This is a genomic window from Chryseobacterium sp. IT-36CA2 (assembly GCF_949767875.1).
Classification (GTDB): domain Bacteria; phylum Bacteroidota; class Bacteroidia; order Flavobacteriales; family Weeksellaceae; genus Chryseobacterium.
In genome coordinates, this window is sequence record NZ_CATKPG010000011.1 from 1,381,437 (window position 1) to 1,439,107 (window position 57,671).

Below are 57,671 nucleotides of genomic sequence, written 5' to 3' on the forward strand. Positions count from 1 at the left end.
ATAAAATCTCAGTTCCTGTAGAAATAAAATAGATTTGAATCTTTAAACAAAAAAATCCCGTCAATACGGGATTTTTTTGTTTTTAAATTATAAGGTATAACAACTAGGGCTTTACCTGTATTTTCAACCAGTGCAATATTTCTTTCAAAGCTGTTGGAGAGTAGGTTTGTTTTATTTTTTGATACTCCTGAGGGGCTCCTGTATCAGCTTCCTGAAATAAGTGATTTAAATCCGGTAATTCCATAATGGTTATGTTTTTATTTCGGGCTTTTCTTAATGCTTTTTTTATGGCATTCAGGTTTTCTTTTGGCGTTATCTGCAGATCTTTTTCTCCGTTAAGAGCTAAAACCGGAATCTTTACTTTTTTTAATGTATTTACAGGATTATACCTGATGAAATATTGCATCCATGGGGTAGCATAAGTTTCGACCTGTGAGTGGATGAACTCATCTTCAGTCATATTATCAGGCTTCTTAAAGTCTGGATTTTCATGTAAGAATTTCAGCAGATTACTTCTCAAATCGATTCTTAATTGTTCAATATTTGAGGACTTTTTTACAAGATCAAATATTTTTTTGTTGACTTTTTCTGTTCCTTTTATTTCTTTATTGCTTACTCCTGATGCTTCTGCTATTAATCTTTGTTGTATCTGAAGGATTTTATCACCAGGAATTCCGGGCCCACCCAACATGACAATAAAAGCCACATCTTTAGATTGAGTTGCTACTAATGGAGCGATCAGACCACCTTCACTATGGCCTATCAAACCGATTTTTTTCGGATTAATTTCCTTTCTTGTTTTTAGATAAGCAATGGCACTTTCTACATCACTGGCTAAATCTACAGAGGTGGCACTTTTGAAGTTGCCTTCAGACAAAGCTGTTCCTCTGTCATCATAACGTAGAACTGCAATTCCGTTTTTGGTAAGATAGTCTGAGAGAACCAGAAATGGTTTGTGTCCTGCTAATTCTTCGTTTCTGTTTTGAGGGCCGCTTCCGGTTATCAAAATAACAGCAGGGAAAATACCTTCTTTTTTTGGAAGTGTTAAAGTTCCGGCTAAATGTATTCCTGCCTGTTTATTTTTAAAATGAATATCTTCTGAATAGTAAGGGTAGGGCCCTTTGGGTTCCTGTGGTCTGTTGGTTTTAATACTCTGCGCAAAAATTGAAGATGTTGATACCAAAACGACCATCAATAATTGAATTATTTTCTTCATTTCTTTAATGTTAAAGGTGAAAAGTTGTTCTGCTTTAAAATCTATAGACTGTATCCGATTCCCAGTCCAAAGGTCTGGCGTCTTAGAGAGCTATTGCTTATTGATCCGATTCCATTTTGTGAAATATAGGAAGCATTGATCTGAAAATGCCCCCAATCATAACCCAACATAGTTGCTGCACCATAATTAAGTTGTTTCATTGGAGATTTTCCTTCCGCATCCTTACTATACATATCACGATTTCCTGCTTTAGCACTGAATCCATAACCGATGTAAGGACCAATTCCAAAGAATGCTTTTCCCGCTCCCGTCTTGAATTGAAAGACTCCATAAAGAGGAACTTCCAGGTCATAAGATTCTAATTTGGATTTTTCGGCAGTGAATTTGTTCTGCATCTCAGAATTTCGATAATGAATCATCAGATCAGTTTGAAGGGCAAACCATTTTCCGAAATCATATTTTAGAAATCCCCCTACGGAAGCTCCTAATTCCGGTGAACTTTTTGAATAATCACTTTCTGAATCATACTTATAGAATGTTGAATTGACTCCGCCTTTTACTCCTAAAGACATTTTGTTTTGGGCATGTAATGTAACAGAACCCATAAGGAATGTTGCTGTAGCAACAATTGATAAAATTACTGACTTTTTCATCGTAAAAATTGATATATACTAAAAATTATCAGGCAAAATTGCAGATTAGAAGTATTGGATTGAAGTCTTTTCCGATGAAGTTCAGGATAAAGAAGATGAAGCTTGTTACCCGATAGATCAAAATTTAATAGAAGGAAGAATAAATTAATATTTATCGAAAACAAACACCTGTAAGATAGATGATTAATCCAGAAAAGGCATTTTTACAATAAACTTTTTGTCAGTCTTTGTAATATGAATGGTTTTGTTGTACAAAGCATATTGTTTTTCTAAATTTTTCAATCCTACACCACCAGAGTCAGCAGTTTTTCTCAATTGAAGGTTGTTAGAAACAGTAATGCCATCTTCGGATATTTCAATATGAATCATTAATGGCTGGATAGCACTTGTGATATTGTGTTTTACAGCATTTTCCAATAACAATTGCAAGCTTACAGGAATGACTTTTCTATGGCCATCTGTACTATTGATAAGCTCGATAAGTAAGTTATCTTCAAACCTGATCTTTTCCAAAAATATATAAGAATCTAAAAATGCCAGTTCTTCTTTTAAAGTAACTGTTGGATGCTCATTGGTCAGCAGTAAATAACGGTATACTCCGGACATCTTTTTTGCAAAGAGATTTGCTTTCTCGGGGTCTTCATAAGCAAGCGAGGACAGAACATTGAGACTGTTGAATAAAAAATGCGGATTGATTTGTGCTTTCAACGTTTCATACTGATATTGTATTTTCTCTTTTTCCATTACAGCCATTTTATTTTCAGCATCAATCTGCCGTTGACTATAAAAGAAAATTTCAATTAAAAGTACGATAATACTGTTCCAGAGAATAATGAAAATAGTTGATTTAATAACTTCCGGATCACCGTCAAATATAGATATCCCTCCAAGAATAAGATTTCCAAAAGTTATTATCAGTAGGGAAAACAACGATGAAATGAACAGGTCTAATGTGACATGAAAATAAATATTGCGTATTTTAAAATGCTTGTAAATAGCATTAATAATCAGAAAATCTGCAAATGCAATAAACATACAGGGGAATAAATTGACGACAAAAAATTGTGAAAAGTCTTTCTCTTTTCCTGTTAATACCTGAAATACATAATAAAAGAGAACCAATAGTGTTGCGACTATCAGTACAAAAGAAATGATATGTTTTTTATTGATGTTTTTCATCATTTTAATTCCATCCATCAACCCATTTTAAGAAATCTGCAACCCGTTCGCGACTGACTAAAATTTCATGTGGACATTCTGGTTGAAACGTAAGTTTTAGACGACTGTTAAAGTATTTGGATATTTTTTTAATGGAAGTAATATTAGCGACACAATTTCGGGAAACCCGAAAAAAAGTTTTTTTGTCTAATTGTGATTCTAGCTGAGTAAGTGTATAATCAATAACAAATTTCTTATCAGAAATGGTGTGTAAGAAAACTACTTTTTCCTCACTGTAGAAAAAAGCAATATCATTGATGTTTATATGGTTATATGTATCGCCCATTTGTACAAGGAAGCGATTTTTCTTTTGACTTCCCAGTAAAGCTTCCTCTATTTTTTTATAATCAAAGGTTGATTCTTTTGCCGAATGCTGTTGTTGCAGTTTTTTAAGAGCAAATGATAATTCATCTTCTTCAACGGGTTTCAACAGATAATCTATACTGTTTAATTTGAAAGCCCGAATAGCATGTTCATCGTAAGCTGTAGTCAAAATAACCGGAATTGATATCTGGATCTGGTCAAAGATTTCAAAGCAGTTTCCATCAGCTAAACGGATGTCCATCAGCATAAAATCTACTGTATTATTTTCGAGAAAAAGAATAGTATCCGCAACAGATTCTGTTCTTCCCACCAATATATAATCAGGGCATAATTTTGCCATCATTCGTTTTAGTTCCAGATATGCAAATCGCTCATCTTCTACTATCAGATATTTCATATCATAAATCTTCTATTGTAAAAATACGGATTGTTAATCATAACTAAACTGGATTTATAGATAGAGTTTAGTATTAAGAGGATGAATCATCTACTGATCAAACTGAAGTAAATTGATTTCTTTTGTTTTTTTAATCGATCTAATTTTTATGATCCCAAATTTGATTGATTTTTGAAAGCATTTCTTTGGCATTTGTATTTTCTGGATTTAGCTCCAAAGATTTCAGATAATTTTGCTTAGAAAGTGTATATTCTTTATTATTAAAATAGGCTTCTGCTAAGCTATCATAAGGATTAGCCGAGTTTGGGAATTGGGAAACATACAGTTGAAACAGTTTGATGGATGAAATTATGTTTCCACTTCTCATCAATTTGTAGCCTAAATTATTCAATTCAGATTCATCAGAAAAATTGAAAGAATCTGGCTTGTTTTTCTTTAATTCTTTGTAATAAGCAATTCCGGAATCGATATTTTCAAAACATTTTTTCTCAATTTCTCTTCCTATTAATTTTTGTCCAAACGGTTTCAAATCGTCTATCAGATTTTGAACAGCATGGTATAAATTCTCATAGGTATTTTCTCCTCCTTGATTGGTAATCACAGAAATCCCGATGTTATAATCTGGGAAAACCCAAAATAAATTCTGTGTCCCAAAAGCACCACCGTGTTTCCTTGCATTTCGCCCGTTATGATTTACAGTAACTTCATCCCAAAAATAGGCGTTCCAATAGTTTTTATTATGGAGTAAATCTCTTTGTGACTCCTGAACCAGTTGATTCTTTTTATCCAGCTCAAATTTCAAAAATGTGGTTAAATCTGCCAGAGTTGATTTCATATAACCCGAAGCTCCCCAGAGTGAGTATGGTAAAAACGGCATCAAAACTCCGTTTCCGTCGTAACCCCTTGCAATAGTTTCGTTTTGATTGATATGAAGTTTTGTGTGAGTTAATTGTAAAGGAATCAGCATGTTTTCTTTCAATAATGTTTCAAAGCTTTTTCCATAAACATTTTCAAGAATATGTGCTGCCAGCTGTAAAGTTCCGTTATTATAATTATAAACTGTCCCTGGCAAAGTCTCCACTTTAATTGATTTCAAATCTTTGAAAAATTGCTCTTTCGTATATGCTTTTTCCAATTTTTCAACTTTAAAAGCAGTACTATCATTCCTTACTTTCAACAATTCACTTCTGTCTGGTAAATCTTTATTGAAACCGGATTTCAATGAAACCAAATCTTTAATTGTTACAGGTGTTCCATTAAACTGAAGATTCGGATAAGATCCTGTAATGTATTTTCTGATATCATCATCCAGATTGATCTTTCCGTCCAAAACAGCCTTTGCCATCAATGTTCCGGTAAATAATTTGGTAATGGAAGCGATTTCAAATAATGTAGAATTGTTGGCTTTATTTCCTTTTCCTTTATCCATTTCACCGTAATGTCTGGTGTATGTTTTCCCGTCTTTCACGATTCCGATAGAGAAAGAATTCGCCTTTGTTGCTTTTAAAAATATTTCTGCTTGAGAATCCATCGAAGCAAAAATTTGGTTTTCAGTGATGGTTTTTTGGGCAAAAGCAAAAAATCCGGATATGAGTAGGATGATGGTAACTAGTTTTTTCATTTAGGTGTTATTGATTTTTAATTAATAAGACAACTCAAAAAAAGTATTTGTTACATTAAGAATTATGTTGTTTCCTAAGTTTCTTTTTGAATTTTCATAAACATGTGTTTTCGATTTTTAATTTCTGTTCTTTTACCTCTTTGAAATTATTGTGATAAATGTAGTGGTGGGGCTAATTTGAATGGGGTAAAAGTACATTCCGTGAGACTTCCCGGATATGTTATTTATGTAGAAACTGTTTTTGGACTAAAAGATGAGAGATTAACAATTCGTCACGATTCAGGTACAGGAGCAGAACCTTATGTCAATGGAGTTCTGCTTGCTATAGAAAAAGTGAATACATTTACCGGCTTAAAGAGAGGTTTAGATACGGTTATGGAATTTTAATTATTGGTTTAAACATCAGATTCAATTCTCCATTTCAAAAGAATAAAAATGGCATTACTTCTCTTAAAGCGATGCTATTTTACTATTTGTGACCCAGACGAGCATATCTTTAAGCACTTTTACCGATGATTTATTTCGTTTTGGACCAAATTAAACTTAAACAAGAACTGAGTAGCTATAAAAGATAGTTTAGAAATGTATTTTCATTGTTACAGAACTCTTCTAAAATAAAATATTTGAACTTCTTATTTAGTTATGTAAATTAATTTAATATAAAATTAATATGTATTTGAGTCGTGATCAGTATCTATAATTAAAATATTATAAGATATTATATTGTGTAATGTGAAAAAAGACATAAATTTGCCGATCAAATGAAATTTTATGAAAAATAATTATATCGGCAAAATTGTACTTTTATTAGTTTCAATAGGTTCAGCAAATTTTTCAAAAGCGCAAGTTGGGATTGGTACAATTAATCCTAATTCAAACGCTGTATTAGAGCTTTCTTCTACTTCAAAAGGATTACTCTTATCACGTGTGGCTCTTACAATACTACTTCATCTTCACCTCTTTCTACCCATGAAAAAGGAATGGTTGTATATAATACAGCTGTAATAAATGATGTTGTGGAAGGGATGTATGAAAATGACGGAACAAAATGGAACAGACTGTATACCAACCAACCCAATGTGGGAGATGTTTATTATAGTTTTGTAGCATCAGATCATCAGGGATGGTATTTATTGGATGGCCGAAATATTACTTCATTGCCAGCTGCGGCTCAGGCAAATGCAACTAAAATTGGTATAACAACTTCACTTCCTAACGCGGCAGACAGATATTTAAAACAAAAAGGAGCTTCTGCATTACTAAGTGCAGGTGGTGCACAAACTACAACTCTTTTACAGCAAAACCTACCCAATATTAGTTTTACCGGGACAACCTCCAGCAATGGTAATCATAGCCACCAATATGTAGATAGAGGCCAAACAACGTGGAATCATGGAACTGGTACTGCAACATTCGCAAACACAGCGCAGCTTACCAATCAAAATACTGGTTCTGCAGGCAATCACTCTCATACTGTACAGGTAAGCTCAGGCGGATCCGGAACGGGTATTGATACTGAACCCAAAAACCTTGCAGCGAATACTTTTATTTATCTAGGCCTTTAAAAAATACATATTATGAGAAATAAATTATTTTATCTACTACCTGTCTTAATAACAGTCAGTATAAGTGGTCAGGTTGGTATAGGAACAAACTCTCCCAGCTTAAATTCTATTTTAGATCTTACTACAACAAATAAAGGAATACTTTTGATGAGAAACAATCTTACCAATACAGGTTCTCCTGCCCCTTTATCTGCACATGTAAAAGGAATGATCACCTACAATCTTGCAAATGTTAATGATGTTTCTGAAGGTATTTATCAGAATAACGGAACAAGCTGGTCTGCTGTTTCCCGTGATTATCCTTATGGTACAATTTCAAATAGTTTTGCCACTACAGACAATAATGGATGGTATCTATTAAATGGAAGAGCAGTTTCTTCACTTCCATCCAATGTTCAGGCAAGAGCAATCAGCCTTGGGTTTGCAACCAACTTACCTAATGCAGATGACAGAATTATTAAAACAAAGGATACCTCGGAAACTGTAGGTGCTTTAAGTGGTAACTCTAGTATCGTTTTATCACAAGCTAATCTGCCAAATGTTGTATTTAACGGCAGTACATCCACTGACGGAGCTCACACGCATACTTATACAGATAGGGGAGCAGGTTCTTCTGTTAACAGTGGAACTGGGGCTACCAATCCGATAGCCGATGATACTTCAGCCACATTTAACACAACAACTGATGGTGCACACACTCATACCGTATCATTCAGTTCCGGTGGAACTTCCCAACCAGTTAATATTACGCCAAGTTATTTGGTAACAAATGTTTTTATCTATTTAGGAAATTAACACATTATGAAAAATATAATTATTACTTTAATTTTAACCACTGCTATTTGGAATGGCAATATTTTGAAAGGTCAGGTAGGCATTGATACACCCAACCCCAATGCCAATGCTTTATTAGAATTAAATTCTACCAATAAAGGCTGGTTACCTCCAAGAATATCTTTGGTTAATACTACAAGTGCATCTCCTCTTTCCCAACATGTTAAAGGAATGATCGTTTATAATACAGTAAGTAATGCATTGGTATCAGAAGGTCTTTATATGAATAATGGAGCCCAATGGTTTCGTTTATCTACTTCAGATATTCCTAAAGGGCACATAAAATATAGTGTGCAGACGGGTGATCACAACGGATGGTATTTATTGAATGGAAGAGCAGTGTCTTCCCTTCCAGCTGCTGTACAGGCAACTGCTGTATCTCTAGGCTTTCCTGCAAATATTCCTGATGCTTCAAATAGGTATTTGAAGGCAAAAACGGGTGCTGAAGTTTTGGGAGCATCAGGTGGAAATTCCAGCTTTACACTCACACAGACTAATTTACCAGCCATTACCTTCAATGGTACAGCACTTTCAGCCGGTAATCACTCTCATACCTATGTGGACAGAGGGAGTTCTTCAGTAAATGGGGGAGGTTCTGGAAATGATAATGCTGATGACACTTCAGGAACTTTCACTACAAGTACTGCCGGTGCACATACCCATACTTTTACAGTACCTACCGGAGGAACGAATACACCAGTATCTATTGATCCCAAACATCTTAATCTTAATGTTTTTGTTTACTTAGGATCATAAAGAATATATTTATTCAGTTCTTTTGATTTAAATCAAAAGAACTGAATTGTGTTATGCAAGTCAAGTGCAATTGATTGAATATCTAATTCAAACTTCTATATTCATTAGGAGTAACACCTGTTCTTTGTTTAAAAAGACGATTAAAGTGCTGTGGATACTTAAATCCAAGCTCGTAAGCAATCTGAGCAATAGATTTATCAACATTGAAAACTCTTTGCTTGGCTACATCAATAATTTTATTCTGAATATATTCCTGCGCTGTTTTCCCTGTTTCTTTCTTGATGAGATCGCCAAAATAGTTGGCTGAAAAATGTAATTCTTCGGCACGGTAGGCTACAGATGGAAGACCAATAGTATTCGTTTTCTCAGATAAAAAATAGTTGTTTAGTAATTCTTCAAATTTTTCTAAAATACCTTTATTTACATTTTCTCGGGTAATAAACTGACGGTCATAAAAGCTATCACAATGATTAAGAAAAAGCTCAATATTTGATGTGATGACTTTCTTACTGTGTTTATCCACTGGCCGGCTCAATTCAAATTGAATGTCTGCAAACATTTCCAAAACCATTTGCTGTTCTTGCTTAGAAAGGTGTAACGCTTCAATTGGTTTGATATCCAAAGACGAGCGTATTTTCAAACACTTTTATCAATGATTTGGTTCGTTTGAGTCAAATTAAAAATGAATTACAAAGCTCATTTTTTTTAATATTCAATTAAGAATTTAGAGTAAAGAATAAATTTTAGGAATAAAAAATAGTGGCCCAGCCATGAATAATGACATCAGTTATCGGAGTGTTTAACAATTTCCTTAAACATCCCGCTACTGTTAACTTGATTAATTATTCTTATGGTAAATATGCTGATTCCATGATTTCGGCGTTATTCCCATTAGAGTGTAATATTGTAATAAAAATTAACTCTATCATATTGAATATCTGTAAGCTTTATGATGACAATACCTAATCAATGATGAAAAAGGCTTTGGTAATGTCAGATAATGTTATTAGATTTATAATGATTTCTGAATGACAATATTATTACACCTCACTAAATTTATTAATCATGAAAAAGCAAATCCTTATCGTTGCGCTGTCTCTGGGAGCAATCGCCTTAGGAACCCACCGGGTTATGGCACAAAATTCAGAGCAGGTGAGTACATCAGTAAATATTATTTTATCGGACGTTATTGCAATGGACATTGGCTCTGTTGCTTCAGAAGGCACTGTAGATTTTAATTATGGGAGCACAAAAGACTATAATTCATCAAAAAATGTGACTGTTCCCAATAGTTTAATCATTATTTCCTCCAAAAATTTTGATGTAAAAGTAAAATCTGAAGGGTCACACTTTGTAAGCGGTGCAAATGTAATTCCTGTAGATGTATTACAGGTAAAAGCGATACCGGGCGGAAGTTTGGTGGGAACCCTGAATGAGGTCACTTTATCTACAACTGATCAGGTGCTGGTGAGTAATGCAAGTTTAGGTACCAAACAGTCTTTAAATATTGCTTACTCTATTTCGGCGGAAAATGCATCCAAGGTACTTTTGGGTAAACCACAGGGAACTTACACACAAAAAATAACTTATACTGCCACTGCATTGTAAGTAAGTACCAATTTTAAAATAGAAAAGCCCTCAATACTGTCAAAGTATTGAGGGCTTTTCTATTTATCATATGAATAAACCGTGTAGTGATTTTACTACATGCACTTCCTTTTTTCACTACAAAGAAACTTTTATCGCCGCTGTAGATTTGCAGTATACAAAAGATAACAATTAAATAAAAATAACAATTAAATATTACTGCCATGACAAAACAAATCGTAATCACAGCCTTAACTTTTGGAGCAATCATATTAGGAACTAATAATGTTCAAGCTCAAAATACTACAGCAACTACCACTGTAAACATTACTTTAAATGATGTAATTTCTATCGACGCAGGAAGTACTGCCATCGGTAATACGGTTGATTTTAACTATGCTACTGCAGCAGATTACAACTCTGATCAGACGATTACTAAAGCCAACTCTTTAAAAGTTACTTCTACGAAGAACTTTAATGTTAAAGTAAAAGCAGGAGGTGCTAATTTTATGAATGGAACGAACTTAATCCCTGTAAATGTTTTGACAATTAAAGCAGCTACGGCTGCCGGAACAATGGGGGGAACAAAAAATACAGTAGTTTTATCTGCAACGGATCAGAATTTAGTTACCAATGCCCCACTAGGAAGTGCCTTAACACTGAATCTGGATTACACCATTCCAGCGGCAAAATCATCATCTTCTGATATTTTAGGTAAACCGGCCGGAACTTATACTCAAACAGTAACTTATACTGCGACAGCTTTATAAGTTAAATTTTTTCATATTAATATTTTGTGATTTGGTGTTTCGAAGGCTTCCTCAGGGGGGCCTTTGATTTTGTATGTATTGTACCGATATAGATAAAATTCAAAACCCGGGAATTTATATTACAACAGCTTTATAATAGAAATAACAGGAATTTATATGCGCCCTCAAGACTTAGAAAGTGTTGGGGGTTTTACTATTTAAGTCAAATGAAAAAACCGTGTAGTTATTTTACTACATGAACTTCCTTTTTCCACTACAAAGAAGCTTTTAGCACCACTATAAATTTGCAGTATACAAAAGATAACAATTAAGTAAAAAATAACAATAAAATATTACCATCATGAAAAAACAAATCGTAATCACAGCCTTAACTTTTGGAGCAATTATACTAGGAACTAATAATGTTCAAGCTCAAAATACAACCGCAACTACAACCGTAAACATTACTTTGAACGATGTTATCTCTATCGACGCAGGAAGTACGGCAATTGGTAATACGGTAGATTTTAACTACGTTACTGCAGCAGACTACAACTCTGATCAGACGATTACTAAAGCCAACTCTTTAAAAGTTACTTCTACAAAGAACTTTAATGTTAAAGTAAAAGCAGGAGGTGCTAATTTTATGAATGGAACCAATTTAATTCCTGTAAATGTTTTGACTATCAAAGCCGCTACAGCTGCCGGAACAATGGGGGGAACAAAAAGCGCTGTAGTTTTATCTGCAACGGATCAAACTTTAGTAGCCAACGCTCCTCTTGGAAGTGCATTAACACTGAATCTGGACTACACTATTCCAGCAGCGAAATCATCATCTTCTGATATTTTAGGTAAGCCAGCCGGAACTTATACGCAAACAGTAACGTATACCGCGACTGCTTTATAATAAAAAACACATCAATTTTATAATAAAAAAAACACATCAATATACGTGCCCTCAACACTTAGAAAGTGCTGAGGGTTTTTCTATGTAAACCCAATGCGTAATCCTGTAGTTATTTTACTACGTGAACTTCCGTCTTCCACTACAAAGAAACTTTTATTGCCGATGTAGATTTGTAGTGTTCAAAAGAGAACAATTAAACAAGAATAACAATTAAATATTACTACCATGACAAAACAAATCGTAATCACAGCCTTAACTATTGGAGCAATCATATTAGGAACTAACAATGTTCAAGCTCAAAATACAACTGCAACTACAACCGTAAACATTACTTTGAACGATGTAATCTCTATCGACGCAGGAAGTACTGCAATCAGTGGTGCAGTTGCCTTTAACTATGTTACTGCAGCAGATTATAATTCGGAAAAAACAGTAGCTCAAGCGAACGCTTTGAAAGTTACTTCCACAAAGAATTTTAATGTAAAAGTAAAAGCGGGTGGTGCAAATTTCATAAACGGAGCCAATTTGATCCCGGTAGATGTTTTGACTATCAAAGCAGCTACAGCTGCCGGAACAATGGGGGGAACAAAAAGCGCTGTAGTTTTATCTGCAACAGATCAAACCTTAGTAGCAAACGCTCCTCTTGGAAGTGCCTTAACACTAAATTTGGACTACACTATTCCAGCAGCGAAATCATCATCATCTGATATTTTAGGGAAGCCAGCCGGAACTTATACACAAACAGTAACTTATACTGCGACTGCTTTATAATAAAAATTTTAGTTTGTAAAGGTTCCTTTTGATACGTTTTCAGTAGTTTTGGGAATCTTTATTATTAAACTATTTACACCATGCACAAACTTATTCACCTTTTCATTTTCTTTATCCTCACAGGATTTTCTTCACTTCTGGCACAAAGCATCTCTATGTCGCCTACACGCTTGTTTTTTACAGGTAATCCAGGAGAAAAAGTAACAAAGACAGTCACGCTCCAAAACAGCTCGGATAAGGATTATGTTTTTAATCTCAACTATAAAGATTGGGTTAGAGAAGAAGACGGAAATAAGGTTTATCTTGAAGCAGGCAGTTCAAAAACTTCCAATGCCTCATGGATGTCCACCTTAGAAAACGCTGTAACTGTTCCTGCGAAAAGTACAAAGGAGATTGTAGTAACCATGCAGATTCCGGCAAACGCATCACAGTCTGCCGTTACGAACAGCATGTTGTTTTTTACCCAACTTCCTCAGCAGGCAGATAAGGCACGTATTCAGAATGGTATTGGTATTATCACCTTATTTGAGGTGGGACTTCACATCTTTTATACTCCACCGGGAAACCATGTAAAAAGTTTGGATATTACTAATATTTCAGAGGTGAGTAATGGGAATACAGCGAACAAAAAAGTTGCAGTAAGTATTCACAATGATGGAAACACCATCAATGATGCCACCGTTGAGTTTGAACTAACTAACACAGACAGTGGTAAGGAAATAAAATTGCCTTCCATTTCCATCTCCATGCTTCCGGATACCAATCAGGTTGTTCAATTTTCTTTACCAGAGAACATTTCAGGGAACTTCCTTGGCGTGGTTATTATTAAAATGGCAGAATCCAATGATTTACGTGTAGGAGAAAAAAACTTTAAATTTTAAAATTAAGCTTTGAAACCACAGAATGGAATATCAGTATCAGTGTTAAGAAGAACAATCTTATTTTTTGTATTTGTTCTTCTGCACTTTTCGTTGGCCTTTGCACAGGAAAAAAAGGATATCCAAATCCATTTTGAAAACGACAGTGTAGCTGTTGAGAAGGGTTCTACTTTTACTAATTTCCTGGTCATTGAGAATAAAAGTTCTGAAGAAGTTATCATTCAGAATATCATACCTCAGGAAAAATATCCGGGATTGCTTTTCTATCCCAAAAATGAATTTACCTTAGGCGCGGGTCAGTCAAAAAATCTTCCAGTGAAACTGATCGCCAATGTGGATTTTATGAAACTGAGATCCAATGAGATCCAATTTCAGGTTTCGTATGCCACCCCAACGGTCACCAGAACTGAAAGTGCCTCGTTCTTCGTTGCTAAAGAAGAGAACAAAAACATCGCAGTTTATACCGCCACATACGAAAATTTCATTAACCCTGCTTTGCCGCAATCTTCAATTCTGTTGACTGTAGAAAATCAAGGTTATAGTAAACGAACTGTTAGGATTGATTTGCAATCCATTCCTGACGGTTTGGAAATAATGCCAAAACAACAAACCGTATCTCTGGAAGGTCTGGAAAAACAAACGGTTGAGATCAAAATTGCTGTCAGAAAACAGAATACACTTTATCCGGAATTTAATATTAATGCAACTGTCACAGACCTGCTTGACAATAAAATTGTGGGAAGCAACACGCTTTACTTAGTCATTTTATCGCACAACAGACAAATTGCCCGCGGAAACGAAGCGGTGAGCGGAAATAATTTTGCCGAAATCAGTTATAATGAAAACAGTTCAGGTTTCAATTATCTTCAATTGAGGGGAAATACAGCATTTCGGATGACTGAGAATTTGAAATCGCGCTTCAATATCGGGGCAGATTATTATGTTGAAGACGGCCGTTATAACCTGTATGATACCTGGTTGGAACTGGAGAGAAAAAATACGGTATTACGATTGGGAAATGTGAATAGCAGCGATTACGATTACCCAGTGTTCGGAAGAGGCGGGAAAGTTTCTACCAAATTTGGTAAAAATAATCAGATTGAAATTCTTGCGCTGGAAAATAATTATAATCTGTATGGTACTTATTTCCAACAAACACAAGGATCTACCATTGTGGGTGCAAAATATGCTTTTGGGAATGCTAAATCTTTCAATGGGAAAGTATCCTATTTATTCGATCATGATCCTCGCCTTAACGTAGATACGCAGGTCGCGAACGCGGTAACAGCATTGTTAATTAATGATAAACACACAATCCGCACAGAGGTGGGACTGAGCCACGAAAAAGGCCTTTTGAACAACGATGAAAACGCAGGAGCTTCAATGGGAGCCAATTATGATGGGAAAATAGGGAAATGGGATATACAATCTGTCAATTCCTTTGCTACTAAAAGTTATGCAGGGATCAAACGGGGATCCTTTTTCTCAAATCAGAGGATTGGCCGCCAATTTTCTGCCACTCAGCGCGCTTTTATACAATATCAGAATTCGGAGATAGAACCAGAGTTCCTGAGTTTTCAGAGTGAAACAACGCAACCTGGGAATACTTCTAATTTTCGTTATTATTTCAACAGTACAGAAGCTTTGGGGTTAGGTTATCAGTTTTCTTTAAACAAGTGGAATTTTTTACTTTCTCCAAAGGTTGAAAAGCAAAAAACAGCTAATTTTTACACATCTCAGGAACTTTTTTCTTACCGTTTGGAAGCTAATATCAGTACTACATTAGGTGCCCACGGATTGAACCTGACAGCGGAATATTCTTATTCAAAAGAGAACAATAAACCGGACTGGTTCAACAGTTTGAAAACAACTTTATCTTACAGATATAAATCATTCTCCCTCAACGGAACAGCCCAATGGAACGCAACCAGTGTCTTTGATTTAAATTCTTATTATGATGTAAGCCGTAATTTCGCCAACTATAACGTTTATGCCTCATATAATTTCCAGATGTTTAATCATAATCTGACCGGATCTTTTTCAGCTGGAGCATTCTATTCGGAACTTTATAAAAATTTAAACAGCAATATCACCGGTAATCTGGAATATAAGATTTCACCTTCCTGGTCCACCACAGGTTATTTTAATCTTTCCGGTTATAAATCTACGGCTGAATATGCAACCAGTGGCAGTTATTACCAGTTCAGAGTGGGGATTAAAAAATATTTTACCACAGCTACGGCTCTTGGAAATCATAAAGTGTCGTTCCAGTTCTTTGAAGATAAAAATTTCAATGGACTTCTGGAGTCCGGCGAATCGGTACTTGCTAATGAAATTGTAAAACTGGACAATTATGTAGCGATGACGGATAAGAATGGAAAAGTAGTGTTTCAGAATGTACCTGAAGGTACTTACACTCTGAAGGTGAACGAAACTGCGGGTGCCCGATTGATGATGGATCCTGTCATTATGGTACATAACAATATTAACCGTAAAGTAGGCTTGGTAAAAAACATTAAGGTAAGTGGGAAATTAACAGAGATTAAGCAAGCCTATGATGTTTTGGAAACGGATGTAACAGGAATAGTAGTGTATGCAAAAAGTGAAGATGGTATGATGTATACTGCGGTGGTTAACCAAAAAAATGAGTTTGAGTTTTTCCTGAAAGATGGAAAATACAACCTCTATATTGAAAATGACAAATACAGCTATACACAACCTATCCAAACTATTCAGGTGACAAAAGAAGGTTATTCAAAAACCGTGGTTTTTGAATATAAGAAGAAAGACACCACTATTAAGGTGAAAAAGTTTTAAATTTAAAAGTATGAAAAAGATGAGGCCTTTTCTAATAGGAATTTTTACCGTGTTGTGCGGGTCTGCAGTCACGAAAGCTCAGGATATATACCTGTCGATTCCTGAAAATAATATTTTTAACCGGAGCGAATTTACCTCAGTACCTACAAGGGTAATGACGAACGCCAACAGAACAAACTGGGATTATGCCTTTTTGGGATTACTTCCAACAGCTCCTACATTTACCTCTGTTTCCGGGCCAAATTTTACTCATTCTTCTTCCTCACTTACTTTACCAGGTTCCACTCTTCTGTGGCAGTTGGAAAGTATGGGCGGACAGCTGCCATCTACCGGATATTCAGGTTCTTTACCAGGTTTTCAGTCGTTCAGTACAAGCGCTATAAAATGGTTTGAACCGCCATCCATCAGTATTGGGGGAGGATTCAACCGCGGAAATATCAATTTTATATTTAAAATTCCTGCCTCACAATTTACTGCCAATGCTTTCAGAGCCGGGAATTACTCCATGGATATAACTCAGAATTATAATGACTTCACACCACGTAATTTTAAAACAATTTTAGTCATTCCTTCATCTATACGGTGGGTTGCAAACTCTTTAACAAAATACATAGAAATATCTTCTTTGAATGACTACCGCAATACCAGTACGCGGGTGTGGGATTTGGGGAATACGGAAATTGCAAATACGGTTGATTTTAATTTTTGGGCGAAAGCTGCTTCTGCAAACATTCAGTTCACTTCTTCTAAAGGTGTTCCGGGAACCAGAAATATAGCAAGCATGAAATTGGGTAGTAATGGATCAGCACTCACGACCAAAGCCTTATCTTCCGATTTTCAGAATTTTTCCGCTGCTAATTTTAGTGTTGTAGCGGGAAACAGAAACAGCTTCATTCCTCAGCTTTATGTGTCTGCGGAAGATTTTAAAAACTTCTTTTTTGAAGCCGGAACTTATACGTTTGAATTGAACTTCAATGCCGGAAGTACAGATAATTCAATTAACAGCTTGCAAAATACAGCTGTTCAGCTAAAGGTGCTTCCTCTGTCTGAGATCACCATCCCCAGTTCCGGACGCAATGTAAACTTCAATTTTAATACCGCTGCCCATTACACTGATGGTCAGTCACAAATGATTCCCAACCAAATTATGTTGTCCAATAATGAAAATTTTGAGCTCTATGTAAAATCGGACGAAAATTATTTTAAGAAAGGTGGTTTGCAGACTAACATCAATTCAAATATTTTACAAATTGGTGTGGATGGAAGTTCTGTAAATGCTCCCTTATCCAAAACGCCTCAAAAAATACTTTTTAACGGAGCACCGGTTTTGGATCGGGGACTGAACGTAAGATACACCATACCAGCTGCGGGTGCCCAAAGTTTGGTAGGTAAGGAAAATACCACTTACTCTATCAATGTTTATTATAGCTTTACGGCAATTTAACAGTACTTTCTGAAATAGCTCCTCCTTATAGCTCTCTTTAATAGCAATGATCTATCGCCGGATCAGCACGATATTGATAAATTAACTGCATTAGTAAAATTCAGATGCTGTTTGAATTAAATTTTATTAGTTAACCTCCTGCTGTTTGCTATGACAATATAAGCATTGGCATTTTCGTTTTTTCTTTCATAATTTTTGGAACGTCTTCTGGTATTAAGAATTCAGGAGATGATTTTCTCAACAATTCAGCGCTTTTCATGAATTTCAATTTTGCCTTTTGTGCAATCTGGATTTTAGTAAGATAAAATATGGGATTTACTATTTCAAGTAAATCCCATTTGTTTTTTTTCTACTAATATGATATTTTTTATAACTTGCCAACTTCTGGAGAAAGGCTTGAGCTGGATGTTTTATTCACATTTAAACAATAAACCTTTTCTGCCTTTTTTCAAAAAAAATAATTCAAAAAGCTTCTAAAACCTTTGATACTGAATTTATGACTGATTTTATCAACGAACTACAATTAAAAATCGAAAGACTGGAAAACGAAATCAATTTCAAGAACGGACTGATCTCGATATTGTCTCATGACTCAAAAGAACTTTTTGGAACTTTTCTGTGGCTTATAGAAGAGCTGGAACAAAAGACTTTAAGTGAGGAAGATTTTTTTAAATTGTTACCGCAGGTAAAACGAGATGCCCAGAAGAATCTGCAAACTACCCAGGACAGCATTGCCTGGCTAAAAACACAATACGGGGAATTTAATATTAAACCCACTAAAATCATGGTGATGGAACTTTTTCACTATTTAGAAGAAAAATACGCTGCTAAATTAAAGGAAAAAAATATTAAATTTTATTTTAAAGGAGATCACAATGCATTTCTTACAAGCGATCGTCTGTTGCTCGAATATATTTTAGACAAAATTTTTAACAATGCGGTAAAATATACCTTTCCCGGGCAAGATATTTATTTACAGGCGATTACAGAAGGTGATCAGATTGTGCTTTCTGTGATTGATTTCGGAACAGGAATACATGAGAAGTATTTACCTACAATCTACAATCATGGTAATCCCATATTTCTGGGGACTGCAGGCGAGAAAGGAGTTGGATTAAGTTTGAAAATTGTAAAAAATTTTATATCCTTGCTTCATGGAAACATACAAATCATTTCCACTGAAAATAAAGGCAGTACGGTTTCCCTTTTTTTAAGTAAATTTATAGAATGATGGGTTTAAAAGTAAATATTCGCATTGTTGTAGCCGATGATCATGGTATCGTTCGAATGGGTTTGATACAAACAATCAAACGATTCAGACCCGATGCTATAATTTCAGAAGTAGAAGATTATAAATCGCTGTACAAATTAATTCAGAAAGAAGAATTTGATCTGGCCATTATGGACGTTAATATGCCTAATGGTACTGTTCAGGAAGCAATAGATTACATAAAAATTCACCAACCTGAATTGAAAACTCTGATATTTTCTTCACAGGATGAAGAGTTGTATGGGATGCGTTATCTGAAAATGGGTGCTGGTGGCTATCTCAGCAAGCTAAGCTCCACTGAAGTCATTGAAACTGCTTTAACGGCGATGCTCAGTAAGGGCCGATATATAAGTGATAATATAAAAGAAGCGATTTTTTTAGAATCATTAAATGGCGCGGCAAAAAAATCTCCCTTTGAAGCACTATCAGACCGTGAATTGCAAATTGCCAACAAGCTTGCAGAAGGTCTTCCACTCAAAGAAATTTCTAATCAGCTGAATCTCCATTCATCAACGATCAGCACTTATAAAAACAGGTTGTTTGAGAAGCTGAAAATACGATCCATACCTGAATTGGTAGAGATTCTCAGGCTGTATAATCAGTAAATATTCTATCACAAAAAATTTGATTGTGATCCTATGCAATTCTTGCAGTGAGAAATCTGTAATATCTAATGCCAAAACATCTGGCTTATTTTGGAATCAAGAATAAAATAAATGGTGCCAACTGTCTTCAGCTGGCACCATTTGGCTTTTGGTGACAAAGACGAGCGCATCTTCAAAATACTTAAAGCTCATCTTTTCTGTAAGTTTTAGTATAAGCTAACTTTTGCAATATGTCTAACTCTGAGCAGTATGAATATAGAAATTCCTAATTTCTCATGATGTAAATTTCCGTAAAAGAGTAAATTTTTTAAGAATTTAATATATATTTAAGTATCTAAAATTTCCATATGCTTAAAGACTTTGAATTTTATCTTTTCTTGGTTTTCTTAATTATCATGTTGATCATGCTGGCCAATAAAATTAAAGTTGCATATCCTGTTCTATTGGTGTTAGCAGGACTTCTAATAAGTTTTATTCCAGGGGTGCCAGCCATTAAAGTAGAACCCGAATTGCTGTTTATCATTTTTTTACCTCCTTTACTGTATGAAGCGGCATGGTCGACTTCATGGAAAGAACTGTGGCGATGGCGCAGGATTATTTTCAGCTTTGCTTTCGTCGTGGTTTTCTTTACCGCGCTTTCGGTTGCTGTTTTCGCCAATTATTTTATTCCCGGATTTTCTCTGGCTCTTGGCTTTTTGCTTGGAGGTATCGTTTCGCCACCGGATGCAGTGAGCGCCGGAGCAATCTTAAAGTTTGTAAAAGTTCCGAAAAGACTGGCCTCAATATTGGAAGGTGAAAGTTTGTTGAATGATGCCTCTTCTCTGATTATTTTTAGGTTTGCGATGATTGCGGCTGCAACCGGACAATTTGTCTGGCATGAAGCAGCGGGAAGTTTTGTTTGGATGTGCTTCGGAGGCTTGGGAATTGGGCTGGCGATTGCATACGTCTTCCTGAAATTGCACAAAATGTTGCCGACCGATTCAAATATAGATATTCTGCTGACCTTTATTGCACCGTTTTCCATGTATCTGGTAGCAGAACAACTTCATGCTTCCGGAGTCCTGGCAGTAGTAACAGGTGGACTTTTTCTTTCCTATCGCAGCCATGATTTCTTAAGCAGTGCATCAAGAATACGCACGGTAACAGTTTGGGAAAGTTTTTGTTTTCTCTTAAATGGTATAGTGTTTATGCTTATTGGTTTAGATTTGCCGGAAATTGTTTCAGGCTTAGGAGGCACCGATATTTATACAGCTATCGGTTACGGAATTGCAGTTACCGCAGTGCTGATTATTGTCAGGATATTAGCAGGGTACGGAGCGCTGGTGACGACCTTAATTATGAGAAATTTTATCACTGTTGCCGACCCGCAGTCACCTGGGTGGCAGACGCCATTAATTATTGGGTGGACCGGAATGAGGGGAGTAGTTTCTTTGGCTGCAGCACTTTCCATTCCATTGACTTTAGATGATGGGTCTCCGTTCCCGCAAAGAAATATGATCCTGTTCATTACATTCATTGTGATTCTGGTAACACTGCTTTTACAAGGACTTACGCTTCCTTTTTTGCTTAACAAATTTCCTCCGATAGACCGGGATTTCGTAAGAAGTACGAAAGAGATCGATTACGACATTCAGAACAGTCTGGCAAAAGTAGCGATTGATAAAATTAGTAGTGACTATGCTGATAAAATAGAGAGTTTTCCGGCTTTGAAAGATCAATTACAGAAATATGAAAATCTGTTGAATAGTTCCGAAATTATTCTAAACTATGATGAATACAGACGTATTTATATTGACATTCTCGAGACCCAAAGAAACTGGCTTATTAATAAAAATCGTGAAGAACTGCTGCTGGATGAAAATATCATTAGAAAACACCTGAGAATATTGGATTTGCAGGAGGAAAGATTGAATATGAAAGCTGACACCGTTTAGATCATTTCAGTTTTGGATAAAAAGAGCTTGTTTCACAACTCGTGAAACGGATTCTTTTGTAATTTTTTTTGACTCCTTAGTTTGGGATAGTAAAAGAAATAATTAACAGAAGCTTCTTTTGATCTATTAAAATTTCCTGTGCAGTAATCTTTTTACTTAAAATAAAAAACTCTACAATACTGTAGAGTTTTTTGTATTTAATTTAGTTATTTAATGTTTTACTATCGATGACAAATCGATATCTTACATCACCTTTAAGCATTCTCTCATAAGCAGTGGATATATTTTTGATGTCGATAAGTTCAATATCTGATACAATATTGTTCTCTGCACAAAAATCAAGCATTTCCTGAGTTTCCTTAATTCCTCCGATTCCGGAACCGGCAACACTTCTTCTTCCTCCTAAAAGTGGGAAAATTCCGAGTTGCATTGGTACAGAAGGAGCTCCGACACAAATGTGAACACCATCCGTTTTTAGAAGAGCAATATACAAGTTATAATCATGTTCTGCAGAAACGGTATCCAAAATAAAATCAAAAGAGCCTTGTACTGCTTTTAATTGTTCCGGATTACTTGTTACCACAAAATGATGAGCGCCTAATTGTTTTGCATTCTCTTCTTTTGAAGGAGAAGTACTTAAAACCGTTACTTCCGCCCCGAAAGCAACTCCGAATTTTACAGCCATGTGTCCTAATCCGCCTAATCCTAAAACTGCCAGCTTATGACCTTTGCCCACTTTCCAGTGACGAAGAGGAGAGTAAGTTGTAATACCTGCACAAAGTAGTGGAGCAGTAGCTGCCAAATCTAATTTTTCAGAGATATGCAATACAAACTCTTCTCTTACAACAATTGTGTCAGAATAACCTCCGTAAGTGGGATTTCCGCTGCGGTCAAGATTATTATAAGTTTGTGTATTTCCTTCTAGGCAGTATTGTTCCAGATCATGTTTGCAGTTTTCACAGTCCTGACAAGAGTCAACCATACATCCAACTCCTGCAAGTTCTCCAACTTTGAAGTTCTTTACGTGGTCTCCAACTTTAACGATTTTACCGACAATTTCGTGTCCTGGAACCATTGGGAATAATCCCGGAAACCAGTCATTTTTTATTTGATGCAGATCCGAATGGCAAACTCCACAATACATAATTTCAATTTGTATGTCGTGTGCACCAACTTCTCTTCTTTCAAAATCCCAAGAAGCTAAATCAGAACTAGAATCTTGAGCTGCGTAACCTTTTGCTTTAATCATATTGATAAGATTTGTTTTATTCAAATGTAATAAGTATCCAAATCATTTTTTGTATCCAGATTACTTTTTTTTGTAGTTAAAATAAAGAATTAATCTGATCTTAATTTAGCTAATGTTTATTACTGATTTATTGCAAAGTTGATTATATTGTTGACTACCCATAATTGGTACTTTATATTAATCTACAATCATTTTTATAATCAATAAAGCTGTTAATGTGATACTATAGTTTCAGCGTCTTCTTTTTGGGTCGTTCCCGGCGCACTGTATATTTTAGATAAGCTAAAGATTTTATGTAAAAAAATCAAACCATAGAATGTCAGACTATAAAAGATTGATGAATAATCTTTTATGTCTATAAAAAAAAGAGACAACTATTTAATAGTTGTCTCTTTTTGTGACCAAGACGAGCGTATCTTCAAACACTTTTGTCGATGATTTGGTTAGATTGAGCCAAATTAAACAAGAATTACAAAACTCATTTTTTGAGAATAATTTCCGATAATTGATAACAAATGCAATTTAATTTTAAAAATTGAGAATAATCTTTATAGGAAAAGTAAGTTTTTATTTGGATATGTTTTTCTTCATATTAATTGAGGGAAAAATAGATGTATTTGGCATGAGAGTTAGAAAATTTCTGACATTCCAAATAAAAAGTAAATAATTATTGTGATAGTAGAAATGTTTAATATCTAATTCAAATTTCATTCCTCATTATAAGTAACATTCTTACTTTTTTGAATAGTATAATAAGAAGCTGTGTGGGTATTTAAATCTTAATTCGTAAGCTAGATTAATTTTAACTATCAAAATTAGATTTCAGAGGTGATATTTGCTTTCTATGAGAATTCTAAAATTTAGGAATCATTAATTATATTTTGAATAATATTAAGTAAAACCACAATAGATTATATTACGACAAGTTTTGTCGTAATGTTAAAATATATTTGTAAGAAATAAAATCAGTTATAATTATTATATAATATCTCAAATGCTACTTATTAACGAAATAAGAATTATTATTTTATTTTTTTTTCTTTTAATTTATGATTTTTTATTAAATATTTTTGTACAATATTGTATTAATATGTTTTTTATTTATTTTATGATTTTATGGTCTTAAAATTTGTTAAAAAATTAAAATAAAAATATTGTTTTGATGTTGTCATTTTATTAGTTTTGCAAACTTAAAATAATATGATGAAAATTATAATTTAATTTATTTCCTGTTAATAAAATTTTGACATGTTTTAAATTAATACTCCTAAACTAATACCATTTTTATGAAAAATGCATTTACATTTTTATTTGTTTTCATATGTCTTTTTTTATTTTCTCAAACAACAATGTTTGGACCCGTTTCCGCACTTGCTTTTAGGAAAGACAATGTAAAACAGCAGGTTTTGCCAACAGATACTCTACAAGACCGTCTTATGAATTATCATCTCATTAAAGATAATCCTTCGATAATTTTTTTTAAAAAACTTAATACAAGCTTAAATCAGCCTACACTGTTTTTGGTTGGAAATAAATTTGGAGGAACGGATAATAAAGTTTATGCCAAAATAGGTAGCTCAGTCATAAGTGCTCTTGGAATTGCAGATTTTCCTGATTCTTTAAAAATCACAAATCAGGAAATAAACGCTAAAATATTGACATTTACTAAAAAGGATGTTAATAAAAGAATTAATCCCATTGTTTTTTTTAATAAAAGGACTGATAAAAAAGTACTTATCCCAGAAGTGTTGGTTTTTGATAAAAATCTGTCAGATGCAGAAGCTCAAAAGATTGAAACTTATTTAGCTATAAAGTATGGGATTATGATCAATGATATATCTGAGAAAAATTATATCTCTTCGAATGATCATATTTTGTGGGATTCTAAAAAAAATAAAAATTATAATTTCAGAATAACAGGCATTGGAAGGGATGATGCTTTTGAATTGTATCAAAAACAGTCTAAACACTCTAATGATGGTAATTTAGCTGTGGCAATTGACAGTTTAAAACTGACCAACAATTTTAACACTGGAACCATTGAAAATGGGAATTTTTTGGTGTGGGGAGATAATAATCAAAATTTAGAATTTAAAGATGCAGATTTACTTTCGCAACATCCTAAAAGAGATATGTTGAGAGTTTGGAAAGTCCAGAATAAGGCTATAGATAATCAGATTATGAAAACTAATATGTATGCTGTGTTACCTGCCCAACCTCAAGGAAATTTTATTAAACTAAGGCTATTTCAAAATGAGACAGATTATCAGAATGATATATCAACAGATATTACAGGAAAAAAAATAAATGATACACTTTATGTTTTTAAAGATATATTATGGGACATCAATAAGGATGGTAATGACTATTTTACATTTAGTTTAGATGATAATCAAAGTAACATTAATATTCAAATGATAAGTACTTGTGAGGATTTAGGAAATAATCTGGTCAAAATTTCTGTACCGGGAAATATTTTACCTTTTGAATATTCTTTGGAAAGCCTTACTACAGGCCAGATGATTACGAATAATTTGCAAGGAACGAATAATCAAATAGTATTTAACAATCTTAATCCTGATCACTATAAGCTTATCCTTAAGAAACAAGGCTATAGTGATATCATAAGAACTTTTGACTTACAAGGGGTCGTTAATCAGAATATTGATACAAATTATCTTTGGCAGGGCACGCCAATTGAGTTAGATTTAAATACCAGTTCTTTTCAGTATGTGTTAACAAGTCCAAATGGTCAGAATACAATTGCAGCACCTTATTTTCTAAACGGAATAGGAAATTACGAACTAAAAATAAAGAATAAACTTGGATGTGAGATGGTCAAAAACCTGTCAGTTCTTAATACTGCAGATTATGATGCACTTCAGAATAACTCATTATTTAAGAAAATTCAGGTTTCTCCGAACCCTTCCCGAGATGGAAATATTAATATTAGAGTAGAGTTGAAATCTGCTAAACCATTAGCTGTAAAGATATTTAATGGTTTAGGTATTCTGGTCAAGCAAGGAGAATATAGCTCTGCATCAGAATTTACTATTCCAATGTCTATACCGCCTGTTGCCGGATATTACAGTATTAAAATATTTATTCCTGAAGAAGGCAAAAGTGTCAATTTTATTATTTATTAAAAAACTAACAACCTCTATACTCATTATGAGAAAAAGATTTTTCTTCAATATTAAATATATTGATTTGTTACCGGTTTTTATACCCATTATTCTTTCTTTATGTAGTTGGACTCTTTATGAAGTTTCACATAAAGATTATAAAGTCAGGGTTTTAACAAATCAAAATTTCAGTCCTTTTAAAATCAACTGCGATTTTCTTAAACCTTTTTCTGGTGGGCAACAAACAAAATATTTGGAGTCTGGAAATAAGTTTTCAGATTCATTATCTGCTGCATTAACTAAAAAAAGTAGCATAAATAAAGAATCTTTATTTACACTACCGAAAGATAAAGCTTCTGTAAGTTCAGAATATATCGGTGAAATTGGTAATAAGGATAAACAGTCATGGGATAGCGATCCTTCTGATAATATTTTTAATGTTCAGTTGTCAGACATCAAAAAGAATACTTCTTATTCACTTACATATAATGTGGATGGATATTCAGATATTAATTCTGTTACAAGAAGTATTAATGGAAGTTTTGCAGTTGGCGGATACATCAAAGTTAAACAATCCGGATGGACTGAAATTAATGAAAATATTGACCCAACTCTTTTAAAACGAGGGAATAACTTCATTCTTTTTAATACACTGAATAAAGGAGATTACTATAAAATAAAGAATGTAAGAATCTCGGAAAATAGTATAGCGAATCAAAAGCCATATCAGATTATATCTCAAATTTATCAAGATAAAACTCTTTACATTCGCGGGTTTGTAAATTCAAACTCATCAATTGATGCTGTTGAAATTGCGAATAAAAGAATTAGCCTGCATGGAAATGAATTTGAATATTTATCATTAACTGAAAATAACAAATCTACTATAAATCTCAAATTTATTGGAAAAAATAATATTTTACATGAAGAAACAATCTTTAAAGATAGTAAGAGTATAGTTTCCAAGATTGATATATATAAAGAGTCTGGTAGAAACATAGTCTTTAGCAATGAATCAGGTATTGTATTTGGGCTTAGGAATATTGATCTTCCACCAGTAGAGCAATCAATTTCTAATGTAAGTGCAGATCATTATGGATTTCGTTTTAAAAATAATAGTTTGAAAGAAACTACTATACATCTTCCATATGATGAATCTAAACTTCCCAATGGTTACCATGAAAATGATATAACAACATTTACTTTTGATTATACTCAGAAAAAATGGATATCCATTGCTGTGGATAGTGTTAATAGTAAAAAAAAATATATTGTTTTTAAAGCTTTAGCCGGAAGTGAAACAGATTACATCAATGGAGTTCTTAAACAGCCGGAAAGCCCAGAATCAAATGTCTCTGCTTCGACGGATTTTAATAATGCTCCTTTAGCAAATCCAACATCTAAAATAAACCTGATATCTCCACCTTCTGCCAATCAACAAGGGTCGGCTGTGGTACAATATCCAATTGAAATCCCCAAAGGAACCAGTGGATTTCAGCCCAGTGTCGTAATCACATATAATAGTGACAATAAATCAGGTTGGGCAGGAACAGGATGGGATATTCCTGTAGAGTCTATTGATATTGATACTCGTTGGGGGATTCCAGCTTTTGATCCTTCGAAAGAAAGTGAGATTTATACAATTGGAGGTGAGCAATTAGTATTCAAGGATGATTATTTACCTAATAAAGTTCAATTTCAGGAAGCCAGAGGTTCAGGAGATAAAAAATTTTATTATAGAACTGGTGTTACAGAAGGTCTGTTTATAACAAGAAAAGGATCTACACCATCTTCATATACCTGGGAAGTATTGGATAGAGAAGGTATAAGAAAAGAATATACTGAATTTTTAACAGATAATGCTTCTTCCAATTCTTCAGGAAACAGAATAAGCTGGTATTTAAGTAGGGTAACGGATCGCTATGGGAATACTATTGTTTATAACTATGCTGATTCTTTTGAAGGTGGAGGAAAAGGTAAATATCTGTCATCAATTACATACAGTAATAATACAGTTATCAGTTTCGATAACGAATCAGGTATAAGACAAGATAGGGCTTTTACTTATAAACTTGGAGTTAAGCTTACCGATGCTAAAATTTTAAATAAAATTACAGTATCCCGAGCCAATACAAAAATAAGAGAGTATCAGTTTTCAAATACAACTATAGGACAGTTCGGTAAAAGACTTTTAACGGAAATTATACAGAAGGATGGTAATGGTGTTGAGTTTAACAGGCATAAGTTTTCCTATAGTACAGCAAGAATTTTTGAAGACCCACCTAAAGTATATAATACAGGAAATGATATTGGAAATGTTGGTCCGTTTAATGGTGGGAATGCATCAGCTATTAGTGGAGATTTTAGCGATAATATCAATAAAATTCGCGGGTCTCTTACTTTTGGAAGCGGATCTGGTTGTTTTTTTATAGGATTCAACAAAAAGAATACTTTCGGAATTAATGCTTCTTACAGTGAAAATAAAACTTATGGTAAGGGGCAATTGATGGATGTTGATGGTGATGGTTTACCGGATAAAGTTTTTTATGGAGGAAATGGGAAACTATGGTTCAGAAAAAATAGCATGTCAAGTTTCGGAGGTGTATATAGCTCGGTAAACTGGCCCGCCGGAACACCACTATCTAAAACAAGTTCATATATAGGCTCTGCAGGTTTGGAATTTGTTTACAAACATTATGCAGCTGGAATAAATGTTAACTGGACTAATAATAATACACCGGTATATTTTTCAGATGTCAATGGAGATGGTCTTCCAGATTTGATTAGTTATGGAGATGTGTATTTTAGTAGAATCAGAAATGGTGTTCCTGAGTTTGAACCACAGCAAGAAGGCGGTCCGAATGTCACAGAAACCACTCCTAATGTAATTTTAAGCGGAGTACCAGCGGTACAGGTTATAGAGTCTGGGCAAACTGGGTCACAGCTTCTTGGTAATATTGTAAGAATGTGGGAAGCTCCTGTTGATGGTAAAATAAGAGTGACTACCAATGCTCAATTAGAACAAAACTCTATCGATGGAGTAGATGTTTGGATGGAATTGGGAGGAATGACAAAAGTTGATGAAGATAATCCTACATATGTCCCACCACATTCTACAATGATTGGATCAAAAGTTACATTAACAAGTCCTGGTCAGCCCATTGCGATCAGTGAAACAGTAGATGTAAAAAAGGGGCAGAGGGTTTTTGTTGTGGCAAGTGCCAAAGAAAATCCAATTAGGGATAGGATTGTATCTAATACTGAAATCAGCTATTTCTCAAGTAACCCTACAGTAATTCCAAAAGATGCCAACGGAAATTATTATTATGGGTTTAACTCATCAGAAAGTTATCTGGCTTCAAGTAAAAAAGGAAATCCTGTGGCAGATAAAGCTACAGTGAAGATTTCCTGGGGTGGCTTAACCAATCAGGTATTTACAGATGATGTTAATTTTAAGATTTATAAGATTGTTGTTCCAAAAACAGATACAACAGGATTTATTCAGCCATCAGCTTCTAATTTGATTTATCATTATAAATTACCAAAAGGAGCATCTCTTAATACGTTAACGACGACAAGTAATTTGATTTCGGGAGTTGATTTATCAAGTATATTAGTAAATCAAGTTGTTTCTGATTCTACCGTTACATTTTTCAATTTTGATGTTTATGCAGATACTAATGTGTCCTGGGAGAAAATCAAATGGAAGCCGCAGATTGAAGTAACAACGGCCACTGATGTCTTGCTTTCAAATGCGTTGGTGCAATATAACCCTTACGGAGAAAGACTGACAAATAACCTTCCTAAGGACTTTACGCAATATGCTCAATTTTCTGAGTGTAGATTCCTGCTTTATCCAAAATTTACAAATAGTGTTAGTCAGCCGCTTACCATAAATCTCCCTACACTGCATAATACTACCGTTACTTTCTCGCTGAAGCTTAAAAATGCAGGTGGAGACATTCCCTTTTTTGCCAAAAATACAGTCAATGTAGTAAATAATGTGATGGAAATTCCAAAGCTTAATTTCTGTGATATCTTTGGTGTAAATGGGGTTCCTGGAATGGCGTATGATCAGTTATGGCAACATTTATTCTATTTTGAGATTACTTCTCCTGATTATGAAGTTGCAAAAAAACTAGCACAGTTGAATCCTAACATATATAACTCCTGGTTTGAACAGCCGCCACAGCCATCTCCACTTGCTGATACACAGCATAAAGCAGATTATTTTGCTTATAGAGCCAATAATATTCATTATAATATTAGTACAGGCCTAGTATATCAGGGATGGGGAGGTTTTTCATATAATGGTTCCAAATATAAAAATGAAACCATAAGAGAAAGTGAGTTTAACTCAAGTATGAGTGGCTTTAACGTTAATATGCAGAATCCTTCTATTCCTTGTACTGGAGATCCTACTTCACAGGCGTATCAGGACTGTGTGATGGATTACATCACTCAAATGATGAATAGCAGATATTTTACTCCTATTGATTTGAAAATGGATGCAGAAACATACTCATCTCCACTAGAGTCTGCTGAGGTAAGTCAATATCATTTACAGCCTGCTTTATTAGGAACTTTTACAGAACCTGATACAGAGTCGCAATATCCTGGTTATTCAGTTCCGAATCCAAGAGGTATTATTAAGTATTCAAAAGGATCAGGGGTTAACATGTATGGTAGTGCTTTTATTATTGGCGGTAATGCAGGTGTTTCTAAAGACTATACAAAAGATCATTTTATTGATTTTAATGGTGACCGTTATCCGGATGTTGTCTCAGGTAATTCAATTCAGACCACTAACCTGTTAGGACAGTTAGGGAATCCGGGGAATACATTTGAAAAAGAAATGTATAATACGACTACGAACTTTGGTCTTAGTTTAGGAGTTCCTGTTCCGACTAAATTTAGTAATACTTTAAATGGAGGATTTAAAACTGGCGGTGAAAAGGGAACGCATACTACAACTTCTGCAAATGCAGTTGGAATTGGGCTAAATGTACAGTTAGGACAAGCCAAGTCAAAAAGCAAAGCAGTTTGGTTTGATATTAATGGAGATGGATTGCTGGATTTTGTGTCGGAGGGTACATTATATATTAATAATGGAAAAACTTTTATAAATGAACCTTATAACTGGGATGTTTCTGATCTTTCCAATAACAATTCTTCGTCTTTATCTGGAGGCGGTGGATTTAGCTGGCCAAACGGAAGTTTATCTATCGGTGTAGGATTGGCTCAATCAAGATCTACTACCAGTACTGCATTTATCGATCTCAATGGGGATGGGATGGAAGATAAAATTGTAAGATCAGGAAGTACTTATGAGATGCTCATTAATACGGGGACGACATTTACGAATGATATGATGAGCCAGGATTTCGAATTGGAAAACAAACAAAATTCATCAGGATTTAATCTGTATGGAACATTGTGTTTTTGTTTAGGGATAAAAGTTTGTCTGGGGCTGGGATATAATAAAGATAAGTCTGTAAGTAAACAAACTGTGGATTTAAGAGATTTTGATGCTGATGGTCTTCCCGATTTGTTGATTTCTGATGATGAAGCAAATTTAAAAGTATATCACAACAGTTTAGGAAAGGCAAACTTATTGATTGGGATTACCAATCCTCTTAAGGGAGAGATGGCTCTTGAGTATGATTTATATAATACAAAAAATAATTTTGGAACTCTTATAGGAGGCACTTATCAGATGCCTTTTTCAAAACTAGCATTAACAAAGGTTACTATTTCAGATTTGGTGTCTAAAAATACCATTGTTCAGGGAATTCCAAGAATGATTCCTAAATCCCAGGTTACATTTGAATATGAAAAAGGAATTCAGGACAGAAGAGAAAGAGAGTTTTTAGGATTTGGTATTGTAAAAACAAAAACATATGGAGGAGCAGAAGGACAGGCTTTTTCCCTTCATCAGACTCATGTTACAGAGTATGAAACTAGCTTTAATTCCAGTGATTTCTTTGTAAATTATAATGATACAAAAGTAAGGCAGTATTTTTATAAAAAAGGGCTGGTAAGATCTTCTTATCTTTTAGATATTAATGGCAAAAAACGTTCTGAAACTAACTTTACATACAGATATTTTGATCAGTTATCCAATACTGGATATCAATTATCAGAAGGGCAGTCTGAACCTCAATATAAAGATATCGGTAGGGTTATTCCATTACTCTATAAAACTGAAAATATAACGACGGAAGTTGTTGGCAGCACCAGCCATAGTAAGACTTTAATAACTACCGTAGATCAGTATGATAAATATGGGAATGTAACCTCATATACCGATAGAGGAACCACTCTGGGAACAACCTCTGATGATATCTCTGTAAAAACAGAATATCATGATCCCGGTTCGAAAAATATCGTAGGTGTTCCTAGTAAGAATACTATTACCGCAGGAAGCATCACTAGGGTTACAACTTCTAAAGTAGATGCCAATCGTAATGTAACAAATGTTTCTAAAACAATAGATGGGCAGCCTGCTGAGTTTGATATGGAATATGATGTTTATGGTAATCTTCTGAAGATAACAGAGCCGATTTCGGCCAATAATCAAAGATTCTCAAAAACATTTGAATATGATCCTGCCTATCATGCTTATATGGTTAAGGTAACGGATTCTTATAACTTATCAAGTTCGACTGAATATGATGCCAATTATCTGTTAGGTGTACCCACTACTATTACGGATGCTAATGGAGTTAGTTCTTATTATAGCTATGATTCATTTGGAAGGGTTACTCAATATAAATCTCCGGTTGATAATGACTGGACGATGAAGTTTTATTATTATCCTAATCAAATTATTCCTGTAGCTGTTACAGAGAGAAAAGCACCCATAGTAAATAATGTTACTCCTGATCTGAATTATTTCAGCAGTTTATTCACTACAGTATGGGGACAGGAATTAGCTGTTAAAAAATTATTTAAGAACTCCGGAACTCAATTTTCTTACGCTAATAATGTTTTCCAGATTAAAGATAATTTAGGAAGACCTGTAAAGACAATTCTTAGAGATAAAGTGACAACAAGTATAAACGCAAGTACAATTATTCCTTCTTTGAAAACGTATGATGATTATACAAACACTGAAGACCTTGCGGCAAAAATATTTGTGTCAACAACTTATGATAATATGGATCGTCCGTTGAGGGTTACTCAGAATAACGTTCAGACCAATAATGGACTTGAAAACCTTGTTACTGAATATAAATACGGATTTGGACCTGACAGAGATGGAGTAACTCAGTTTATGAGCACAACGATAAGTCCTTTAGGAAATACTTCTGTGATTTATACAGACGAAAGAGGACGCACCACATCAGCTAAGCAAACTGATGGAACGCAGAACTTATGGGTAAGTAATAAATATGATATTCTTAGTCAGTTAGTTCAGGTTAAGGATCAAAATAATGATACCACGACCTATCAGTATGATAATTGGGGAAGAAAAATAAAAGTGGTACAGCCGGATGCTGGTACAGCAAACTTTAAATATGACCGGACAGGGAAATTAACCAGTTCAGACAATGCTTTACTTTTGGCAGCAGGGCAAAGCGTAACCTATTCTTACGATTATAACAGACTGATGCGTATTGATTTTGCTCCCAATGATTTTGTGAGATATGAATACGGTATCGCCGGAGCGTCAGATTTTTCGGCTGGACGTCTGGTAAGCCAGCTTGACAAAACAGGATTTCAGACATTTAAATATACAGCTTTAGGACAGGTCAGAGAAAATACAAGAGTAGTTGTAGCACCCAATAATACCCCTAAATTATTCAAAACTTCTTTTGTATATGATGTATATAACAGAATTAATAAAATAACGTATCCGGATGCTGAAGAAGTATTCTATAATTATAATGAAGCGGGATTATTAAAAAATATATACAGTAAAAGCCCGGTAAATCAACCGTTGGTTCCTATCGTAAGCACTATTACTTATGATAACAGAGATCAGATGGTTTCATTTGCTGCTGGAAATACTACACAAAGTAATTATAATTATGATGCCTGGGGAAGGCTTGCGGAATTATCCTTGTTTTATAATAATACAGGAACACAGATACGCAGAAATCAATATACTTTTGATAGAAACGGGAATGTCTTGAATGTTTCAGGTACTACACCAATGTCAGGGAGTTTCCCGGCAAGCATGATGACTGCAGCCAGCCAGAAGTCTTATCAGTATGATACATTTGGAAGATTAAAGTCTTCAAAAATTACAGCTACAGGAAAAGATTATACGCAGTATTATGAATTGGATATGGCTTATAATACTGTAGGAAATATCGATTCTAAAAATTATAGATTAAAATCTTACCAGAATAATATTACATGCCAGAATCCAAGCAACCAGGGGAAAGATGCAAAATATTTTTATAATGTTGCGGGACATCCTAATGCAGTTTCCAGAATTGAATATAAAAGAAATTATGGTTTCAGCGCTCCTATGGACTGTGGTACCGGAAATATTTTCCCATCAGACGGAGCAGAAGAGTTTACTTATGATGGTAACGGAAATCTGAATAAGCTATATAATATTGTTGCAGGAAAACCAGAGTTGTACAGGCATTTATTCTGGTCTGAAAGCAATAATCTGAAAGCTGTTGGTGAAAGAGGTGTTTTAAGTCATTATGTGTATGATGCAGGAGGTGAACGTGTGCTAAAAAGTGATGGTGTTTCCAAAAAAATGTATGTCAATGGAAACGATCCTGAAAAAACTACCCAGATGGGAAGTTATACTTATTATCCAAGCGGGTATATGGTACTTGGAGAAAAATCAATGAGTAAGCATTATTATATTGGCGGACAGAGAATTGCAACAAGAGTAGGTGCTATACCTACCCATAGATTTAAAATTGAAGATACCAGCACTTATTCTGGTTTGCGTCAGGTTTTGGAAGAAGAAGTTAAAGGTATTGCTATTCAGGCCCAGTATCCGCAGATTGTATGGGTTCCCAATGCAGATACACAGGGAACATATACCCCTCCGTCTAATACCTTAGCTAATGAGCCGGATTGTGATTATGTCATTGAACAGTTAATTATTAATTTTTCTCAGGATCCTGAGAAAGAATCTTGTTATAAGAGTTTACTGAACAAATATAGTGATGTGTTGAACAGTGGTGGAAGTTTCTGTGCATTTCTGGATGAAATCATCAACAGCAATCCTGATGGATGTTTGACAGGAGAGACAATTCCGGAAATCCTGAGCTCTGAAATGTATTGGATACATCCTGATCATTTGGGAAGCTCTTCAGTGCTAACAAATAGCGTGTCTAAAATCACGAACTGGTATGAGTACATGCCATTCGGAGAACCATTGATGGAATTATCTAATAATGAATATGGTAATCCTTATAAATACAACGGCAAAGAATTTGATTTTCAAACTGGATGGTATTATTATGGAGCGAGATATTATGATCCGCAAAGAAGCTTTTGGCTATCGGTAGATCCATTGGTAGAAATCACCATGTCTCCATATGCCTATACATGGAATGATCCTGTCAACTATACAGACCCTACAGGGATGATGGGGGAAAGGATAGGGGAGCCTGGAGGGAAAAATCCTGATAGTTTTTGGCATATTATTTTTTGGTCTAAAGCACGTAGAAATGCAGAACGATATGCCAACTCTATGCGCTTTGGAAATAATGATGTTAATGTATATAAACATAATGATGGTGACTGGTCAGTAAATACTAATTATGGAAATGGAACCGGAAACAGAGCGACATTCTCAAGAGATGGGATGCGATATAATAGGGACTGGGGAGTTTATACGGGTGATATCCAAAGTCAGTTGGAAGGATCTAACGTTATTAATAATTATCCTGCACCAGCTCCGAATCTTTCGGGACCAACTATAGGACCTGTTCCAGATAATCCATATGCAAATCCTTCATCTCAGCTAGCATATACAACATTGATCGCGTTACAGGAAGCACCATTTGCAATCCTTCCTGAACTGATTCCCGTAAAGTATTTAAATGCTGCCAAAGGTATTGTTTGTGTTCCTGTAAGACAGCTAACAAAAGGATTAATAAACATATGTTTTGCAAAAGGAACTTTAGTTGCCACAGAAAAAGGAAACAGAAAGATTGAAGAAGTCAGGAAAGGCGATCTGGTATGGAGTTATAATGAAGAAACAGGCAAAAAGGAACTGAAAAAAGTTCTGGAATTATCCCATAATATTTCCTCTTCATTGGTGAAAATCTCTGTAAATGGTACGGAAATTATATGTACTCCGGAACACCCATTCTATGTAAACGGAGGCTGGATAGAAGCCAAAGAGCTTACCAAAGGAATGTATTTAACTACTTTAGATGGTAAAACTTCTTTGTTAGAATCTATTAATTTCTTGGATGATAAAGTAGAAGTCTATAACTTTGAAGTGGAAGATAACCATAATTATTACGTTTCTGAGAAAGGTATTTTGGTGCACAATACTTGTTGGCCTGAGCGACTTGCAAAGTTTATGGAATATGCGGCAAGTATTGAAACAAAAACTCTTACGTCTCAAGAAGCTACTATTAATCAGTTAGAGAATGTATTTAAAGCATTAGATAAAACGAGAACAGATGGACGGATTTTAAAATTAGTTGGAGAAACGAATGTAGCCGTTAGAGATGGAGTTAAAACAATATATCAGTCTGGTAGCAAAACAGGAGGCAATTACACTAAAGTATTTCCAGATGGAGGTTTTCAGATATTTATAGATCACAAAATAATAATTAATAAATTAAAATAATGGATTTTGAAAATTTAAAAATAACACTTTTTAATTTATATTGCAGTACGGGTGTTAATCCTTTCTTTGAATTTCTATATGTTCAAAATGGGAAAATAAAAGCAAAGAATAGGAATATTTGCTTCGAAGGAAATGAAAAAGAAATAATTGTGTTTTTTGATGAAAGTTTATATTTATACCCGAAAGAAATACAATACTTAAAAAAAGAGAATACCTATAAAACGTTTCAATCAATTAATTTCGCGCTTGAATATTTTCAATATCTTGTTAGAGCAACTAATGATATCAGATTTGAGTTATATCATTATTTCTTATATAAATTACAAAAAAATGGAATTACAAATGATTCCTGGAATTTTCATTATACAAATAATGAAAATATGGAAAGTATAATACTTAATCTTGGTATTTTTGATTTAACAAAAGGAGATAAAAAATTATTTTTTAACATTGAAGTGTTATTTTTTAAAGAAAACATGTGTAAATTAAGATTTATTCCTGAAGAACCATTATGGAATGAGGGAAAAACATGTCCTGAAACAGATGTTGATAAAATAATAACATATGTTCTAAATCTCAAAGTTGATAATTATAAAGATATTCCATTAATAGAATCATGATCTTGTAGCCGATATAGATAAAAAATAAAATGTATAAAGAATTTGGATTTTGGAAAGAATATGGAAATAGATATAAAGATTATCCATCTGTTAATTTGTATGTTAATAAAGAAATTAATCAGTCTTATAACAAGAATAAGTTAATTTCATATTTAAATTCGGGAGGTATTATCGCAGTGTCTAGTAAAATTAATTTTCCTCATTTATTTAGAGATAATGATAAAAAAATAGGTGAATTTTTATTATTTACTGATGGTTTTTGGATATGGCCAGAAGATCTATCGGAATATGTATCTGATTTTAATGTGATTTTGCCTGATGAGTGGTACCAATTGATATTAAAAAATGATTATAAAATATTAGATAAAGTTAAATTTCAGCAAAAAGACGTAGACTGGATTCGTTAATAATAAATATAGAATTCCGATGTTCCCTGCTGGGAGTAGTGTCGGTAGATAACAATAATCCACTGCAATTGTGGTGGATTATTTTGTTTTTATACTTTAGAATATTTCTACAGGGTTTACTTTAAGTGGGTTTTGAAGATGTAATATAAATGAATTTGCAACTGACCCTACTTGGACGAGAAAATATGGATATCATTTTGAGTCATTTAAAGATGGAGCAGTTAATTTTCAGTCTACAGCCGTAACATGGGAAAAAACATTAAAATAATGAAAACAACAAGGGAATTTAAACAGTTAGCAGTTCAAATTACTTTAAAAAGTATGGATAAAGAACAAAGTGATTGGATTACGTTTAATGATAAAATTAATACTAAGATAATAGGAGATGATTATTTTAGATCTGATATAATATAATGCTCTTAGTAAATGAACTCCCTATTATGGAATGTGATCTTAAAAATTCTTACTTTTTAATTACAACAGACCGAATTATATCTATAATAGACGGTTATTATGATGAAGTATTTTTTATGGAAATGAATAATGTGTCAAACGAATACAATGCTGAAAATTTTAAACAAATAAACGGGAAGTATCCAAAAACAAATATAATTGCTGTTAAAAAAATGATAATACTACTTTGATAGCAAAAATAGATTCTTATTATCCTGCTTATTTTGCTAAAATGTTGATATATAATATTTTTTTCGTACAGAAAGCTTGGGAAATGGTATGTTAATCCAAAGTAATATAGTCAATGAAAGTAGAACTCTTTCATAAATAAAAATTCTATATTTTCAGAAACTCACTAGTTCAGTAGAAAATGCAATTCAACTTAATAATATAGATATAAGTCTATTTAACAAAAAAGTAATGAATGAATTTGTAATATTAAAGTCAAGTTGGGGAATAGCTATATTTTATGAGATAAGGGAAATTATAAATCATAATCAAAATGATGAGAATTTGTATGAAGTAAGCCCCTCTGTCTTTATTAAGTTGAAAAGTCCTTTATTGGATAATAGTTCGTTAGAGTATTTAAAAAAAGGAATTCAAAGTATAATACAATTGATCAAAGAATTTCCGGTCTGTTTTTCTATAAAAAAATTAGAATATAATATTTGTGATTATCAGCCAGAGGGTATGTATTATATGTTCAGGAAATGGTTTTTTGAAAGTCATAATATAGAGCTTCCTCCTATTAATGTTTATTTTGATAAGGAAACAAATAAATATATTTTTCCATATTTAATTGATATTGTAGAATTATCTTAATTATCCCACATTATATGACTAAATTAATTAAAGCAGAAAATACAGAATTTATTTACTGGGATAATTTTGATTACCAAATAAATGATAATATACTTGTTTCTAATGACGCAAAAAAATATGTTTCTTCTTATGAATTATTGAAAGTATGTCGACCGGTTTTTACAGAGTATTATAAGAAGGGAATCTTTATGCTGGATTATCTATTTTGGATAGATACTACTGATATTACTAGTATAGATTTAAAAGTAAAAAATAATGTAATTCATGATGCAGATTTTGAAAGATCTGTTAAAACTTATTTTTTAAATAACTTGACATGTTTTAGCTGTGGAAAGGTATATAAAGGAGTCTTATCTGTTGACCCGGTGTTAATATACCCTAATAATTTTGGATTAAGAGATAAGAAATTAAAAATGATTAATGAGGAAAATAAAACTCTTTGGTGCCAAAATTGTGGAAATCATTTTACAAGCAAAGTTTTGTACATATTTTAGAGATTTTCTCACGAATTGAGATTGTGATGGCTAACTAATGATGAATTACAGATGAAAATTCTGGACATAAATGGAATGATCAAATCAGAAAGCAATTTGTAAACTACATAGAACAAAAAACAGGTCTAAAAATTAATCATGCAATATGGAAATAAGAATAATATGTATATCAGAGATTAATTATGAGTGTTATTTTTGCGGTAATTGTTGGAAAATAGTTTACGAAGGTAAAATCACAAATATTAATATGAATAATTTCTATGGTTATCCCTTTTATATAATTTTTGAAAATATAGAAAAGGTGAGTAAACAGTTAACAATGCTAATTAATAAAAAATAATTATTCAAAGTAAATAAAATAGCGCCAACTGTATTCAGTTGGCGCTATTGGGCTTTTGGTGACCTCGACAGGATTCAAACCTGTAACCTTCTGAGCCGTAATCAGATGCGCTATTCAGTTGCGCCACGAGGCCTTGTGTTACCTTGTTGTTTAAGGGTTTGCAAATATAGCACTTTTTTCCGTTCTTTGAAAGATGAAACAAAGAATTTTACTTTTATTTACGGTTTTCGCGCTAACAGCTTGTAAAAGAGAATCAAAAATTTCGTCCTCAGATTGGACTAATATCTCTGCCCGTACCCAATTTAAGGAACATGACGGAGTTCTAAACCTAAAATCGGGAAATTTCACGTATAATTTTAAGCAAAATCAAACTCCATTTAAGAAAATCATCCTGCTTAATGCAAGTATGGCCGGATATATTTCAGAGCTTGGAGCAGAAAATTTGATCATCGGTGTTTCAAGTCCGGAGTATATTTATTCCGGAAAAATCCAGAATCTGATTAAAGAAGGAAAAATTCAAAACGTAGGAAGTGAACAGAAATATGATGTGGAAAAGATCATTTCGATGAAGCCCGATGCTATTTTTACCAATCATATTGCAAGTTTTGATAATACCTATGAACTGTTGAAAAACAATGGAATTCAGGTGGTATTTCTGGATGAATATATGGAGCAGAAGCCTTTGGAAAAAACAGCTTATATTAAGCTTTTCGGAGAATTATTAGGAAAAGAGAAAGAAGCTGACGTAAAATATCAGGAAGTTGAGAAAAACTATAATGATTTGAAGAAGCTTGCTTCCACAGCTAAAGAAAAACCAGTTGTTCTTGCCAACGAAATGTATGGTGATGTTTGGTACCTGCCAGGAGGAAATACTTCTGTTGCCCACTATATTTCTGATGCCAATGCGAATTATATCATGAAAGATAATAAAGACGAAAAAGCGTTGACAATGAGTTTTGAAGAAGTATATGCCAAAGCTGGAGGGGTACAGTACTGGGTGAATGCAGGAAGTCATACTTCAAAAAAAGAAATGCTGGGAATGAACCCTTTCTATGGAAAACTGGATGTATTCAATAAAGGGAAGATCTATACCATAGCTGGAAAAGAAAATTTAAAAGCAAATGATTTCTTCGAAAGTGGCGTTGTGAGAGCAGATTTGATCCTTAAAGACTATATCAAGATCTTTCATCCTGAACTTTTACCGGAATATCAGCTTACTTATATGAAAGAATTGCAGTAAATCGTAGTATTTGCTTATTTTTGCCTTTCCTTGTTATCAAATTATGTGGAAAAAAATTAAACAGCTTATCTTCATCATTCTTGTTTTGAATGTAGTCTTTATTATCTGGGGCAGATTCTTTAATCCGCCAATCACACTTACTCAGATAGGAGGGCTTTTTGAATATGGAAAACTGCACAGGGATTATATTTCCTATGACGAGATGGGAAGCAATGTGAAAAAAGCAGTAATAGCTTCTGAAGATCAGAAATTCTTTGATCATGACGGCTTTGATTATACAGCCATCGAAAAAGCGATGAAAAACAATGAGAAAGGCAAAAAAATAAGAGGTGGAAGTACCATTTCCCAGCAGACCGCAAAGAATGTATTTCTTTGGCAGGGCAGAAGCTGGGTGAGAAAAGGGCTGGAAGCAATCTATACTTTTATCATCGAAAAAGTATGGACTAAAGATATTATCCTTGAAAGATACCTGAACTCCATTGAAATGGGGCAGGGAGTATTTGGAGTGGAAGCTGCTGCACAATATTATTTTGGAAAATCATCCAAAGATCTAAGTGCTTCAGATGCAGCATGGATTGCCGCTGTACTGCCTAATCCGAAGAAATATGATCCTAAAAATCCATCCCCATATTTAAGAAAGAAACACAATTGGATCATGAGACAGATGAGGAATGTGAGTTTGAAATAGTATCTTTGTACTAATGAAATTCTTTAATTCCAGCACAAACTTTGAGTCAGTTCTTAAAAAATACTTTTCTTTTAAGAATGAAACCCTTTCTTTAGAACCTTTTGCAGAGTTTTTAGAGACGATCAAAGAAGCAGACTTCACAGATGTGCTTAATTTCTTCAGAAGCAATCCTAATTTTGCTGAAAATTTTAAATATTACATTCATAATATTTTTAGAGGACGGCCTTTCAATCTTTCTCTGACGGAAGCCAATATTCTTTCAGAAAATGCTTTCTTTCCGGAACTTAAAAAAAGAATACTGAACAAGGTTTTACCACCCGTTGAAAATGAAAAGACGGTGTGGTATATGATTGACAATGTCAGCCTCAGACCCAAAAAAGATCTGAAATATCTTCACAATCTTCCGGAGAATGAGATTGATGAGTTTTTAAATATATTGGAAGCTTCAGATTTTATTGTGAAGCCTAATGTGAAAAAAGAACTCATTTTCTCCATGAATATTCTTTCCTGGAGGGTTACAGGGATGGCTATGGAAGTGGAAGTGGTAAGAATGGCACCACAGTACAGAAATCTGGATAATCCGTTTCTTGCCCTTCAGAATGAGTTGGAAACATTAGCAGAAGATCTTGTAAAGGACCCTGAACTTCAGCTGCACTCCAAAGACAGCAGATATAAGCAGATTAAGATTTATGCAGAACAATGTCAGGAGTTTGTGAATATTGCTTTTAAAAATTCCGCCAAATATGGGATCTCTGGAAAAATTAATCAGTCTCTGCTAAAAATCCGACAGCAGACTGAAAGAATATATGAAATTGTTCAGTTATTGGTTATTGATACCGATGAAGATGTTCAGATAAAATCTAAACAGCTGATCTTTAATATTCTGAACTATAAATCTCACAAGAATAATATCTCAGACCTGATTAATGACAGTACGAGATTAATTTCACACCTCATTACCAATCATACTGCAGAAGCCGGAGCTCATTATATTACTTCTACCCGGAAGGAATATATGACGATGTTCTACAAGGCGAGTGGTGGTGGAATTATTGTAGGAGCTCTTTGTGCTCTGAAAATGCTCTACGGATATATTCCCGGGAGTGATTTTTCCCATGCATTTTTATATTCTATGAACTACGCAATGGGATTTGTGATGATCTATCTGATGGGCTTTACTCTGGCTACAAAACAGCCGGCAATGACTGCTGCTACCATGACTAAAGTATTATCCGAAGAAGGAAATGCACAAAGAAATAATACAGAATTTGCTCATTTGGTTTCCAAACTGTTCAGAAGTCAGTTTATTGCCTTTGTAGGAAATGTATTGCTTGCCTTTCCGGTGGCACTTGCCATCATTTACGGGCTGGATGTTTTTTTCTCTCAAAACCTTGCAGTAGAGCGTTCTGATAAATTATTAAAAGATCTTGATCCTTTTAAATCAAAAGCAATTCTGCATGCTAGTATTGCCGGATTCTATCTTTTTATTTCAGGAATTATTTCAGGAAATATCGGGAATAATTCCGTGTTTTATCAGATCCCTGAGAGAATTGCCAAAAACCTTTCCATCAGAAGCTTTTTTGGGAAAAAATTTGCAAAAGGACTTTCAAAATATTATGCTAAAAATTGGCCGGGAATCATTTCCAATTTCTGGTTTGGGGTTTTCCTTGGAGCAACGGCTCCGGTAGGAATGTTTTTCGGGCTGGATCTGGACATCAGACACATCACTTTCGCAGCAGGAAATTTTGCATTAGGATTATATGGAAAAGATTTCTCTGTAGATTCCTATACATTCTGGATGTCTTTTGTAACGGTATTTTTGATCGGATTTTTCAACTTTTTAGTAAGTTTCAGTTTGTCTATGTTCCTGGCATTCAGGTCAAGAAAAATGAATTTCGGACAGGTAAGTGAAATCTATAAAGAAATTTTCAGGTATTTTACAAAGCATCCCCTGAAATTCTTTCTGCCATTGCGTTCCAGATTGGATAAACAGGCAGATGATTTGATGAGCAGTACCATTTCTAATAAATCAGATGAACATTAATAATATAAAAAATGCTACCCTTGGGTAGCATTTTTCTATAGTTATAACTTTTAATGACAGTATGGAAGTTCCTGGCATTCTGCAGGAAGCTGCTCCCCAAAAACACATTGACTAAGATCTCCACAGCTTACAGCACAGCAAACCATTTATCCCGCACCTTGAGTTACCTTTAACGGTTTCTCTTGATAATTTCTTTGATTTAAGTATCTTTTTCATAGTAAAAATGAGCTATTAATGAGTACTAAAGAAACATATTAGATATGATTAATTCAAAATAATTTCAACCTTGGTGAATTATTTTATATGGATTTAATCCCTATATTCCTATAAAATCTGAAGATCCCTAAATTTCTCAATTCCAAATTTATCCTGGAACTTTTTGAGATAAAAGCTTTTACGCATTTTAAAATCATGTTTCAGCAAAGGAGAATCAATTTTGATCACGATGCACTCATTTTCTATATTGACACTTCTTATTTCCTTAAAAAGGCTTTCATCAAGATAATCCTCAAGGAAATCTTTAATGTCAAAAGCTACAAGTTTATGCTCAAAGCCATAAATTCTGGCAAAAGATTTTACCAGTTCAGAGGATTGATATTCACGTTTTTTCTTCTTCATAGTCGGGTTTCGGGATTGCGTGATTCGGGTTTTGCGTTTCGAGATTTAGGATGGAGTTTAGAATGATAAGTTAAGATAAAAAATACTATAATATAGAGAAATAGGTTTAAATATTTTTTTTAAACTAAACCTCAAAAATGATACTTTCCTCATTAATTTTCTTCACGACATTTTCAGTACGCTCTCTATGAGTATCCGTGATGAAAATCTGTCCAAAGCTTTCTTTATTAACAAGTTCAATCAATTGCGAAACTCTGGTGTCATCAAGCTTATCAAAAATATCGTCAAGCAATAGGATAGGTGTCTTTTTTGTGAGTTCTTTTACGAGACTCATCTGAGCCAGTTTTAAAGAAATCAGGAAAGATTTTTGCTGTCCCTGTGATCCGATTTTTTTGATTAAAACATGATCCATTTCAAAAAGAAGATCATCCTTATGAATTCCTTTTGAAGTGTAGGTCAGCATACGGTCTCTTTCAAGACTTTCTTTTAAAAGGTTTTCAAAAGAATCTTCCAGCAAATGAGATTCATAAATTACAGATACAGTTTCTTTTCCACCGGAAATAATCTGATAGAAATTCTGAACAATAGGGTTGAGCTGCTCTACAAACTCTTTTCTTTTCTTAAAAATTTTAGTCCCAAATCTGGTGATCGGGTCATCATAAATTTCCAAAGAATCTTTGTCCCATGTTCTGTTTTTGGCAAAATATTTCAATAATGCATTTCGCTGCTGAATCGTTTTCTGATATTGGATAAGATCAAAAAGATATTCCGAATCCGTTTGGGAGATCATCGCATCCAGAAATTTACGTCTGCTCTCCCCGGAATCTGAAATAAGATTAGAATCATAGGGCGAAATCATAACACTTGGTAGATATCCGATATGATCTGCAAGCCTGTCATAGCTTTTGTCATTTTTCTTGATCACCTTTTTAGATTCCCTGGGCTGGGTGATCCTGATGATATCCTCGCTGTCTTCATTCTGGATTTCAGCATCAATGGTAAAGAAGTCTTCTTCCTGTTTAATATTGTTGAAGTCAGTATTTCCTAAAAAGCTTTTTCCTACTGATAAATAATGCAAAGCATCCAGAATATTGGTCTTTCCCACACCGTTATTGCCCACAAAACAGTTGATCTGCGGGGAAAATTCAAATTTTTTCTCAGAGTGATTTTTGAAATTATAGACGGAAAGCTTTTTGATAATCATTCGTCAAAAATACTCCATTATTAGTAAAAATAAAAAAGGAAGTGCGGAACAAGTTTCTACCCCAAATGAATAATAAGCGTCATCTCTTTTATTATCAGAGAAATAGATAAAAATATAAGTTACAATGCTGGCCATAAAAAAAGAAATGGCGTAAGATAAATCAAGATAAAAGATCCCAATCATATTGCTGATGAAAACAAGAGCATACGCAATATATTTTGTATTCTGAACCCCTATTAGCATTGGAAAAGTTTTTACGGTATCATTATTCATATCCCGAATATCAAAGGGAAGAACAAGTGCAGTAATAAAGAAAAAACTAATCAGAAAAATGGGTATACTGAATTCTGGCAGGGTAAGCCAACAATTGACCAGCGCCCATACCAATCCTACATAAAAAACTTTCAGTAAAGGGATTTTTCGGATATAAACATCAAGGAAAAAGCTATTGTAAAGCAATCCCAATACTACGATAATAAACCATTTCAGAAGTCTTATTTCATTATGATTATGAATGATTAAAAAAGCACAGGCGATTCCCGCAATGGCATTGATGATCACTATTTTGAAAAAATGCCTGGTATATTGATATTTAGTATACAGATAACCACTGAAATAAGTAATGAAAATAAGTGCAAAAGTAGGGAAACGGAATGTGTTTTGCTCTTTCATGAAAAATACTGCAAAAAGAGTTCCCATAAGAGAGACATAAAGTTGGCTGTCTATGACGGTTTTTTTCAGTATTTTTAAAATGTTCATTTATCAAAATTAATATATATGAAAAGATTTTCCAAGATTTTTCTGCTTTTGCTTGTAATGCTGAGCTTTTCAACGGTATCCGCACAGAAATATTATGATACCCAATGGAAAAAAGTGGCTGAAAACAGTACAAAAGGAGCTTATAAATCTAATCTTCCCATTATTTTAGACATACAAAAACAAGCCATGAAAGAAAATAATGCCTTCGAGCTGATCCGTTCTCTGAAAGCGGAATTCAGTATTGTAAACCAAACTGTGGATGATGATCAGAACGATTCCGCTTCCCAATTTTTCAAAAAGCTTAAAGATGCGGAAGGAAAAGTAAGCGGTGAAGGAAAGCTGGTATACAAAGTCTTACTGAATGGTTTCTTCATGGATTATTATAACCAGAATTCATGGAAAATAAACGGAAGAACCAATATCAACTCTCAGGATGTTTCACAGATTGAAACCTGGAGTAAGCTTGATTTTAAAAATTATTTAACGAAAAGTTATCAGGATCTTGATCAGGAGAGAGCTGAGATGAAAAAGATCTCTTTGGAAAAATATAAAAATATCTTTTCTGAAACGGGAGATATTGCTTATTTCCCAACATTATCAGATTGGTATGCTGTGAAGAAAATAGCATTTTTATCCGAAAATAATATTTTTACCAAGAATGAACTGACGGCAAACCGTACAACAATCAATACAATTTATGATGAACTGATTGCACAGAACAGCGGGAATGCAAAACTGTATTTCATGAAAGAGAAGATTACAGAAAACTGTAATTTCAATCATTGTAAAGATAAGCTTCAACAGCTTCAGAATCTGCTGAAATCTGATGTGCAGGGAGATTATAAAGTAATGATCATGGGAGATATCATGGATGAACTTATTAATCAGAAGAAGCCTAAAGAAGCTCTTGCAGTAGCTTCGCAGGCAAAAAGTGAATATCCAAAATCTCTTTTCCTTGAAAATCTCAAAAGCAAAGAAGCTCAGATCATCAATCCATATCTGAACTTAAAATACGAATCTCAGACTCAGAATAATCTGCCGATTCACTTTGTGGCAGAATATCAGAATGTATCAGAATTTACATTGAATATTTATGAAGTAAAAGATGATTTTACCTCATTACTTCAATATGCTCAGGATTCTTACTCCAATACTTTCGGGAAATTAAAAAAGAACTTGGTAAGGAAAGAAATATTCCAGCTTCCGGATCCTAAGGATTATCAGAATCATAAAACTTCATTGGAGGTGAAGCCGCTTCCTTCCGGAGTGTATGTTGCAGAATTTACCGTTGCAGGAGCGGATATGAAAGATACAGATTCCAGACAAAACTTCTACTTTTTGGTTTCAGGAAACAGAATCATCTACCAATCGAAAACAGACAGAAAACCTCTTTCTGATGAATTGAAATTGGTGAACAGTGAAAATGGGAAACCTTTAGCCAATGAGGGGCTTCGATTTTATGAATTTGTTTCTAATAAAACATTAACTAAAATTGAAGGAACAACCAATGCAAACGGAGTATTTAAATTTCCTTCTTCTGAAAATAAAGACTATTACAGAACGTTCCTTATCCAGCAGCCTAAAACCAATGATTTTCAGGTAATGCAGGTCTATGGAAATAGAGGGTATGCTGATGACTATAATCCTAATAAACAAACTCGCTCAACGGCTCAAATTTTCATAGACAGAGGGATCTACCGTCCCGGACAGACTGTTTATTTCAAGGTGATCAACACCAGAATGAATAAGGAAGTTGAAGCTGTGCTTTCAGGATTAAAACAAAAAATTACGTTGTTGAATACCAATAGCGAAGAGGTTTCTTCACAGGAATTTACCACCAATGAATTTGGCTCTTATCATGGAAGTTTCATTCTTCCGAAAGGAAAATTAAACGGAAACTTTTATCTGAGAATAGATGGTGAAAGCCAGGGATATAAAAACTTCAGAGTAGAAGAATACAAAAGACCAAAATTTGAAGTCACTTTTGATCCGGTAAAAGATGAATATAAATATGGACAAACAATTGATTTAAAAGGTAAAGCTGTTATGTTTTCCGGTGTTCCGTTAGGCAATACGACTGTGAACTATGAAATCAAAAAACAAAATATCAGATGGAGATATTTCAGCTGGTATCCGCAGAACGATGATAATGAAAACTCTATTTTGGGGGAAGCAAAAACCAATGAAAAGGGAGAATTTATCATTCATTTGGAGCTTAAAAAAGATGAAAAACTGGAAGGAATACAGATTGACAATTATGCGATCAATGCCTCAGTTACAGATATCAATGGAGAAACGCAGACTGCCAATACCCAGTTAAAAGTAGCGTCAGTTTCTCACTACATTCATGCGGAAAATATCAGCAATATTTTTACAGATGAAAATGTAAAACTGAAGGTAGAAACCAAGAATTACAATGATCAGAACCTTAAAAAGCCATATCAGGTTAAATTGTCAAAGCTAACGGCTCCGGACAGGATTTTCAGAGATAATTTCAAATCTGATGTTCAGAATTTGCCGAAATATTCAAAAGAAGAATTTATCGGCAAATTCCCACATGATCTTTTTGATAAAAATGATGAAATCAAAAATTGGAAAACGGAAAAAGTACTGATTGAAAGACAACAGCAGCCATCTACTGACAATGCTCAGCTTTCAACCAATCTTGATTTAGGAAAACTGGAAACAGGAGATTATGAACTTGAACTTTTTAATATTGAAGGAAAAGATACGATCAAAACTTCTCAGTATTTCAGTGTTTGGGATAAGACAGTTTTAAAATCAACCCAAAAAACATTCCTTACAGTAATCGCTCCGAAAGAAGAATTGTCAAGAGGAGAAAAGGCAAAAGTTTATGTTTACTCAGCAGTTCCCGATGCTTTAATCAATGTTTTTGTTCAGGACGGATCTGGAAAAACCATTTCAGAAGTTCATCAGATGAAAAAAGGAATATTAGAATATAGTGCTGAAATTCCTAAAGATAAAAGTGTATCAGATCTGAACCTTCAGTTTCAGCTGGTAGCATTCAATGATGTGAATACACAGTCTGTTTCTTTGAAAATAAAAGACACCGAAAAGGCTTTAAAAATTGAAACCGTAACCTTCAGAGATAAGCTTGAGCCTAACGTTAAAGAAAAATGGACGGTAAAAGTAACTGGAAATGATAAGGAAAAGATCAATGCGGAAGTATTGGCCAATATGTATGACATGTCTTTGGATCAGTTTGCTGCAAACACGTACAGTTGGAGAAAACTGTACACCCCATTTGTAATTGTTACTTCTTATGGAATCAGAAATTATCTGCAGCAGAAAAACTATCAGAAGAGACTAGGGTATTTCGAAGACAAATATGTTACTGTTCCGCAGTTTAACTGGTTTGATGGTGACCTTTTGTATTATTCTATTTCAAGAGAAACAGTTACAGGAGTTAGTTATCAGGAAGGAGTTAAAGCTCCCGCTTATGCACCACCTCCATCACCAATTGCTGGACAGGCAAGAGGAATCAAACGAAAAGCTGTAGCAGAAGAAGTGATGATGAGTGCTGCTAAAGTTGCAAATGTTACCGATGCAGATGGAGTTTTAGATCAGGAGGATATCCCAAAAGACCTGGACAAAGTAGCTGTGCGTAAAAATCTGAATGAAACCGCATTCTTCTATCCTAATTTGAAAACGGATGCAGAAGGCAATGTAAGCTTCGAGTTCACTTCTCCGGAAGCATTGACAAAATGGAAATTAATGTTCCTTGCGCATACTCAGGATGCAAGAGCTTCTACGTTGGAAAAAGAAGTGGTAACTCAGAAAGAATTCTCAGTAACGCCAAACTATCCGAGGTTCCTGAGAGAAGGAGACGAACTGAATCTACAGTCGAAACTGTCAAACCTTACCGATAAAAAACTAAACGGTTCTGCCGAATTACAGATTCTGGATGCCTTTACCAATGAAAATATTTCTTCGAAATTCGGAATCACTTCAGGTGTACAAGACTTCAGTCTGAATGAAAATGGAAGTAACGCATTGACATGGAAATTGAAAGTTCCGGAGAATGTTTCTTCCATTATTTTTAAAGTGGTTGCTAAAGCAGGAGCTTATTCCGATGGTGAGCAGCAAGCTGTTGCTGTATTACCTAACAGAATGCTGGTGACTGATGCCGTTCCGGTTTTTGTAAAAGAAGGTGAAACCAAAACATTTGTATTGGATAATTTTAAAAACAATACATCCACAACAGCTTCTAATGTTTCGAATACATTAGAATTGACTACGAATCCGATCTGGGAGATTATGTTTGCCCTTCCAAGTCTGAAAAACGATCAGAATAACTCTGCGGATGTGATCTTTAACAAATGGTTTGCAGACGTACTGGCTTCGGAAGTATTCAAAGCCAATCCAAAAATGAAAACTATTTTCGAGGAATATCAGAACAAAGGATTATTAAATTCAAACCTTGAAAAAAATCAGGAATTGAAGCAATTGTTACTGGAAGAAACTCCTTGGGTATTGGAAAGTAAAAATGAGGGTGAGCAGATGCAGAAACTGGCATTATTGTTTGATGTCAATACGATGAAAAATTCTATCAATCAGGATTGGGATGATTTCAAAAAACTGCAGAATCCTGACGGTGGATTCTCATGGTATCCAGGTTACCCAAGTTCTTACGGAACATCATTGTATATTCTTAAAAACTTAGGAAAAATCAATTCTTGGTTAAAAGATAATGTGAAAGACTATCAAAGTGCCGATCAAAAAGTACTTGTAGCTAAATTGATTCAGTATGTAGACAATGAGGTTGCCAAATATTATGATGTGAAAAAAGATAATGTATGGAACAACTGGTCTATAGATTATCTGGATACCAGAAACTATTGGGAGCAGCAATATCCATTGAAAGGAAAAGGAGCTACCCTGAAAGCATTGGTAAAACAGAAAGCCAAAACAGCTAAAATAACCGATTTTACATTCTTCGGACTTCACCGTGCAGCATTATTAATGAATGATTATGGTTTGAAAGAGGTTTCTGCGAAATTAATGACATACCTTAAGGAAACCTCCACAGATACTAAAACACAAGGAGTCTATTGGAAGCAAAACCTGAACGATTGGGGATGGTTCGGCTCAAAAGTAGTAAACCATGCAGGAGCATTGGAAGCTTTCAATAAGTTAGCATCTAACGATCAAAACTTTATTGAAGACATGAAAATCTGGCTGGTAACTCAAAAAGAAGTGAACTCATGGGGAAGCTCAAGAGGAACTGCGGAAGTGATCTTTACCATTCTAAATTCTGGAAAATCATGGACTGGAACAGAAAGTGATAAAGCCACCATTGTTTGGGGCGGAAAAGAATTAGCTCCTCAGACACAAGCTACAGGCTATGTGAAATCAACAGTGAAACCAGAAGCTATAGATAAAAACTTAGCAACAGTAACCGTTACCAAACCAGGTCCCGGAATTGTTCAGGGAGGATTATTCTGGCAATATTATGAAGATCTGGATAAAATCAAATCTTCTGAAAATTATATTTCTGTAACGAAAGAACTTTATAAAAAAGTAAAAACGGTGAACGGAGAAGAACTTCAGAAAATCTCAACCGAAACACCATTGAAAGTAGGAGATAAAGTAACTGTAAGAATGATTCTGAATACGGACAGGGCTATGGAATTCATTCACATTAAAGATATGCGTGCAGCAGGATTTGAGCCGGTAGATACACTTTCAGGATATCAATGGAAAAATAATCTGGGATATTATCAGTCAACCAAAGATGCCTCTACCAACTTTTATATTCAGTACATGCCAAAAGGAAAATATGTCTTTGAATACGATGTGGTAGCCAACGCATCAGGTAAATTCTCCAACGGAATTACAACAATGCAGAACTATTACGCACCGCAGATGAATGCTCATACAAAGGGAAGTAACGTGACTATTTCAGAGTAACTTATAAGAAAACCGTAGTAATTTTTACTGCGGTTTTTTATTTAAGTTTTTAAATAAAATCAAAAAATCAAACAATTGTTTAATTTTGGAATGGTTTTTGGAATTGAGATAGTATCAATTAAAAAAATTATTAAAAGATGAAATTTTCTAAAACTTTAATCACAGGATTAGTACTAATGGCTGGAGTAAATGCTTTTGCACAAAAGAAAGCAGAAAAGTTTGAAAAACTACAGATTGAAATGTTCCCAAAAGCAAAAGAAGGATATAAGCAAGTATATATTCAGCTTCCCGTAGCAAAAAACGAAAACGATTTAAAGGTTGAACTTTTTGTAGGTGCTGAGAAAATGTTAGACTGTAACAACTATTTCTTAATGGGAGAAATGAAAACTCAGGATCTTCAGGGATGGGGGTACAACTATTATGAAGTAGAATCTAAAGGTGAAACAGCAGGAACACTAATGGGATGTATGGATAAAAAACTGACTAAAAAGTTTGTTACCCTGAAACCCGAAACCGTAAGATACAACAGCAAACTTCCATTGGTATTCTACGTACCGAAAGATATCGAAGTTCGTTACAGAATTTTACGTCCTGATGCTGCCATGAAAAAAGCAGTTCAAAGATAAATCAGCTTATTATAATGATAAACAGAAAACTCTCCACACTACCGTGGGGAGTTTTTGTTTTTTATTCTACAGAAGGAAAGATGATTTACCACCATCTCTGCTAAGTAGAATGCCTTTGCGAGCGATTTAATATATCTTCTAATAAATACTTTGCGGACTTAGCGTTATTTTTCCAAAGCCTGCCCACCCAGTTTGTCATTCCGTATGAATCCAACTTGCAAAATTCAGAATCAGAATAAAGTTTAGGCTAAAGCCAATTGAAGTTTGATCCTTATTAAACGGACTAAAGTCCGTTCCTATTGAATTACTTTGTTCGATAAATGCTTCTCCAACATCTTTGCTGAGTATAACGCCCTTGCGAACAATTTTATATCTCTTCATAAATACTTTGCGGACTTAGCGTTATTTTTCCAAAGCCTGTCCACCCAGTTTGTCATTCCATAGGAATCCAACCTCCAAAATTCAAAATAAAATATACCGTATGTTTTTCACATAAAATATTGTTTTATCCCTTTATTTCCTCAAAAAAACACAACAAAATAGGATGGGGAAAAGTAGAGTTAAATATTTTTTCAAAAATTTTTAAGTTTTAATTAACATTTAAACACTTCGGGCAAAACTTTATTTTATAAGGCTTTAAACTTAAACAATTTTTAAACTTACTTTAAATTCACCATATTGTAGAATTATCTTTAAGTGTTTAACCTTTTTTTGCATTATATTTGTTGTAAACATAAACCATGAAAAACAATTTATTGATTTTTACGTTTAGTTTTTTTGCTTTCCCTGCTTTTGGCTGGGCACAGTCTGCGCCGGATTTTAAAGAACTTCTGGATAGTGCTATGGTTCGGGACTCGAACCTCAAAATGCAGATTACCCAAAATAAACTTACCGATCTTGACGAACATAAACTGAAAGACATCTTTCTTCCAACCCTGGAACTGAGTGGTAAAGCCGGCTATCTCAACGGAACAGCGAGACTAACGTCACCGGAATTCAATCTGGCTCCCTTTATCAATATTCCGGAAGGGGCTTTCAATAATAATTTCAACGTATCAGGTTTTTCAGGTGTTGCCAAGGCAGATGCCAAAATGCTTCTGTATTCAGGAGGAAAGGTCAAATACATGAAAAAAGCGGTTGAAGAAAAGAAAAAGTCTGAAGACATTCTTTTGGAGAAAACAAAAGATGAGGTTATAGCCACTATTTCTAAAGCATATGATCAGCTGGCTTTGATTCATCAGTCTAAAAAAGTACTGGATGAAAGCAAAAAAAGACTTGATATCAACAGAAAAACAGCAGATAAGGCTCTTGGTTATGGTTTGATAACTCCTTACGATCATAAGAAAATTGAGCTGGCTCAGGCGACCCTAGATGCCAAGATGGTAGAATATGAAGGGAAAAAAGAATTGCTTCTTACCCAGCTTTATATTTTAACCGGAATTCAAAGAGAAAGGCTCAGAATGATTGATCCGGTGCTATCGCCGGTAGAATTACTGGCAGCAGAAAAAGGAATAGAGCAAAGAGCTGAAATTCGGGCACTGGAACATGGAATCAGTGCTGCAGACTATAAAATAAAGGCCGAAAGAACATGGATGATTCCTAAAGTACAGCTGATGGCCTCTGCTTACTATATCGGTTTGTATGGAAACAGAATAAAGTCCTCAGAAAATGTTATTCCCGCAGTCCCAATACTTGGATACGAAGGAAAAAAACTGGACTGGAGACCCAATAATATCAATGTATTTCCATTGATCACTGCTGGAGTAGGTTTTAAATGGGAGATTTTCGATGGTAAAGAAGGAAAACATGCAGAAGAAACCGCCAAAGTAGGGAAAGAAGTTTTACAGAACCAGAAAGAAGATGCTTTGAAAAAACTGACCCTGAATCTGGCGAATAATCAAACCAATTATGATATTGCTTCCGCACAGATCACCTTGAAAGCTAAAGAAAAAGAATTGGCAAAAAATGCATTGGTACAGGCAGAAAAAGAATTCAGATACGGAATGAGTAAATCTTCACAGCTCATCGATGCAGAAAATGATCTTGAAGTGTCCGAACTTGAATATCAGAATGCCATTTTCAACCAGAGAAGAGCGGGAATAGAACTGATGAGGTCTACCCAGGAGCTGGATATCACCAAATTTTATTTAATCCCTTAAAAATTTAAATGATGCATAAAAATATATCTATACTCTTCGCTGCTCTGTTTTTGTTGGGGAGCTGTGACAAAAAGAATGAAAAAATCAAAGAACCGGAAGGAAAAACTAAAAAGGATGTGATCTCTTTTGCACCTAAAGTTACCGGAAGGATCTTAAAAATATATGTCTCCGAAGGTCAGACTGTGAAAAAAGGAGATACTCTGGCTCAGCTTGATGTTCCGGAGGTTTCTGCAAAAATAGCGCAGGCTCAAGGTGCTGTAAGTGCTGCTTCAGCTCAGGAACAGATGGCTAAAAACGGAGCTACAGCTGATCAGCTGAGACAGCTTCAGGCTAAATATAAAGGGCTCAAAGAACAATATGAATTTGCCCAGAAATCTTACAAAAGAGCAAATAATATGTTTCGCGACAGCTTAATGTCTCCGCAGGCTCATGACGAAATTTATGCAAAACTGCAGGGTGCAAAAGCTCAATATGATGCTGTGGTAGCAGAACTGGATGACGTAAACAGAGGAACCCGTGTTGAAAAAATAGAAATGGCAGCAGGACAGGCTTCTCAGGCCAAAGGAGCTTTACAGGAAGCTAATGTAGCCTATTCTGAAAGATATATCATAGCCACCAATGACATGGAAATAGAAACCATCAGCTTAAATACTGGTGAATTGGCAACAGCTGGTTTTGCTTTGTTCAATGGATATATTCCTGAAAGTACTTATTTCAGATTTACCATCCCGGAAAGTGCCATTTCAAAATACAAAAAAGGGCAGGAGGTAACCATGCAGGTAGTTTACAACAAAGAAAACCTGACAGGAAATATTGTATACATCAAACAGCTTACAAAATATGCAGATATCACAACCGCTTATCCAGACTATCAGCTGCAGGATGCGATTTATGAGATCAAAGTAAAACCCAAAGACATGAATAAGGCTAAAAGTATTTTAGTCAATGCCAACATAATCCTGAAATAAATTGAAAAGAAAGGATGAAGTTTCTATTGAATGCGATTTCATTCTTCAACATATAAAAATATACAGATGAAAGAATTTTTCCGTCTTTTGAAAAGAGAGTTCAAACTTTTTATAGGCAATTCTACCTTAAGAACAGTGTTCTTTTTGGCTCCGGTCTTCTATGCAACTTTGCTGGGATTTGTCTACAAAAGCGGAAAAGTTGAAAATACTCCCGTATTGATCGTGGACAGGGATAATACACCTTTGTCCAATCAATTGACGGAAATGCTGGATGATAATAAAAGCATCAAAATTATCAGATACCTGCAGGAACCTCTGAGCATCAAAGATGAGGTGATCAGACATGAAGCGGCAGCAGTCGTGATTATTCCATCAAGGTTTGAAGGAGATATGCTCCAGAAAAAATACCCCGAACTGAATGTTTATATCAATACAGGAAACGTTCTGACTGCAAATTTTGCTTCCAAAGCACTTCAGCTCACCATAGGAACATTTTCTGCCGGAGCCTCCATTAAAGCCCTTCAAAAAGCAGGAATGCCCGCTGCAAAAGCTGCTACACAATATGAACCTTTCAAAGCCAATTATATTACCCTTTTCAATACTACCGGAAATTATCTGATTTTTATGTGGCCTGCGATGCTGGCAGTGGTATTACAACAGGTGATTTTATTGGCAATGGCGGTAAGTTTTGCTGCCGAATTTGAAAGAGGATCTTTCGTAAAAGAATACCTGAAAATGAAAAAATGGGCTTTCCCAACCATGCTCATCAAAGTGATTCCTATCTGGGTGTTTTCAATTCTCATTGTAGGCATTTATTACTTTATGCATATGATCTTCAGAGTCCCGATGCCGGAAGGAATACTCAATTTTATTCTTCTGACAGCTGTTTTTGTAGGGTCAGTTTCATTTTTAGGAGTATTCATCAGTATTCTGATTCCGGATGCTTTGAAAGCTACACAAATTCTTATGGTTATTGCCTCACCGGCTTTCATTATTAGTGGTTTTACATGGCCTTTAAGCGCAATGCCTGCTTTTGTACAGTTTATTGCGAATATTATTCCGCTAACTCCTTTTTTACAGGCTTTCAAAATCTTATTGATTCAAAAAGGGTCTGTGGAACTTACTTTCCCCTATTTGAAACACCTAACTATCCTTTTAGTAATATACGCTATTATAGGCTGGATTGCTTTGAAGATCAAACTTTGGTTTATTTTCAAAAAATCTGCGCCACAGGAAATTACGGTTGAGAATACTTCTGAGGAGATTGAGTAGTTTAGTTGCTGGTTGGATGGTTTCTAGTTAATTTGTTTTTAGTTTCTGGTTTCTGGTTTCTAGTTGATTGGGTATTGGTTATGGCTTATATTAGTTCAGTGGTTATATATTTACAGTAAACAATTCAAAATAATAACATCAAGGAATTAGTCAAAAAATAAAACACCCCGGATCATCTAAACTCCATATTCTCACACTCTGAAATCTCATACCCTTGAAACTAACTGGCACTCCAAATCCCGTAGCTTACCACACATAACACCCTCAATCTTCATCTCAACACTTAATCACAAATCAGCAACTAGCAACCTGCAACCAATAGC

General features: G+C 34.4%; 41 protein-coding genes and 1 tRNA gene (1 of these 42 only partly in view). 31 read left to right on the plus strand and 11 right to left on the minus strand.

Going from position 1 to position 57,671, the window contains the following annotated elements:
- Window positions 1–32, plus strand: the 3' end of a protein-coding gene (locus tag ACM6F9_RS06985; RefSeq protein ID WP_414845027.1) for a DUF2911 domain-containing protein. 487 nt of this gene lie to the left of the window's left edge; only the last 32 of its 519 coding nucleotides appear in the window; the start codon falls outside the window, past its left edge; it ends in the stop codon at window positions 30–32.
- 71 nt (window positions 33–103) lie between these two features.
- On the opposite strand, the gene ACM6F9_RS06990 is transcribed toward ACM6F9_RS06985, so the two are convergent.
- The 5 genes from ACM6F9_RS06990 to ACM6F9_RS07010 all read right to left on the minus strand — a co-directional run bounded on the left by ACM6F9_RS06990 (window position 104) and on the right by ACM6F9_RS07010 (window position 5,429).
- Window positions 104–1,216, minus strand: coding sequence for an alpha/beta hydrolase family protein (locus ACM6F9_RS06990; RefSeq protein ID WP_414845028.1), 1,113 nt, complete (start codon window positions 1,214–1,216; stop codon window positions 104–106).
- A 41-nt stretch (window positions 1,217–1,257) separates the two neighbouring features.
- Window positions 1,258–1,869, minus strand: coding sequence for a porin family protein (locus ACM6F9_RS06995; RefSeq protein WP_414845029.1), 612 nt, complete (start codon window positions 1,867–1,869; stop codon window positions 1,258–1,260).
- Window positions 1,870–2,052: 183 nt separating this feature from the next.
- Complete coding sequence (locus ACM6F9_RS07000; protein WP_414845030.1) at window positions 2,053–3,066, minus strand: sensor histidine kinase; 1,014 nt, start codon at window positions 3,064–3,066, stop codon at window positions 2,053–2,055.
- Complete coding sequence (locus ACM6F9_RS07005) at window positions 3,053–3,808, minus strand: LytR/AlgR family response regulator transcription factor (protein WP_414845031.1); 756 nt, start codon at window positions 3,806–3,808, stop codon at window positions 3,053–3,055. The genes ACM6F9_RS07000 and ACM6F9_RS07005 overlap by 14 nt, the downstream gene beginning before the upstream one ends.
- A gap of 139 nt (window positions 3,809–3,947) precedes the next feature.
- Window positions 3,948–5,429: a serine hydrolase gene (locus tag ACM6F9_RS07010; RefSeq protein WP_414845032.1), complete on the minus strand. Its 1,482-nt coding sequence runs from the start codon at window positions 5,427–5,429 to the stop codon at window positions 3,948–3,950.
- A gap of 177 nt (window positions 5,430–5,606) precedes the next feature.
- Here ACM6F9_RS07010 and ACM6F9_RS07015 point away from each other — a divergent pair, with 177 nt between their 5' ends.
- The 5 genes from ACM6F9_RS07015 to ACM6F9_RS07035 all read left to right on the plus strand — a co-directional run bounded on the left by ACM6F9_RS07015 (window position 5,607) and on the right by ACM6F9_RS07035 (window position 8,584).
- Window positions 5,607–5,816, plus strand: a complete 210-nt coding sequence (locus ACM6F9_RS07015; protein WP_414845033.1) for a dihydrodipicolinate reductase C-terminal domain-containing protein — start codon at window positions 5,607–5,609, stop codon at window positions 5,814–5,816.
- A gap of 384 nt (window positions 5,817–6,200) precedes the next feature.
- Window positions 6,201–6,434: a hypothetical protein gene (locus ACM6F9_RS07020; RefSeq protein WP_414845034.1), complete on the plus strand. Its 234-nt coding sequence runs from the start codon at window positions 6,201–6,203 to the stop codon at window positions 6,432–6,434.
- Window positions 6,410–6,994 (plus strand): hypothetical protein, encoded by a 585-nt coding sequence (locus ACM6F9_RS07025; protein WP_414845035.1) that lies wholly within the window; start codon window positions 6,410–6,412, stop codon window positions 6,992–6,994. Before ACM6F9_RS07020 ends, ACM6F9_RS07025 begins: the two co-directional genes overlap by 25 nt.
- Window positions 6,995–7,006: 12 nt before the next feature.
- Window positions 7,007–7,789 (plus strand): hypothetical protein, encoded by a 783-nt coding sequence (locus tag ACM6F9_RS07030; RefSeq protein ID WP_414845036.1) that lies wholly within the window; start codon window positions 7,007–7,009, stop codon window positions 7,787–7,789.
- A 6-nt stretch (window positions 7,790–7,795) separates the two neighbouring features.
- Window positions 7,796–8,584: a hypothetical protein gene (locus ACM6F9_RS07035; RefSeq protein WP_414845037.1), complete on the plus strand. Its 789-nt coding sequence runs from the start codon at window positions 7,796–7,798 to the stop codon at window positions 8,582–8,584.
- Window positions 8,585–8,666: 82 nt separating this feature from the next.
- On the opposite strand, the gene ACM6F9_RS07040 is transcribed toward ACM6F9_RS07035, so the two are convergent.
- Complete coding sequence (locus ACM6F9_RS07040; RefSeq protein ID WP_414845038.1) at window positions 8,667–9,206, minus strand: helix-turn-helix domain-containing protein; 540 nt, start codon at window positions 9,204–9,206, stop codon at window positions 8,667–8,669.
- A 443-nt stretch (window positions 9,207–9,649) separates the two neighbouring features.
- Between ACM6F9_RS07040 and ACM6F9_RS07045 the strand changes: the two genes are divergently transcribed.
- From ACM6F9_RS07045 to ACM6F9_RS07090, 10 genes are all read left to right on the plus strand, one after another.
- Window positions 9,650–10,192: a peptidoglycan-binding protein LysM gene (locus ACM6F9_RS07045; protein ID WP_414845039.1), complete on the plus strand. Its 543-nt coding sequence runs from the start codon at window positions 9,650–9,652 to the stop codon at window positions 10,190–10,192.
- 203 nt (window positions 10,193–10,395) lie between these two features.
- Window positions 10,396–10,941, plus strand: a complete 546-nt coding sequence (locus ACM6F9_RS07050) for a peptidoglycan-binding protein LysM (protein ID WP_407846810.1) — start codon at window positions 10,396–10,398, stop codon at window positions 10,939–10,941.
- A gap of 340 nt (window positions 10,942–11,281) precedes the next feature.
- A complete protein-coding gene (locus ACM6F9_RS07055) occupies window positions 11,282–11,827 on the plus strand; it encodes a peptidoglycan-binding protein LysM (RefSeq protein ID WP_414845040.1) in 546 nt (181 codons plus the stop codon).
- Window positions 11,828–12,052: 225 nt separating this feature from the next.
- Entirely contained in the window at window positions 12,053–12,598 is a 546-nt protein-coding gene (locus ACM6F9_RS07060; RefSeq protein WP_414845041.1) for a peptidoglycan-binding protein LysM, read from the plus strand.
- Between the two features lie 80 nt (window positions 12,599–12,678).
- Entirely contained in the window at window positions 12,679–13,479 is an 801-nt protein-coding gene (locus tag ACM6F9_RS07065) for a hypothetical protein (protein ID WP_414845042.1), read from the plus strand.
- A gap of 9 nt (window positions 13,480–13,488) precedes the next feature.
- Complete coding sequence (locus ACM6F9_RS07070; protein WP_414845043.1) at window positions 13,489–16,293, plus strand: hypothetical protein; 2,805 nt, start codon at window positions 13,489–13,491, stop codon at window positions 16,291–16,293.
- 10 nt (window positions 16,294–16,303) lie between these two features.
- Complete coding sequence (locus tag ACM6F9_RS07075; protein WP_414845044.1) at window positions 16,304–17,737, plus strand: hypothetical protein; 1,434 nt, start codon at window positions 16,304–16,306, stop codon at window positions 17,735–17,737.
- Between the two features lie 496 nt (window positions 17,738–18,233).
- Window positions 18,234–18,968, plus strand: a complete 735-nt coding sequence (locus ACM6F9_RS07080) for a sensor histidine kinase (protein WP_414845045.1) — start codon at window positions 18,234–18,236, stop codon at window positions 18,966–18,968.
- Entirely contained in the window at window positions 18,965–19,612 is a 648-nt protein-coding gene (locus tag ACM6F9_RS07085; protein WP_414845046.1) for a response regulator, read from the plus strand. Before ACM6F9_RS07080 ends, ACM6F9_RS07085 begins: the two co-directional genes overlap by 4 nt.
- Window positions 19,613–19,959: 347 nt before the next feature.
- Window positions 19,960–21,546 carry a Na+/H+ antiporter gene (locus ACM6F9_RS07090; protein ID WP_414845047.1) on the plus strand — a complete coding sequence of 529 codons (1,587 nt, stop codon included), beginning with the start codon at window positions 19,960–19,962 and terminating at the stop codon, window positions 21,544–21,546.
- A gap of 202 nt (window positions 21,547–21,748) precedes the next feature.
- On the opposite strand, the gene ACM6F9_RS07095 is transcribed toward ACM6F9_RS07090, so the two are convergent.
- On the minus strand, window positions 21,749–22,795 hold the full coding sequence (locus ACM6F9_RS07095; RefSeq protein WP_414845048.1) for an NAD(P)-dependent alcohol dehydrogenase: 1,047 nt from the start codon (window positions 22,793–22,795) through the stop codon (window positions 21,749–21,751).
- Between the two features lie 1,286 nt (window positions 22,796–24,081).
- Here ACM6F9_RS07095 and ACM6F9_RS07100 point away from each other — a divergent pair.
- The 7 genes from ACM6F9_RS07100 to ACM6F9_RS07130 all read left to right on the plus strand — a co-directional run bounded on the left by ACM6F9_RS07100 (window position 24,082) and on the right by ACM6F9_RS07130 (window position 39,499).
- Complete coding sequence (locus tag ACM6F9_RS07100; protein WP_414845049.1) at window positions 24,082–25,941, plus strand: hypothetical protein; 1,860 nt, start codon at window positions 24,082–24,084, stop codon at window positions 25,939–25,941.
- 232 nt (window positions 25,942–26,173) lie between these two features.
- Entirely contained in the window at window positions 26,174–36,703 is a 10,530-nt protein-coding gene (locus tag ACM6F9_RS07105) for a polymorphic toxin-type HINT domain-containing protein (RefSeq protein WP_414845050.1), read from the plus strand.
- Window positions 36,703–37,323, plus strand: coding sequence for a hypothetical protein (locus ACM6F9_RS07110; RefSeq protein WP_414845051.1), 621 nt, complete (start codon window positions 36,703–36,705; stop codon window positions 37,321–37,323). The genes ACM6F9_RS07105 and ACM6F9_RS07110 overlap by 1 nt, the downstream gene beginning before the upstream one ends.
- 29 nt (window positions 37,324–37,352) lie before the next feature.
- Window positions 37,353–37,730, plus strand: coding sequence for a hypothetical protein (locus ACM6F9_RS07115; protein WP_414845052.1), 378 nt, complete (start codon window positions 37,353–37,355; stop codon window positions 37,728–37,730).
- Between the two features lie 267 nt (window positions 37,731–37,997).
- Window positions 37,998–38,144: a hypothetical protein gene (locus ACM6F9_RS07120; RefSeq protein WP_414845053.1), complete on the plus strand. Its 147-nt coding sequence runs from the start codon at window positions 37,998–38,000 to the stop codon at window positions 38,142–38,144.
- Between the two features lie 459 nt (window positions 38,145–38,603).
- Window positions 38,604–39,005: a hypothetical protein gene (locus ACM6F9_RS07125; RefSeq protein WP_414845054.1), complete on the plus strand. Its 402-nt coding sequence runs from the start codon at window positions 38,604–38,606 to the stop codon at window positions 39,003–39,005.
- Window positions 39,006–39,019: 14 nt separating this feature from the next.
- The gene (locus ACM6F9_RS07130) at window positions 39,020–39,499 is read left to right on the plus strand and encodes a hypothetical protein (RefSeq protein WP_414845055.1); all 480 of its coding nucleotides are present in this window, start codon (window positions 39,020–39,022) and stop codon (window positions 39,497–39,499) included.
- Window positions 39,500–39,895: 396 nt separating this feature from the next.
- On the opposite strand, the gene ACM6F9_RS07135 is transcribed toward ACM6F9_RS07130, so the two are convergent.
- A tRNA-Arg gene (locus tag ACM6F9_RS07135) sits at window positions 39,896–39,972 on the minus strand.
- A gap of 60 nt (window positions 39,973–40,032) precedes the next feature.
- On the opposite strand from ACM6F9_RS07135, the gene ACM6F9_RS07140 reads away from it, so the two are divergent.
- Genes ACM6F9_RS07140 through ACM6F9_RS07150 form a run of 3 tightly spaced genes read left to right on the plus strand, consistent with a single transcriptional unit; the run spans window position 40,033 to window position 43,811 of the window.
- A complete protein-coding gene (locus tag ACM6F9_RS07140; protein ID WP_414845056.1) occupies window positions 40,033–41,079 on the plus strand; it encodes an ABC transporter substrate-binding protein in 1,047 nt (348 codons plus the stop codon).
- Between the two features lie 43 nt (window positions 41,080–41,122).
- On the plus strand, window positions 41,123–41,767 hold the full coding sequence (mtgA, locus tag ACM6F9_RS07145; protein ID WP_414845057.1) for a monofunctional biosynthetic peptidoglycan transglycosylase: 645 nt from the start codon (window positions 41,123–41,125) through the stop codon (window positions 41,765–41,767).
- A gap of 13 nt (window positions 41,768–41,780) precedes the next feature.
- Complete coding sequence (locus ACM6F9_RS07150; RefSeq protein ID WP_414845058.1) at window positions 41,781–43,811, plus strand: recombinase; 2,031 nt, start codon at window positions 41,781–41,783, stop codon at window positions 43,809–43,811.
- A 324-nt stretch (window positions 43,812–44,135) separates the two neighbouring features.
- On the opposite strand, the gene ACM6F9_RS07155 is transcribed toward ACM6F9_RS07150, so the two are convergent.
- From ACM6F9_RS07155 to ACM6F9_RS07165, 3 genes are all read right to left on the minus strand, one after another.
- Entirely contained in the window at window positions 44,136–44,429 is a 294-nt protein-coding gene (locus tag ACM6F9_RS07155) for a hypothetical protein (protein ID WP_414845059.1), read from the minus strand.
- Window positions 44,430–44,553: 124 nt separating this feature from the next.
- The gene (gene recF / locus ACM6F9_RS07160) at window positions 44,554–45,633 is read right to left on the minus strand and encodes a DNA replication/repair protein RecF (RefSeq protein ID WP_414845060.1); all 1,080 of its coding nucleotides are present in this window, start codon (window positions 45,631–45,633) and stop codon (window positions 44,554–44,556) included.
- A 3-nt stretch (window positions 45,634–45,636) separates the two neighbouring features.
- Entirely contained in the window at window positions 45,637–46,392 is a 756-nt protein-coding gene (locus tag ACM6F9_RS07165; protein WP_414845061.1) for a hypothetical protein, read from the minus strand.
- An 18-nt stretch (window positions 46,393–46,410) separates the two neighbouring features.
- Here ACM6F9_RS07165 and ACM6F9_RS07170 point away from each other — a divergent pair, with 18 nt between their 5' ends.
- The 5 genes from ACM6F9_RS07170 to ACM6F9_RS07190 all read left to right on the plus strand — a co-directional run bounded on the left by ACM6F9_RS07170 (window position 46,411) and on the right by ACM6F9_RS07190 (window position 57,348).
- The gene (locus tag ACM6F9_RS07170) at window positions 46,411–52,323 is read left to right on the plus strand and encodes an alpha-2-macroglobulin family protein (protein WP_414845062.1); all 5,913 of its coding nucleotides are present in this window, start codon (window positions 46,411–46,413) and stop codon (window positions 52,321–52,323) included.
- A 137-nt stretch (window positions 52,324–52,460) separates the two neighbouring features.
- On the plus strand, window positions 52,461–52,949 hold the full coding sequence (eco, locus tag ACM6F9_RS07175; protein ID WP_309433601.1) for a serine protease inhibitor ecotin: 489 nt from the start codon (window positions 52,461–52,463) through the stop codon (window positions 52,947–52,949).
- Between the two features lie 740 nt (window positions 52,950–53,689).
- Entirely contained in the window at window positions 53,690–55,108 is a 1,419-nt protein-coding gene (locus ACM6F9_RS07180) for a TolC family protein (protein WP_414845063.1), read from the plus strand.
- Window positions 55,109–55,119: 11 nt separating this feature from the next.
- Window positions 55,120–56,076: an HlyD family secretion protein gene (locus ACM6F9_RS07185; protein WP_414845064.1), complete on the plus strand. Its 957-nt coding sequence runs from the start codon at window positions 55,120–55,122 to the stop codon at window positions 56,074–56,076.
- 66 nt (window positions 56,077–56,142) lie between these two features.
- Window positions 56,143–57,348, plus strand: a complete 1,206-nt coding sequence (locus tag ACM6F9_RS07190) for an ABC transporter permease (RefSeq protein ID WP_414845065.1) — start codon at window positions 56,143–56,145, stop codon at window positions 57,346–57,348.
- Window positions 57,349–57,671: the final 323 nt, after the last annotated feature.

Excerpts from the sequence above, each read along its gene's own strand:
- ACM6F9_RS06990 (WP_414845028.1), bottom strand. The coding sequence starts at position 1,216 with ATGAAGAAAATAATTCAATTATTGATGGTCGTTTTGGTATCAACATCT.
- ACM6F9_RS06995 (WP_414845029.1), bottom strand. The coding sequence starts at position 1,869 with ATGAAAAAGTCAGTAATTTTATCAATTGTTGCTACAGCAACATTCCTT.
- ACM6F9_RS07000 (WP_414845030.1), bottom strand. The coding sequence starts at position 3,066 with ATGGATGGAATTAAAATGATGAAAAACATCAATAAAAAACATATCATT.
- ACM6F9_RS07005 (WP_414845031.1), bottom strand. The coding sequence starts at position 3,808 with ATGAAATATCTGATAGTAGAAGATGAGCGATTTGCATATCTGGAACTA.
- ACM6F9_RS07010 (WP_414845032.1), bottom strand. The coding sequence starts at position 5,429 with ATGAAAAAACTAGTTACCATCATCCTACTCATATCCGGATTTTTTGCT.
- ACM6F9_RS07020 (WP_414845034.1), top strand. The coding sequence starts at position 6,201 with ATGAAAAATAATTATATCGGCAAAATTGTACTTTTATTAGTTTCAATA.
- ACM6F9_RS07025 (WP_414845035.1), top strand. The coding sequence starts at position 6,410 with ATGGTTGTATATAATACAGCTGTAATAAATGATGTTGTGGAAGGGATG.
- ACM6F9_RS07030 (WP_414845036.1), top strand. The coding sequence starts at position 7,007 with ATGAGAAATAAATTATTTTATCTACTACCTGTCTTAATAACAGTCAGT.
- ACM6F9_RS07035 (WP_414845037.1), top strand. The coding sequence starts at position 7,796 with ATGAAAAATATAATTATTACTTTAATTTTAACCACTGCTATTTGGAAT.
- ACM6F9_RS07045 (WP_414845039.1), top strand. The coding sequence starts at position 9,650 with ATGAAAAAGCAAATCCTTATCGTTGCGCTGTCTCTGGGAGCAATCGCC.
- ACM6F9_RS07050 (WP_407846810.1), top strand. The coding sequence starts at position 10,396 with ATGACAAAACAAATCGTAATCACAGCCTTAACTTTTGGAGCAATCATA.
- ACM6F9_RS07055 (WP_414845040.1), top strand. The coding sequence starts at position 11,282 with ATGAAAAAACAAATCGTAATCACAGCCTTAACTTTTGGAGCAATTATA.
- ACM6F9_RS07060 (WP_414845041.1), top strand. The coding sequence starts at position 12,053 with ATGACAAAACAAATCGTAATCACAGCCTTAACTATTGGAGCAATCATA.
- ACM6F9_RS07065 (WP_414845042.1), top strand. The coding sequence starts at position 12,679 with ATGCACAAACTTATTCACCTTTTCATTTTCTTTATCCTCACAGGATTT.
- ACM6F9_RS07075 (WP_414845044.1), top strand. The coding sequence starts at position 16,304 with ATGAAAAAGATGAGGCCTTTTCTAATAGGAATTTTTACCGTGTTGTGC.
- ACM6F9_RS07080 (WP_414845045.1), top strand. The coding sequence starts at position 18,234 with ATGACTGATTTTATCAACGAACTACAATTAAAAATCGAAAGACTGGAA.
- ACM6F9_RS07085 (WP_414845046.1), top strand. The coding sequence starts at position 18,965 with ATGATGGGTTTAAAAGTAAATATTCGCATTGTTGTAGCCGATGATCAT.
- ACM6F9_RS07090 (WP_414845047.1), top strand. The coding sequence starts at position 19,960 with ATGCTTAAAGACTTTGAATTTTATCTTTTCTTGGTTTTCTTAATTATC.
- ACM6F9_RS07095 (WP_414845048.1), bottom strand. The coding sequence starts at position 22,795 with ATGATTAAAGCAAAAGGTTACGCAGCTCAAGATTCTAGTTCTGATTTA.
- ACM6F9_RS07100 (WP_414845049.1), top strand. The coding sequence starts at position 24,082 with ATGAAAAATGCATTTACATTTTTATTTGTTTTCATATGTCTTTTTTTA.
- ACM6F9_RS07110 (WP_414845051.1), top strand. The coding sequence starts at position 36,703 with ATGGATTTTGAAAATTTAAAAATAACACTTTTTAATTTATATTGCAGT.
- ACM6F9_RS07115 (WP_414845052.1), top strand. The coding sequence starts at position 37,353 with ATGTATAAAGAATTTGGATTTTGGAAAGAATATGGAAATAGATATAAA.
- ACM6F9_RS07120 (WP_414845053.1), top strand. The coding sequence starts at position 37,998 with ATGAAAACAACAAGGGAATTTAAACAGTTAGCAGTTCAAATTACTTTA.
- ACM6F9_RS07125 (WP_414845054.1), top strand. The coding sequence starts at position 38,604 with ATGAATGAATTTGTAATATTAAAGTCAAGTTGGGGAATAGCTATATTT.
- ACM6F9_RS07130 (WP_414845055.1), top strand. The coding sequence starts at position 39,020 with ATGACTAAATTAATTAAAGCAGAAAATACAGAATTTATTTACTGGGAT.
- ACM6F9_RS07140 (WP_414845056.1), top strand. The coding sequence starts at position 40,033 with ATGAAACAAAGAATTTTACTTTTATTTACGGTTTTCGCGCTAACAGCT.
- mtgA (WP_414845057.1), top strand. The coding sequence starts at position 41,123 with ATGTGGAAAAAAATTAAACAGCTTATCTTCATCATTCTTGTTTTGAAT.
- ACM6F9_RS07150 (WP_414845058.1), top strand. The coding sequence starts at position 41,781 with ATGAAATTCTTTAATTCCAGCACAAACTTTGAGTCAGTTCTTAAAAAA.
- ACM6F9_RS07155 (WP_414845059.1), bottom strand. The coding sequence starts at position 44,429 with ATGAAGAAGAAAAAACGTGAATATCAATCCTCTGAACTGGTAAAATCT.
- recF (WP_414845060.1), bottom strand. The coding sequence starts at position 45,633 with ATGATTATCAAAAAGCTTTCCGTCTATAATTTCAAAAATCACTCTGAG.
- ACM6F9_RS07165 (WP_414845061.1), bottom strand. The coding sequence starts at position 46,392 with ATGAACATTTTAAAAATACTGAAAAAAACCGTCATAGACAGCCAACTT.
- ACM6F9_RS07170 (WP_414845062.1), top strand. The coding sequence starts at position 46,411 with ATGAAAAGATTTTCCAAGATTTTTCTGCTTTTGCTTGTAATGCTGAGC.
- eco (WP_309433601.1), top strand. The coding sequence starts at position 52,461 with ATGAAATTTTCTAAAACTTTAATCACAGGATTAGTACTAATGGCTGGA.
- ACM6F9_RS07180 (WP_414845063.1), top strand. The coding sequence starts at position 53,690 with ATGAAAAACAATTTATTGATTTTTACGTTTAGTTTTTTTGCTTTCCCT.
- ACM6F9_RS07185 (WP_414845064.1), top strand. The coding sequence starts at position 55,120 with ATGCATAAAAATATATCTATACTCTTCGCTGCTCTGTTTTTGTTGGGG.
- ACM6F9_RS07190 (WP_414845065.1), top strand. The coding sequence starts at position 56,143 with ATGAAAGAATTTTTCCGTCTTTTGAAAAGAGAGTTCAAACTTTTTATA.